This is a genomic window from Pelobium manganitolerans (genome assembly GCF_003609575.1).
Lineage (GTDB): Bacteria > Bacteroidota > Bacteroidia > Sphingobacteriales > Sphingobacteriaceae > Pseudopedobacter > Pseudopedobacter manganitolerans.
In genome coordinates, this window is record NZ_MBTA01000012.1 from 346,030 (window position 1) to 403,700 (window position 57,671).

The 57,671-nt window shown below is 41.9% G+C and carries 46 protein-coding genes and 1 tRNA gene (2 of these 47 only partly in view); 17 read left to right on the plus strand and 30 right to left on the minus strand.

From position 1 onward, the window contains the following. Nucleotides 1-876 carry the 5' end (the start) of a molecular chaperone DnaK gene (gene dnaK, locus BCY91_RS08010; RefSeq protein WP_120181430.1) on the minus strand. The gene continues 1,041 nt to the left of window position 1, outside the view, so only the first 876 of its 1,917 coding nucleotides appear in the window; its start codon is at nucleotides 874-876; its stop codon lies beyond the left edge, outside the window. 259 nt (nucleotides 877-1,135) lie between these two features. On the opposite strand from dnaK, the gene BCY91_RS08015 reads away from it, so the two are divergent. Beyond that, nucleotides 1,136-1,477: a zinc ribbon domain-containing protein YjdM gene (locus BCY91_RS08015; protein WP_120181431.1), complete on the plus strand. Its 342-nt coding sequence runs from the start codon at nucleotides 1,136-1,138 to the stop codon at nucleotides 1,475-1,477. A 35-nt stretch (nucleotides 1,478-1,512) separates the two neighbouring features. Here BCY91_RS08015 and BCY91_RS08020 read toward each other — a convergent pair whose 3' ends face one another. After that, on the minus strand, nucleotides 1,513-1,809 hold the full coding sequence (locus BCY91_RS08020) for a hypothetical protein (RefSeq protein WP_120181432.1): 297 nt from the start codon (nucleotides 1,807-1,809) through the stop codon (nucleotides 1,513-1,515). A gap of 294 nt (nucleotides 1,810-2,103) precedes the next feature. Here BCY91_RS08020 and rpsL point away from each other — a divergent pair, with 294 nt between their 5' ends. From rpsL to BCY91_RS08045, 5 genes are all read left to right on the plus strand, one after another. Next, on the plus strand, nucleotides 2,104-2,517 hold the full coding sequence (rpsL, locus tag BCY91_RS08025) for a 30S ribosomal protein S12 (protein WP_120181433.1): 414 nt from the start codon (nucleotides 2,104-2,106) through the stop codon (nucleotides 2,515-2,517). 19 nt (nucleotides 2,518-2,536) lie between these two features. After that, nucleotides 2,537-3,004 carry a 30S ribosomal protein S7 gene (gene rpsG, locus BCY91_RS08030; protein ID WP_120181434.1) on the plus strand — a complete coding sequence of 156 codons (468 nt, stop codon included), beginning with the start codon at nucleotides 2,537-2,539 and terminating at the stop codon, nucleotides 3,002-3,004. Between the two features lie 98 nt (nucleotides 3,005-3,102). After that, entirely contained in the window at nucleotides 3,103-5,208 is a 2,106-nt protein-coding gene (fusA, locus tag BCY91_RS08035; RefSeq protein WP_120181435.1) for an elongation factor G, read from the plus strand. 144 nt (nucleotides 5,209-5,352) lie between these two features. Next, a complete protein-coding gene (gene rpsJ / locus BCY91_RS08040; RefSeq protein ID WP_013633190.1) occupies nucleotides 5,353-5,658 on the plus strand; it encodes a 30S ribosomal protein S10 in 306 nt (101 codons plus the stop codon). A gap of 98 nt (nucleotides 5,659-5,756) precedes the next feature. Further along, nucleotides 5,757-6,809, plus strand: a complete 1,053-nt coding sequence (locus BCY91_RS08045; protein ID WP_182995334.1) for a Fic family protein — start codon at nucleotides 5,757-5,759, stop codon at nucleotides 6,807-6,809. A gap of 22 nt (nucleotides 6,810-6,831) precedes the next feature. Here the strand turns inward: BCY91_RS08045 and BCY91_RS08050 are convergent, their stop codons facing one another. Genes BCY91_RS08050 through BCY91_RS17735 form a run of 3 tightly spaced genes read right to left on the minus strand, consistent with a single transcriptional unit; the run spans nucleotide 6,832 to nucleotide 8,452 of the window. Then, entirely contained in the window at nucleotides 6,832-7,266 is a 435-nt protein-coding gene (locus BCY91_RS08050) for a GNAT family N-acetyltransferase (RefSeq protein ID WP_120181436.1), read from the minus strand. Beyond that, the gene (gene gap, locus BCY91_RS08055) at nucleotides 7,259-8,257 is read right to left on the minus strand and encodes a type I glyceraldehyde-3-phosphate dehydrogenase (RefSeq protein WP_120181437.1); all 999 of its coding nucleotides are present in this window, start codon (nucleotides 8,255-8,257) and stop codon (nucleotides 7,259-7,261) included. Before gap ends, BCY91_RS08050 begins: the two co-directional genes overlap by 8 nt. Before the next feature lie 60 nt (nucleotides 8,258-8,317). Then, a complete protein-coding gene (locus BCY91_RS17735; RefSeq protein WP_245989033.1) occupies nucleotides 8,318-8,452 on the minus strand; it encodes a DUF6496 domain-containing protein in 135 nt (44 codons plus the stop codon). Nucleotides 8,453-8,662: 210 nt separating this feature from the next. Here BCY91_RS17735 and BCY91_RS08060 point away from each other — a divergent pair, with 210 nt between their 5' ends. Further along, nucleotides 8,663-8,848 (plus strand): hypothetical protein, encoded by a 186-nt coding sequence (locus BCY91_RS08060; RefSeq protein ID WP_120181438.1) that lies wholly within the window; start codon nucleotides 8,663-8,665, stop codon nucleotides 8,846-8,848. Between the two features lie 50 nt (nucleotides 8,849-8,898). Here BCY91_RS08060 and BCY91_RS08065 read toward each other — a convergent pair whose 3' ends face one another. Both BCY91_RS08065 and gldB read right to left on the minus strand, forming a co-directional pair. After that, nucleotides 8,899-9,672, minus strand: coding sequence for a patatin-like phospholipase family protein (locus BCY91_RS08065; RefSeq protein ID WP_120181439.1), 774 nt, complete (start codon nucleotides 9,670-9,672; stop codon nucleotides 8,899-8,901). Nucleotides 9,673-9,679: 7 nt separating this feature from the next. Then, nucleotides 9,680-10,726, minus strand: coding sequence for a gliding motility lipoprotein GldB (gldB, locus tag BCY91_RS08070; RefSeq protein WP_120181440.1), 1,047 nt, complete (start codon nucleotides 10,724-10,726; stop codon nucleotides 9,680-9,682). 104 nt (nucleotides 10,727-10,830) lie between these two features. Here gldB and BCY91_RS08075 point away from each other — a divergent pair, with 104 nt between their 5' ends. Together BCY91_RS08075 and BCY91_RS08080 are read left to right on the plus strand one after the other, a co-directional pair. After that, nucleotides 10,831-11,460, plus strand: a complete 630-nt coding sequence (locus BCY91_RS08075; protein ID WP_120181511.1) for a porin family protein — start codon at nucleotides 10,831-10,833, stop codon at nucleotides 11,458-11,460. A gap of 27 nt (nucleotides 11,461-11,487) precedes the next feature. Then, entirely contained in the window at nucleotides 11,488-13,128 is a 1,641-nt protein-coding gene (locus tag BCY91_RS08080) for an NAD+ synthase (RefSeq protein ID WP_120181441.1), read from the plus strand. 380 nt (nucleotides 13,129-13,508) lie between these two features. Here the strand turns inward: BCY91_RS08080 and BCY91_RS08085 are convergent, their stop codons facing one another. The 4 genes from BCY91_RS08085 to BCY91_RS08100 all read right to left on the minus strand — a co-directional run bounded on the left by BCY91_RS08085 (nucleotide 13,509) and on the right by BCY91_RS08100 (nucleotide 17,418). Beyond that, a complete protein-coding gene (locus tag BCY91_RS08085) occupies nucleotides 13,509-13,973 on the minus strand; it encodes a hypothetical protein (protein WP_120181442.1) in 465 nt (154 codons plus the stop codon). Nucleotides 13,974-14,219: 246 nt separating this feature from the next. Then, the gene (locus tag BCY91_RS08090; protein ID WP_262696789.1) at nucleotides 14,220-15,452 is read right to left on the minus strand and encodes a bifunctional 3,4-dihydroxy-2-butanone-4-phosphate synthase/GTP cyclohydrolase II; all 1,233 of its coding nucleotides are present in this window, start codon (nucleotides 15,450-15,452) and stop codon (nucleotides 14,220-14,222) included. A gap of 116 nt (nucleotides 15,453-15,568) precedes the next feature. Beyond that, complete coding sequence (locus BCY91_RS08095) at nucleotides 15,569-17,017, minus strand: LptF/LptG family permease (protein WP_120181444.1); 1,449 nt, start codon at nucleotides 17,015-17,017, stop codon at nucleotides 15,569-15,571. A 17-nt stretch (nucleotides 17,018-17,034) separates the two neighbouring features. Next, the gene (locus BCY91_RS08100; protein ID WP_120181445.1) at nucleotides 17,035-17,418 is read right to left on the minus strand and encodes an START-like domain-containing protein; all 384 of its coding nucleotides are present in this window, start codon (nucleotides 17,416-17,418) and stop codon (nucleotides 17,035-17,037) included. A 227-nt stretch (nucleotides 17,419-17,645) separates the two neighbouring features. On the opposite strand from BCY91_RS08100, the gene BCY91_RS08105 reads away from it, so the two are divergent. Continuing rightward, nucleotides 17,646-17,719 (plus strand) — tRNA-Met (locus BCY91_RS08105). 208 nt (nucleotides 17,720-17,927) lie between these two features. Further along, nucleotides 17,928-18,134: a GIY-YIG nuclease family protein gene (locus BCY91_RS08110; protein WP_245989035.1), complete on the plus strand. Its 207-nt coding sequence runs from the start codon at nucleotides 17,928-17,930 to the stop codon at nucleotides 18,132-18,134. A 36-nt stretch (nucleotides 18,135-18,170) separates the two neighbouring features. On the opposite strand, the gene BCY91_RS08115 is transcribed toward BCY91_RS08110, so the two are convergent. Then, nucleotides 18,171-18,893, minus strand: coding sequence for a DUF72 domain-containing protein (locus tag BCY91_RS08115; protein WP_120181446.1), 723 nt, complete (start codon nucleotides 18,891-18,893; stop codon nucleotides 18,171-18,173). A gap of 123 nt (nucleotides 18,894-19,016) precedes the next feature. Here BCY91_RS08115 and BCY91_RS08120 point away from each other — a divergent pair, with 123 nt between their 5' ends. From BCY91_RS08120 to BCY91_RS08130, 3 genes are all read left to right on the plus strand, one after another. Then, complete coding sequence (locus BCY91_RS08120) at nucleotides 19,017-19,367, plus strand: Spx/MgsR family RNA polymerase-binding regulatory protein (RefSeq protein WP_120181447.1); 351 nt, start codon at nucleotides 19,017-19,019, stop codon at nucleotides 19,365-19,367. Between the two features lie 68 nt (nucleotides 19,368-19,435). Next, complete coding sequence (locus BCY91_RS08125) at nucleotides 19,436-20,158, plus strand: hypothetical protein (protein WP_120181512.1); 723 nt, start codon at nucleotides 19,436-19,438, stop codon at nucleotides 20,156-20,158. A gap of 63 nt (nucleotides 20,159-20,221) precedes the next feature. Then, entirely contained in the window at nucleotides 20,222-22,189 is a 1,968-nt protein-coding gene (locus BCY91_RS08130; RefSeq protein ID WP_182995335.1) for a M1 family metallopeptidase, read from the plus strand. 649 nt (nucleotides 22,190-22,838) lie between these two features. On the opposite strand, the gene BCY91_RS08135 is transcribed toward BCY91_RS08130, so the two are convergent. After that, on the minus strand, nucleotides 22,839-27,218 hold the full coding sequence (locus tag BCY91_RS08135; RefSeq protein WP_245989036.1) for a translocation/assembly module TamB domain-containing protein: 4,380 nt from the start codon (nucleotides 27,216-27,218) through the stop codon (nucleotides 22,839-22,841). Between the two features lie 123 nt (nucleotides 27,219-27,341). Here BCY91_RS08135 and tsaD point away from each other — a divergent pair, with 123 nt between their 5' ends. Both tsaD and pth read left to right on the plus strand, forming a co-directional pair. Continuing rightward, nucleotides 27,342-28,343 carry a tRNA (adenosine(37)-N6)-threonylcarbamoyltransferase complex transferase subunit TsaD gene (gene tsaD / locus BCY91_RS08140; protein WP_120181448.1) on the plus strand — a complete coding sequence of 334 codons (1,002 nt, stop codon included), beginning with the start codon at nucleotides 27,342-27,344 and terminating at the stop codon, nucleotides 28,341-28,343. A gap of 75 nt (nucleotides 28,344-28,418) precedes the next feature. Next, on the plus strand, nucleotides 28,419-28,982 hold the full coding sequence (gene pth, locus BCY91_RS08145) for an aminoacyl-tRNA hydrolase (protein WP_120181449.1): 564 nt from the start codon (nucleotides 28,419-28,421) through the stop codon (nucleotides 28,980-28,982). A gap of 122 nt (nucleotides 28,983-29,104) precedes the next feature. Here pth and BCY91_RS08150 read toward each other — a convergent pair whose 3' ends face one another. Further along, nucleotides 29,105-29,536 carry a TQO small subunit DoxA domain-containing protein gene (locus tag BCY91_RS08150; protein ID WP_120181450.1) on the minus strand — a complete coding sequence of 144 codons (432 nt, stop codon included), beginning with the start codon at nucleotides 29,534-29,536 and terminating at the stop codon, nucleotides 29,105-29,107. 168 nt (nucleotides 29,537-29,704) lie between these two features. Here BCY91_RS08150 and BCY91_RS08155 point away from each other — a divergent pair, with 168 nt between their 5' ends. Beyond that, the gene (locus BCY91_RS08155; RefSeq protein ID WP_120181451.1) at nucleotides 29,705-29,959 is read left to right on the plus strand and encodes a hypothetical protein; all 255 of its coding nucleotides are present in this window, start codon (nucleotides 29,705-29,707) and stop codon (nucleotides 29,957-29,959) included. A gap of 94 nt (nucleotides 29,960-30,053) precedes the next feature. Here BCY91_RS08155 and BCY91_RS08160 read toward each other — a convergent pair whose 3' ends face one another. The 16 genes from BCY91_RS08160 to BCY91_RS08235 form a co-directional block, all read right to left on the minus strand. Beyond that, nucleotides 30,054-31,334 carry a sugar MFS transporter gene (locus BCY91_RS08160; protein WP_120181452.1) on the minus strand — a complete coding sequence of 427 codons (1,281 nt, stop codon included), beginning with the start codon at nucleotides 31,332-31,334 and terminating at the stop codon, nucleotides 30,054-30,056. 11 nt (nucleotides 31,335-31,345) lie between these two features. Continuing rightward, entirely contained in the window at nucleotides 31,346-31,996 is a 651-nt protein-coding gene (locus BCY91_RS08165; protein ID WP_120181453.1) for a carbohydrate-binding family 9-like protein, read from the minus strand. A 368-nt stretch (nucleotides 31,997-32,364) separates the two neighbouring features. Then, complete coding sequence (locus tag BCY91_RS08170) at nucleotides 32,365-33,438, minus strand: LacI family DNA-binding transcriptional regulator (protein WP_120181454.1); 1,074 nt, start codon at nucleotides 33,436-33,438, stop codon at nucleotides 32,365-32,367. Nucleotides 33,439-33,492: 54 nt separating this feature from the next. Further along, entirely contained in the window at nucleotides 33,493-34,917 is a 1,425-nt protein-coding gene (locus tag BCY91_RS08175) for a sulfatase (protein ID WP_120181455.1), read from the minus strand. A 17-nt stretch (nucleotides 34,918-34,934) separates the two neighbouring features. Then, nucleotides 34,935-36,446 (minus strand): chondroitinase-B domain-containing protein, encoded by a 1,512-nt coding sequence (locus BCY91_RS08180; RefSeq protein WP_245989037.1) that lies wholly within the window; start codon nucleotides 36,444-36,446, stop codon nucleotides 34,935-34,937. Between the two features lie 12 nt (nucleotides 36,447-36,458). Continuing rightward, nucleotides 36,459-37,880, minus strand: coding sequence for a sulfatase (locus BCY91_RS08185; protein WP_120181456.1), 1,422 nt, complete (start codon nucleotides 37,878-37,880; stop codon nucleotides 36,459-36,461). 148 nt (nucleotides 37,881-38,028) lie between these two features. Beyond that, complete coding sequence (locus BCY91_RS08190) at nucleotides 38,029-41,079, minus strand: chondroitinase family polysaccharide lyase (protein ID WP_120181457.1); 3,051 nt, start codon at nucleotides 41,077-41,079, stop codon at nucleotides 38,029-38,031. Between the two features lie 5 nt (nucleotides 41,080-41,084). Next, nucleotides 41,085-44,033, minus strand: a complete 2,949-nt coding sequence (locus BCY91_RS08195) for a DUF4955 domain-containing protein (protein WP_120181458.1) — start codon at nucleotides 44,031-44,033, stop codon at nucleotides 41,085-41,087. Nucleotides 44,034-44,090: 57 nt separating this feature from the next. Continuing rightward, the gene (locus tag BCY91_RS08200) at nucleotides 44,091-45,497 is read right to left on the minus strand and encodes a T9SS type A sorting domain-containing protein (RefSeq protein ID WP_120181459.1); all 1,407 of its coding nucleotides are present in this window, start codon (nucleotides 45,495-45,497) and stop codon (nucleotides 44,091-44,093) included. 35 nt (nucleotides 45,498-45,532) lie between these two features. Beyond that, nucleotides 45,533-48,979 carry a polysaccharide lyase family 8 super-sandwich domain-containing protein gene (locus BCY91_RS08205; RefSeq protein WP_120181460.1) on the minus strand — a complete coding sequence of 1,149 codons (3,447 nt, stop codon included), beginning with the start codon at nucleotides 48,977-48,979 and terminating at the stop codon, nucleotides 45,533-45,535. Nucleotides 48,980-48,990: 11 nt separating this feature from the next. Beyond that, nucleotides 48,991-50,532, minus strand: a complete 1,542-nt coding sequence (locus BCY91_RS08210; protein WP_120181461.1) for a sulfatase — start codon at nucleotides 50,530-50,532, stop codon at nucleotides 48,991-48,993. Nucleotides 50,533-50,538: 6 nt separating this feature from the next. Next, on the minus strand, nucleotides 50,539-52,734 hold the full coding sequence (locus tag BCY91_RS08215) for a glycoside hydrolase family 88 protein (RefSeq protein WP_147387923.1): 2,196 nt from the start codon (nucleotides 52,732-52,734) through the stop codon (nucleotides 50,539-50,541). A 20-nt stretch (nucleotides 52,735-52,754) separates the two neighbouring features. Next, the gene (locus BCY91_RS08220; RefSeq protein WP_120181463.1) at nucleotides 52,755-54,290 is read right to left on the minus strand and encodes a DUF4955 domain-containing protein; all 1,536 of its coding nucleotides are present in this window, start codon (nucleotides 54,288-54,290) and stop codon (nucleotides 52,755-52,757) included. Beyond that, a complete protein-coding gene (locus BCY91_RS08225) occupies nucleotides 54,290-55,723 on the minus strand; it encodes a sulfatase-like hydrolase/transferase (RefSeq protein ID WP_245989038.1) in 1,434 nt (477 codons plus the stop codon). The genes BCY91_RS08220 and BCY91_RS08225 overlap by 1 nt, the downstream gene beginning before the upstream one ends. A 3-nt stretch (nucleotides 55,724-55,726) precedes the next feature. Continuing rightward, on the minus strand, nucleotides 55,727-57,232 hold the full coding sequence (locus BCY91_RS08230; RefSeq protein WP_120181464.1) for a sulfatase family protein: 1,506 nt from the start codon (nucleotides 57,230-57,232) through the stop codon (nucleotides 55,727-55,729). Nucleotide 57,233: 1 nt separating this feature from the next. After that, on the minus strand, nucleotides 57,234-57,671 hold the end of the coding sequence (locus BCY91_RS08235) for a DUF5017 domain-containing protein (RefSeq protein WP_120181465.1). Its footprint extends 450 nt past the window's final position; 438 of the gene's 888 nt are visible here — the last part of the coding sequence; its start codon lies off the right edge, out of view; the stop codon is at nucleotides 57,234-57,236.

The following is a 57,671-nucleotide window of genomic DNA, read 5'->3' on the forward strand; positions in this document are numbered from 1 at the left end:
ACGAACCAAGTGCTTAGGCCCGCTAGCATCAGCGGTAATGTAAGGCAAGTTAATTTCTGTAGCAGTTGAACTAGAAAGCTCGATTTTCGCTTTTTCGGCAGCTTCTTTTAAACGTTGCAGGGCCATCGGATCTTTGTGCAAATCCATGCCGTTTTCGTTTTTAAACTCATCTGCTAACCAATCGATAATTACTTGGTCAAAGTCATCACCACCTAAGTGGGTATCACCATCAGTAGATTTTACTTCGAAAACGCCGTCGCCTAATTCTAAGATAGAAACGTCGTGTGTACCGCCGCCGCAGTCAAACACCACAATTTTCATATCCTTATTGGTTTTATCTAAACCATAAGCAAGAGCGGCAGCAGTTGGCTCGTTAATAATACGGCGTACCTTTAAACCTGCAATTTCACCAGCTTCTTTTGTAGCTTGGCGTTGGGCATCGTTAAAATAAGCCGGAACGGTAATAACTGCTTCAGAAACCTCGGATCCTAAGAAATCTTCAGCAGTTTTCTTCATTTTTTGAAGAATCATTGCCGAAATTTCTTGTGGTGTGTATTTACGGTCGTCAATTTCAACCCGAGGTGTATTGTTATCGCCTTTAACAACTTTATATGGCACTCTGCCAACTTCTTTAGAAACTTCATCGAAGCTAGCGCCCATGAAACGCTTAATAGAGTAAATAGTCTTGGTTGGGTTGGTGATGGCCTGGCGTTTCGCAGGATCGCCAACTTTACGTTCGCCACCTTCTACAAACGCTACGATAGATGGGGTGGTACGCTTGCCTTCGCTGTTAGCAATAACAACAGGCTCGTTACCCTCCATCACAGACACGCAGGAGTTAGTGGTTCCCAAGTCGATTCCGATAATTTTTGACATGATGTATGTGATTTAAATTTTATGAACAATTTGTAACTGTTGTGTTGGCAACAAGCGCTGTGCCAATATGGCTATGGCAGAATGTGAGCGAAGCTGACAGAATATTTTGTTTAAAAGCGTCAGTTTTGTTGGAATTGGAGGTGACAGATTGTCGGTTGGCTGCTGGAGATAGACTCTTATCTAGTCAGTGTTTTTCTGGGAAATTAGTTTTCGGCAGGCTTGTTTTACTTTTTTTATCTTTGCTATTTAAAATTAACAGATGAGCGAGCTAATAAATTGCCCAAAATGTGAGTCGGAATATACCTATCCGGATCAAAACAAAATGGTTTGTTCCCAATGTTTTTATGAATGGGAACCCTCTGAAGAAACAGTTGAAAGTGAGGCCACTGATAAAGTTTTGGATGCCAACGGAAATGAGCTGGCCAACGGTGATGCTGTTATTGTGATTAAAGATTTGCCGGTGAAAGGCGCACCTAAACCAGTAAAAGCAGGCACCAAAGTTAAAAACATCAGGCTAACGGATGGTGACCACAATATCTCGTGCAAAATAGAAGGCTTTGGCGCAATGGGGTTAAAATCGGAGTTTGTAAGGAAGGCTTAAGTAAAACAAGAAGTCGGGGATTGCCCGACTTCCAATCAATTGCAAGTAAATTCTTTCATTAGAAGCTCGTATTGGCTTTTTACCGGAGCCATCTGCGGACAATCTTTTACTTTATTGATAATGGCGGTTAATGTGTTTTTTACGTTGGTGCAATTTGCCGGCGTTGGCGAAGTACTGTATTTTGTTACCGCAGCTTGATAGGCATTAACATCATCTACAATAGAAGCCGAAACGTTTGAGCAATTGATTGCTGATTCTTTTTCTTTGCCACAACCAAGCGTTGCAAAGGCCATCAATACACACAGGCCAAGTTTTAGATAGTTTTTTTTCATCTCATTTTGGGTTATGTTATTCCCAAATATCCACTCCTATTGAACACATATATATACGCATAATTACGTATATTTTTGCCGAGGACTTTGACAGCGTGTTTGCTTTTGCTTCATTGAGCCTTGGTTACCTCAAAGGCTTTAGATTGTTTTGGTAAGACTTATTAAAAAAATCTCCTCAACCTGTTGATTCTCAAAAAATAAAATTCTACTTTTGCAGTCCTTTTGCTTGGGCTTGTTATATGCTCATGTTCAAAGGATTAATAATTAACAAAAAAACAATTTAAAGAAAGCTTAATGCCAACCATTCAACAATTAGTTAGGAAAGGTAGAGTAGCTCTGGTGGATAAGAGTAAGTCCCCAGCGTTGGACAGCTGTCCACAGCGAAGAGGCGTATGTACACGTGTATATACTACTACCCCTAAAAAACCAAACTCAGCAATGCGTAAAGTAGCTCGTGTACGTTTAACTAACGGAAAAGAGATTAACGCTTACATTCCTGGGGAAGGTCACAACTTACAAGAACACTCTATTGTGTTAGTACGTGGTGGAAGAGTAAAAGATTTACCTGGAGTACGTTACCACATTGTTCGTGGTGCTTTAGATACTGCGGGTGTGGCAGGCAGAAATCAACGTCGTTCTAAATACGGTACTAAGAGACCTAAACCAGGACAAGCAGCAGCTGCGCCAGCAAAAGGCAAAAAGAAATAATTAAACGGAGGACAAGACAATGAGAAAATCGAAACCAAAAAAGAGAATTATCCTGCCTGATCCGAAGTTTAACGACGTGATGGTGACCAGATTTGTAAATAACATGATGTACGATGGAAAAAAATCTATCGCGTACAGCATTTTTTACGACGCTATTGACATTGTAGAAAACAAAACCAGCGAAAACGGGTTGGAGCAATGGAAAAAGGCGCTTAACAATATTATGCCTGCCGTAGAGGTTAAATCTAGACGTGTTGGTGGTGCAAACTTCCAGGTGCCAACCGAGGTTAGACCAGAGCGTAAAATTGCTTTAGGGATGAAATGGTTGATTAGCTACAGCAGAAAACGTGGCGAAAAAACCATGACCGAGAAATTAGCCGGCGAAATTATCTCTGCTGCTAAAGGCGAGGGTGCTGCGGTTAAAAAGAAAGAAGATACCCACAAAATGGCGGAAGCTAACAAAGCTTTCTCTCACTTTAGATTCTAGAAAATTAAATGATTGAATGATAGAATTTTGAATGATTGAATGCCTTGCAAAAGGTATTCGATCATTCTTTCCTTCACCCATTCATTAATTAAAAAATTATGGCAAGAGATTTAAAATACACAAGAAATATTGGTATTGCCGCGCACATTGATGCCGGTAAAACTACCACTACAGAGCGGATTTTGTTCTACTCTGGTGTAAACCACAAACTCGGCGAAACGCATGAAGGTTCTGCAACCACAGACTGGATGGCGCAAGAGCAAGAGCGTGGTATTACCATTACTTCGGCGGCGGTAACCGTTAACTGGAATTACCGTGGCAACAAATATCACATGAACATTATTGATACCCCGGGACACGTGGATTTTACCGTTGAGGTAAACAGATCTTTACGTGTTTTAGACGGTTTGGTGTTCTTGTTTTCTGCGGTTGACGGTGTTGAGCCTCAATCTGAGACTAACTGGAGGTTAGCTAACAACTACAACGTTCCTCGTTTGGGATTCGTTAATAAAATGGACCGTGCCGGTGCAGATTTCCTAAAAGTTGTGAAACAAGTTAAAGATATGCTTGGTTCTAACGCTATTCCTTTACAAATTCCTATCGGTTCTGAAGACGCTTTTAAAGGTGTTGTAGATTTGATCAACTGGAGAGGTATTGTTTGGAATACCGAAGATAAAGGGATGACCTTTACCGAAGTTCCTATTCCGGATGATTTGGTAGAAGAGGCGACTGAGTGGAGAGAAAAATTATTAGAGGCCGTTGCTGATTACGATGAGTCTTTAATGGAGAAATTCTTTGACGCTCCAGATACCATTACAGAGCGTGAAGTGCTTGACGCTTTACGTAAAGCCACTTTGGATGGTAAAATTGTTCCTATGGTTTGCGGTTCATCGTTCAAAAACAAAGGTGTACAAACCATGTTGGATTATGTAATGGAATTATTGCCTTCTCCGTTAGATGTAGAAGCTATTTCTGGTACTAACCCTAAAAATGGTGAAGCAATTGAGCGTAAGCCCGATGTTAAAGAGCCTTTTTCTGCATTAGCGTTTAAAATTGCTACCGACCCATTTGTTGGTCGTTTGTGCTTTATCCGCGTGTACTCTGGTAACTTAGAAGCGGGTTCGTACGTTTATAATGCCCGTTCTGAAAATAAAGAACGTATCTCAAGGATTTTCCAAATGCACGCAAACAAACAGAACCCTATAGAAAATGTAGGTGCTGGTGATATTGCTGCTGTGGTTGGTTTTAAAGATATCAAAACAGGAGATACACTTTGTGATGAGAAAAATCCTATTGTCTTAGAGTCAATGGATTTCCCAGATCCGGTTATCGGTTTGGCTATTGAGCCTAAAACCCAGGCAGACGTTGATAAATTGGGTATTGCTCTTGGTAAATTGGCCGAGGAAGATCCAACTTTCAAAGTTCATACAGATGAGGATTCTGGGCAAACCATTATCCAAGGTATGGGCGAGTTGCACTTAGATATTTTGATGGACCGTTTAAAACGCGAATTCAAAGTTGAAGTTAACCAGGGTGCTCCTCAGGTTGCTTACAAAGAATCTATCACTGCAGAGACTCAACATCGCGAAACTTATAAAAAGCAAACTGGTGGCCGCGGTAAATTTGCGGATATCCAGATTATTATTTCGCCAAACGATGAAGGTAAAGTAGGTTTAGAGTTTGTAAACGAAATTACCGGTGGTGCTATTCCTCGCGAGTTTATCCCATCTGTACAAAAAGGTTTCGAAAACTCTTTATCAAATGGTGTATTGGCAGGTTACCCGGTAACAGGTATGAAAGTACGTTTAATTGACGGGTCTTTCCACGCTGTCGATTCAGATGCTTTATCTTTTGAACTAGCTGCACGTAATGCCTTCCGCGAAGCATTGCCAAAATGCCGTCCGGTGTTAATGGAGCCAATCATGAAAATTGAAGTACTAACTCCAGAAGAAAACATGGGTGACGTTATGGGCGATTTAAACCGTCGTCGTGGTCAGTTGCAGGGTATGGATACAAGAGCAGGTGCGCAAGTTATCAAAGCTTTAGTTCCGCTTTCAGAGATGTTTGGTTATGTAACTCAATTACGTACCATTACATCTGGTAGGGCAACTTCAACCATGGAGTTTGATCATTACGAACCAGCTCCAAAAGGGGTTCAAGAAGAAGTAATCGCTAAAGTTAAAGGAGCGAAAGCAAACGCATAAACACAGATTTTAATAGATTTTTAAAGGATTACACAGATTAGCCATTATGGATATCTGTGTAATTCTGAAATCTGTTAAATCAAACAAAAATAAACCCGTTTCCTGTTATAAATAGCTCTAACAGTGAAGCATAAAACAAAAACAATGAGCCAAAGAATCAGAATCAAATTAAAATCTTACGATTACAATTTGGTAGACAAGTCTGCCGAGAAAATCGTAAAAACAGTAAAACCTACTGGTGCAGTGGTAAGCGGTCCAATTCCTCTTCCTACAGAAAAGAAAATTTACACCGTTTTACGTTCACCACACGTTAACAAAAAAGCAAGAGAGCAATTTCAACTTTGCTCTTACAAAAGATTATTAGACATTTACAGTGCTTCTGCAAAAACTGTTGACGCGTTGATGAAACTTGAATTACCTTCCGGTGTTGAAGTAGAGATTAAAGTTTGATAAAGAAACTTAAAGTAAAAAATCCTTTTTGAAATTCAAAAAGGATTTTTTTTGCCGGAAAGAATGACTAAATTTGGCAGGACATAATTTGTCATTTGATGATTGGGGATAAAATTAGAGAGAAGCGTATTGATAGCGGTCTACTTATTAGAGAAGTAGCATCATATTTAAATGTCGATGCTTCCCTGGTAAGTAAATTTGAGGCAGGTACACGTAAACCTACGCGCGACCAGGTTATAAAATTGGCTACATTTTTAGGCCTGGATGCGCATGAGCTGATTGTGGATTGGTTAAGTAACCAAATAATTGAAGATTTGGGGTACAGTGAATTTGCGTTGGAGGTTTTATCTGTTGCCGAAAGCAAGGTTAGGTACGGGGCTAAGAAGGCTATAAAAGAAGAAACTGATGAGCTACAGGCGTTGCTAAATCAGATTGATGAATTTAAGACGAAACTGGAGACGCACCGGAATCTTGATAGTTACCGTATTGCGCAGGCGTTAGAGCTTGAATATACTTTTGAAAGCAATAGGATAGAAGGAAATACGCTTACCTTGAAAGAGACGGACCTGATTATCAATGAGGGAATCACCATTTCGGGAAAAAGTATGCGAGAACATCTGGAAGCTATAAACCATAAAGAAGCGGTTGGTTTTGTGAAAGATTTGGTAGATAAGGATGCTGACTTTGGCGAGCGGGATTTATTGCATTTACATGCCTTAATTTTAAAAGGTATAGATGCCCAGAACGCCGGGATATATCGCGATGTACAGGTGATGATAAAAGGAAGCAGGCATTTGCCACCACAGCCTTATTTGGTGCGTAAGCAGATGGAAGATTTATTTTTTTGGTACCAAACCAACAAAGCGCACTTGCATCCGGTGGTACTGGCTGCCGAATTAAGTGAACGTTTGGTTACTGTGCATCCTTTTATAGATGGTAATGGCAGAACTTCCCGCCTAGTGATGAATTTAATTTTGCTAAAGCACGGTTATGTGATTGCAAATATTAAGGGTGATGTTGAGAATCGGATGCGTTATTATCAAAGTTTAGAAAACGCACAGGTTGATAAGCAAAAAACAGACTTTCATTTATTTATTGCACAAGAAGAACTAAACGCTTTAAAACGTTATTGCGAGATTTTAGGCATTTGATTAACGTACCTCAAAATTAGGTTTATCTTATTTTGAGGTACATTTTACGATGGATGCCAATTTCCGGTATCTCAAATTCTTCGCTTATAAATTCAAAACCTAAGGAGAGGTAAAACTTAAACGCTATTTGCCTTGCATTGCACCAAATATATTTTGCGTTTTTACCGCGCAAATAAACTATCGCGAAATTTAAAAGCTTGTTTCCGATGCCTTTTTCACGATACACTTCTTGGGTTGCCATACCACGTAGCTGGTAGCCCTCGTACCCGTAATTCGATAAGTTTTGAGAGTGGAAAGTAGCAACAGAAACCAAAAGGTCTTTTTCAAAGTAACCTAAGTGAAAGGCGTTCTCATCATGGTCTCCGTCAAAAACACAATCTCGGAGGTCTAATTTATTTGCTCGTAGAACCTCTTTTCGCAGGGGCAATGTTTCTGGGGCGCTGATGAATTTAATCACGTTGGCTTAGTTTTAGTAAAATATCCAACAATCTGTTTGAATAACCAAATTCGTTATCATACCAACCAACAACTTTGGTCATTCTGCCAACAATTGAAGTTAGCTGTGCATCAAATATGCAAGAGTAAGGATTATTAATGATGTCTACGGAAACAATCGGATCCTCGGTGTATTGCAATATGTTTTTTAATCCGGCTTCAGCCTCATTTTTAAAGGCCAAGTTAATCTCCTCAACAGATTGCGGCTGTTTTTCTAAAATGCAGGTAAAATCTGTCAAAGAACCATTAAGAACCGGTACTCTAATCCCGGCACCGCCTAATCTGCCTTCAAGATGAGGGAAAATGCTAGTAATTGCCTTTGCCGCGCCGGTTGTTGTAGGGATAATGGATGAAGATGCTGCGCGCGCGCGTCGTAAATCGCGGTGGGGGGCATCATGAAGGTTTTGATCGCCTGTCATAGAATGGACGGTAGTAATGTAGCCGTCTTTTATTTTCCAGTTTTCATCTAATACTTTTACCAATGCGGCCACATTATTGGTTGTGCAAGAAGCATTTGAGATAATTGTGCTGCCCCAATCAATATTTGCGTCATTTACACCTAGGACAACGGTGGGTACAGATTTATCCGGAGAGGGCGCAGATAGCAGTACTTTTTGTGCGCCTGCTTTTAAATGTCCCTCGGCTAAATCTTTTTCCAAGAACTTACCCGTACATTCCAGCACCACATCTATTTTTAGATGAGACCAAGGCAGATTTTGCGGTTGTTTTTCAGATAAAATCTGTATCTGGTTATTATCTACGATAAGGTTGTCACCCTCAGTTCTTACTTCTCTGTTGTATATCCCGTGAACAGAGTCATATTTAAATAGATGTGCTAAGGTATTGGCATTTGAAATATCATTAACAGCAATTAATTGCAGTTGTGGCTGATCCAAAATCAGTCTGGCAACTGTTCTGCCAATCCTGCCAAAACCGTTTATCGCTATTCTCATCTTCTTTTTTGCGCAATTTAGCGAAATTGAAAATCAAAAAGCGGTAATCTAGCGTAAGGCTTATGTCAGTCTTTCTTTTTTGGAACCTTTAATCCTTCTTCGCGCTTCGGAAATGCCAATATCCGCAGCCTGTTTACGGTTTTTGACCTTGTCGCCAGAACTGCGTTTTAAATCGCCTTTCTTAAACCCGTCCATTACTTTTCCGATTTTCTCTTGCGCTTTCTTTGGATATTTTGCCCTTGTTTAAACCCTCCTAAAACAGAAGAGGCAGAAAAATATGCCAAACTTAGTTGCAAGGAAAAATGAAAAAGCCATAAACTGCTAAAAGATTAAATTTTACGCCTTTTTTGCGGATATATCAACAATAGTTTTATTTTTGCATCACAAAATAAACAAGGCGATATCATGGTAAATGCAAACAATCCTTCCCATATAAAATTGATTATTATTGGTGTTTTCGTAGGGCTTTTTGGGATTTACATTAAACAAGCAATTTACCATTCAATGGTGGTTGATTTGTTAGGTTGGGCGATAACGTTTATTGGTGCTGCAATTTCAATAATTGGGGTAATGCGGATTTTAAAAGATTAACAAAGTATTTCACTAATATAAAAAAGCGTTGTTTTCAACGCTTTTCCTGTTTATAGGAAGTGCGTTTTTTCTTTGATTGCCGGTATTTTGCTTAGCGTTTCCTCATAGGCTAGCCAAAATATTTCCTCGGCTTTAGCTACATCAAAAATGCTTGTGGCGCCCAAGCCCTTTGGCTCTATTAATATATCTAGTTTTTTGCATTTTTGTTCCATAGAGTTGTTTAAGGATAGCAAGGCGGCGCGTTCTAAAGCATGCTTAATATTGCGCACAGCGGTGATGTTTGGCAAATGATTGCATGACGATCCGATAATAAAGTCACAGTCGCTCCACAACGGTTCTATCGGAAAATTATTGAGAACACCGCCATCTACGTAAAGCACGCCATCAATCAAAATTGGGCTGAACACTCCCGGGATGCAGCTAGATGCCAAAACTTTACGGATCAGTTCTCCTTGGTGAAAATAAACCAGTTTACCGTGGTTAAAATCCGTAGCTGTTACGGTTAAAGGTGTTGTTAGCTGCTCGAAACTGTTGTGGGGAATGTAAGTATGCAAAAGCGTAAAAGCCGTTTCTAGATTTAGCAAGGCCGGGGAACCGAAAGCTGGCCTAAGATGGCGGATTAGCCTTGTTTCATTAAAAACAGTCAGTGCCTCGTACGGATCAACGCCATTGGCAACTAAGGCGCCTGCAATTGCACCTGCACTGGTCCCGGCAATCGCATTAACTTTTATGTTTTTATCTTTAAAAGCTTTGAGCACACCTAAATGAGCGATACCACGTATACCGCCTCCGCTTAATACCAAGCCTATTTTTGGGGCTTTCATATTTTAGTTATGATTTTTTTTGATTCGGATGGTACTTCGCCCGTTTGAGAATATCTTGCGCATCTTTCATAAGCATTAACTGCGTTAAATTAATATCAGGATTTTCATCCATAAAATTTTTTACAATTTGCCATCCAATAAAAAGACCAAGTTTAGGCGCCGAGTCATTTTTTTCGCCCAAGCCTGGTGTAAAGGGAGCTTCGGCAAGGTATTTCTGTATTTTCATATAATCGGTGTTAAACAACAGATTTTCTTCCATAAAGTATGCCCACACATCCGATTCGAAGTTTGTTGCCCATTCCATTTGCTCTTTGCTGTACCCAATTATTGTGCTATCGGCAAGGTTAGGTTGCACGGCTTTCATAAAGTATAACAGTTTGCCGTTGTAAATCATTTTGGCGAGCAAGCTTTTGTCGTTTTCCAGTTCCGGAAATAGCTCTTCGCGGGTGATTACTTCCACCACACGGGGCGTTATATTCTCTGGCGTAAAACGCCGGCTGATGTAGCGCGGAACACTCTCAACCAATGCCGGATAAAACTTAGAGTTTCTTCCTAAAAACATATCTAAACCTATTCCTACATAGCCGCTCCCAATTGGTGTTTGTACCTGAAAGCCGGATATATAAGTAATAAGTTTTGGCTCTTTCCACTCTGGGTAATAGTATTTAATATATTTAAAAGCATCAACAAGTTGCGGTTTTTGCTTATCAAGGTTCGGATAAACCGAATCCGTTTCATGCTGTAAATCTTGAAACGGTTTTCCGTTAAGTATCTGTTCTAAAACAGGGATATAAGCATCGTTATCCGTGCTGCCAAGGTTGAGTATTTTTTCAAAATAATCTTTAAAAAACACAGGATATTTTTTTTGCAATGCAGGCAGTTCTTGGTTCAAGTTTTTCGGGTTTATATGCGATAAATCCTGATCAAAGCGCTCAATTGTAAGGTTGATTTTTACTTTGCTGGTATCGATACTTTTAGGCTGATTGTTACAGCCAAAAGCAATCCAGCACATTGTTAAAAAAAATGTAATTTTAGCGCGATTTAAAGGTTCCATGCGTCAAGATTTTTAAAATCCGAAGTTAGGAAACCGAGTTGGTTTTGGCAAAGCGTTGCCATTTAATGATTTTTTTGAAACATCAAACACTTATTAAAAAGAAAATGAAAAAGCTGTTATTGGTTATTGCAATGGTATTTTTTGGAGCTGGCTTGTTTGCGCAAGACACTTACAAAGGGTTTAAACTGGGCATTTCTGCCCATCCAACGTTCGGTTGGTTAAAATCAGAGATTGACGGCGTAAAATCTAACGGTTTAAGGGCAGGTTTTAGCTATGGTTTAGTTGGTGATTTTTACTTTGCAGATAACTACGCTTTTACCACCGGGTTAAAACTGACCACAATTAACGGCCAAACAGAAAATGAGCAAGGCAGACAAGAAATTTACAAATTGCAATACATTGAAATTCCGGCAAAAATTAAACTAGCAACCAGTGAAATGAACGGATTACGTTTTTATGGTGAATTTGGTTTAGGCAACGCGTTTAATGTGGGGGCTAAACAAGACGTAAAGGGCGTTAGCGGCGTAGCAAATGTAGAAGATCAGAATGTTTATAAACAAACCAGTTTTTACCGCGCGTCTTTAGTAATTGGGGCAGGTACGCAGTTTATGGTGGGCGAGAAAACGGCCCTAGATGTAGGTTTGTCTTTCAACAACGGTTTTACTGATATTAAAAAAGGAAACGGAACTATTAAAAGCTCATATTTAGGTCTAAATCTTGCTGTTTACTTTTAATCCGTTTAATAATATCATCTAAAACTTATGAGAATTGCCCTTGCTCAGCTTAACTATCATATTGGCAACTTTGAAGACAATACTCAGAAAATAATAGATACGATAGCTCAGCAAGAACTTGCCGGGGCAGATTTGGTTGTGTTTTCTGAGCTGTGTGTTTCGGGCTATCCCCCAAGAGATTATCTGGAATACCAAGAGTTTGTAGAGCAATGCGAAGCATCCGCGCATAAAATTGCGTTGGCCTGTACAAAAGTGGCTTGTATTATTGGCCTGCCTATCAAAAACGATGTGTTGGCCGGAAAAGATTTGTACAATGCTGCTTATTTTATTGCAAACGGCAGGGTGGAGCAAGTTGTACGTAAAGCTTTGTTGCCCACCTATGATATTTTTGACGAGTACAGGTACTTTGAGCCCGCCCAAACTTTTAAATGTGTCCGATATAAAAACCACACCATAGCATTAACAATTTGCGAAGATCTTTGGAATTTGGGCGACAATCCTTTGTATCCGTCTTGCCCTATGGACGAGCTGATGAAAGAGTCTCCAGATTTTATGATCAATATTGCCGCTTCGCCGTTTTCTTACCAGCAATATCAGGAGCGGACTTTTCTGCTTTCTGCCAACTGCCGTAAATATGCCTTGCCATTGTTTTACGTAAACCACGTTGGGGCGCAAACCGAGCTTATTTTTGATGGCGGTTCTTTAGTTTTTGACAAAGCGGGTGATGTGGTTGCAGAGTTAAAATATTTTGAAGAAGATGTGCAACTTTTTGATGTAGAGCAGGTGCAAGCTTCAATTGTTTTAAACAGAGAGGCCAAAAGCACGTCGGATATTGAGGAAATTTATAAAGCTTTGGTACTTGGTATTAAAGATTATTTCCGTAAGTCGGGATTTAAATCTGCTACTCTGGGGCTTTCCGGCGGGATTGACTCGGCAGTAGTGTGCGCATTGGCTTGTGACGCTTTAGGTGCCGAAAATGTTTTGGGCGTGCTGATGCCTTCTAAATACTCATCAGAGCATTCTATAAAGGACGCAGAAGACTTAGCCAGCAATTTGGGCTGTAAACATACCTTAGTTTCCATAGAAATGGTTGCAGATGCTTTTGAAAGTACATTAGCGATAGAATTTGCAGGTTTAAGTCCGGATTTAGCTGAAGAAAATATCCAAGCGCGCAGCCGTGGCGTAATTATGATGGCAATGGCCAATAAGTTTGGTCATATTTTGCTTAATACGTCGAACAAAAGCGAGTGTGCCGTTGGTTACGGTACTTTGTACGGCGATATGTGCGGTGCCATATCTGTTTTGGGCGATGTATATAAGACGCAAGTTTATCAGTTGGCTGATTTTATAAACCGGGAAAAAGAAAGAATACCGATTAACACCATTACAAAAGCACCATCGGCAGAGCTGCGGCCGGACCAAAAAGACTCGGACTCATTGCCAGATTATGATGTGCTAGACAAAATACTTTTTGAACATATAGAACGCCGGAAAAGCGCTAAACAAATTACTGCCGATGGTTTTGACGAGATGCTAGTGAGGCGTATTTTAAGTATGGTGAACCGGGCCGAATTTAAGCGTTACCAAACTCCACCTATTTTACGGGTTTCTCCAAAGGCGTTTGGGATGGGCAGGCGGATGCCTATCGTAAGCAAATATCTTTCATAAAACACCCTTTAAGACCATTTTTTACCTGTAGCTAAGTTTGGTTTGTTTATTGTATTAGTAAGATAAATACAATAAAAAATGAAAAATAAATATACATACAAACCTCACAGATCAGCAGATTACCGGTTTAACTTGTATGCCCTGCTTACAGGAGCTATGTTAATTGCAATGTTGGTAAACTCATGCGGGTAAATGTTATTGATACCCCCAATTCCGCACGCTGAATACAAATCATATTTTTGATTTGAAGCAATCGCCTTTGCTTTAATTTAGGGCAAATCTATCAAAATAACCGTCCTTTTCTTTCCGAAAGCTCATCATCCATAAAAAAAGCCCCTCAAGTAAAATCCTGAGAGGCTCATTACTAAGAATTGTTATTCTTAAAAAGTAAATCTGAAACCGAATCCAAAACGGCCAGCTTCAAAATCGCTATTGTCGCCAATAAAAGCAGTTGGTCTCCAATCAAAATCCAAAGCGATAGGTGCCCCAGGGATTTTAAAATCTAAACCCGCTTGAGGAATCAATAAGAAGGTAGTATTGTCATAATTCCCGTACTTAAAGAAATTTACGCCAGGTCCACCGCCAACATACCAGTTTAAACCGCTAGCACCTTGAATGCCTTGGTGGTACTGATAGAATACTTGTAAACGGGTAGTGTGGTCCCCAAATAAAAGTTCTGGCTGCAAGGCAGAGTTAGCATTGAAAAAATGTTTGAATGACGGACCAACTAAAGTTTGTCCGGTACCAAAATCTAAACCTAAACCAATACTGTTTTTGTACGACTGTGCGTTAGCTGTGAACGCAAATGCAATTGCCGCAAAGGTTAAAATAAAAAGTTTTTTCATGTCTATTTTTTGTTTTTTGTGGTAATGAAGTGCGCAATGTTTTACTCCTGCGCAATTTCATTAGTTAAAATTTTGCTTAGGGCGCTTAAAACCAAATGCGTGCCAATTGCATTGGGTTTTGGCGACAAAATTCTGTTATGCTTGAAAATGTGTGTGTTAAAAATTAGGCATAAGCCCTTGCCGTACAGTTTTTCGGTAAAAACATACAGTTAAAAGGGCTCAAAATTAGGTGGAATTAGAGGATAGCTAGCTTTTATGCATAATAGAATGGCCCATCCGGTCGCGTTTGGTTTTCAGATAAAGTTCGTTGTGTTTGTTAGAATTTATTTCGATAGGCACGTTTTCGACAACTTCTAAACCGTAGCCAATTAAACCGGCACGTTTGGTAGGGTTGTTAGACATTAAACGCATTTTTCGAATACCCAAACTACGCAGTATTTGTGCACCAACGCCGTAATCGCGTTCGTCCATTTTAAAACCTAGGGCCAAATTAGCATCAACGGTGTCCATTCCATTCTCTTGCAGATTGTAAGCCTTCAATTTGTTTATTAAGCCAATACCCCGGCCTTCTTGGTTCATATAAATAATGGCACCTTTACCTTCTTTTTGGATCATCTCCATGGCTTTGTGCAGCTGTGGCCCGCAATCGCATCGGCACGAACCAAAAATGTCGCCGGTGATGCAAGAGCTGTGCACGCGTACCAAAATCGGTTCATCTTTTTCCCACTCCCCTTTAACTAAGGCAATATGGTTTTCTTGCGTGTTTACTTGTGTAAAAGCTACCATCTCAAAATCGCCCCATTGGGTTGGCAATTTTACAGAAACTTCTTGTCTAATAAGCGATTCGGTACGTAAGCGGTACGAAATAAGATCTTCAATAGAAACAATTTTGAGATTATGTTCGTTTGCAAGCTCTATCAACTCGGGCAAGCGCGCCATTTCGCCTTCTTTGTTCATAATCTCACAAATAACTCCGGCAGGCTCCAAGCCAGCTAACAGCGGCAAATCAATTGCAGCTTCGGTATGGCCTGCACGGCGCAGCACGCCACCGTTTTTTGCAATTAGCGGAAATATGTGGCCTGGGCGGCCTAAGTCCTCGGGTTTTGTCGCAGGGTCTAAGAAAGAAAGGATTGTTTTTGACCTATCGGAAGCGGAAATTCCGGTGGTACAGCCATGTCCAATTAAATCTACAGATACCGTAAAATTGGTTTCAAAAACAGCTGTGTTGGTGCCCACCATTAAATCTAGCTCTAGCTCGGCGCATCTTTGCTGTGTTAAGGGCGCACAAATTAAACCTCTGCCATGGGTAGCCATAAAATTAATTACTTCTGGCGTAGCCATACTGGCGGCAGCCAAAAAATCGCCCTCATTTTCGCGGTCTTGGTCATCAACCACAATAATAATTTTACCGGCTTTGATATCTTCTATGGCTTCTTCTATGGTGTTTAGCATTTGTGTTTTTTTGTTATGCTTGTGCAGCAGTGTTTTGTTAGCTAATGTGCAAATTTAACCAATTACTGTAAGGCTTTTTGCCTTGGGATTGGGGTAATTTACTGATGAGTGTAAAATTTACAGTCAGATTGCTGAGCGAGCCTTTAGCTCTGGTTTTTTGTAGATGCGGATTTTTTTCCGAACCATTTTTTGAACAGATTCTTATATAAATCTACGTCAAACAAGGCCGAATCTACCGTGGCTTTGTAAGTTAAAAACAAGCCCACCGGTGTAAGCAAAAATATCGCTATCCACATGCCCAATATCGGGTTGGTGTCGCCTACTTTTACCGATTTTTCTCCAACCGTGCTGATGATGTGGTAAATTAAAAAGAAGATTACCGATACTACTACGGGCAAGCCCAAGCCCCCTTTTCGGATAATTGCGCCTAAAGGTGCGCCGATGAAAAACAGTACCAAGCAAGAAACCGCCAACGTAAACTTTCTATTGTACTCGATAATATACCTGCGAATTACTGTGGTATTGTCTTTTGTGGTACTTAGCGTCGATTCTAACGATTCATTAATCATTCGGATATTGTCTATAGCACCGGAAACAGATTGGATTTTTTTTGAAGAATCAAGACCGGCAAACACACCTTCTTTTTTAAAGTTTAAGCCTTTGAAAGGTTTGGCGCTTCTGAAATTTTGTGTAGCAAAGAATATTTTATGATAAGGCCTTATCTGTTTAAAGATATTGTCACTGATGCTGTCGTTCAGTTTTATCACCGAATCTTTGTTGGTTTGCAATTGTTTGATGTTGAGCATCTGATAATTGCCTTTAAAGAGGTTTTCGTCTTCGCGTTTAAATTTGAAGCTGGATAAGTCAAACTTTTGTTCTGTTTCTTTAAAACGTAAGCGCGTAAACTGTTGGCGTGGGTTGTAACCCGATTTTCCTTGGCTTTCTTCGTATCTCACGCCGTCTTTCAGCCTTAAAATTAAGTAATTGCCATCGTCGGTTTTATACATCTCGCCTTCTTTGGCCATTAGCACGTTAGTGTTTCCGCGCCCGTCGGACTGGTCGTAAATTACGATGTCTTTTAAAATTTGGCCGTCTTTTTCTTTCTTCTCTACACGGATAGAATAGCCCGGTATGCTGTTGTTAAAAACGCCTTCCTCAATTAAAAACGCCGCCTTTTGCTCTCGCACGTCGTATAAAAGCGACCCCATTTTTAGGTTAGCCACCGGAAGCATGTAATCGGAAAAAAGGAAAGCGGCAATGCCTAAACCTGTCACCAAAATAAACAGTGGCGCCATGGCGCGTTGTAAGGATATGCCTGCGGATTTAATAGCAACTAGTTCGTAGTTTTCGCCTAAGTTGCCAAAAGTCATAATAGAAGAAAGGAGTATGGCTAGGGGCAAGGCCATGGCTACGTTGGTAGCGGCTGCGTAAAACAAAAGCTTTAAAATAACGTACCATTCAAAGCCTTTTCCAATCAAATCATCAATGTACTTGAACAAAAAAAGCATCAACAGCAAAAACATCACAATAAAAAATGTGACGATGAATGGTTTGATGAATGCTTTTAATACCAGCAGGTGTATTTTCTTCACGCCGCAAAAATAGCAAATTAGGCGCCTATTACGCGCAGCAAATTATCAATCTGGTTGTTCCAGATGAGCTGGCGGTCCTGCACATTTTCTGGTGTGGCAAAATCGGTTATAATTAAAGCAATGTCATTGGTGAGCTCGTCTTTTGAGATTTCCAGCTCAAAGTAAGTATAGGGGTCATCATCCAACCAATGGAATTTTACGGCTTTATTTTCTTTGGCGGAAAGCAGTTTTGCTTTTTGTTCCTCCCCATCGTCCCAAACGAAGGTGTACACTTGATCGTTCACTTTTACGTTGTCGGCAAACCACTCGCCCAAACCGTTAGGTTCGCTAATAAAGCTATAAAGAATTTTGGCAGATGATCTGATCTCGTATTCCAACGTAAATTTTACTTTTTCACTCATGAATAATTTTAATAAAAAGAGGGTATAAAAAACAAAAGCTTAACTTTTTTTAATTTCTTTTCTAAAGGAAAGTAATTTCCTCTATATTTGCAACTCAATTTTTGAACCTGCTAATCGCGGTTCAGGCGATGTTGAGGCTGGGTAGCTCAGATTGTTAAAGTGTAGGATTCATATCCGCCGGTTGGCGGACGGCAGCAAAAAACCGTAAAAAGGTTGAAAAGACATATGGCGGGGTAGCTCAGATGGTTAGAGCGTAGGATTCATAACCCTAAGGCCGGCAGTTCGATCCTGCTCCCCGCTACTTATAGACAAAGCCACGTTAGTGGCTTTTTTTGTTTGCGACTTTTAGACGCTTGTAAGCGTAGATCCGTATCTACCAGCCGGCGGGTTTTAATCCTGCTCCCCGCAATTTTCTTCTGATAAAATTTGTTGTATTTTGTGTGCATGTTCACGGTTTATGTCCTTTATTCTATTGCATATAGCAAAATTTAATAGGTTATACTTCTAATTTGGAGCAGAGATTAATTTCTCATAACCAACTCGCTACAAAAGGATTTACTTTAAAATATCGGCCTTGGGAGCTTGTTTACAAGGAAATATTTGCGGATAAAAAGGGAGCGATGGTTAGAGAAAAGCAGTTGAAGACGGCTAAGGGAAGAGAATTTATCTGGAGCCTTATAAAACATAAAATACAATCTTTGTCAATAGATATATAAAGGGAAGTTCAGATCATAGAGATTTGTTCCTCAATCTTAATCCGCTTTCAATATTTCTATTAGTTCCTGCGCATTTTGGTATCCGGCTTCGTACACGGTATTGTTAAAGTAAATGAAAGCGTCTTTATCCTGTGGGATATGCTTGGCATATATCTTTAATTCTCTGGTGGAGTAGGAAGATTTAAACAACTCTGGGCTGCCGTGCATACGCAAGTAAAACAGGTTAGAGGTGTGTACAATATGTGATGCTAAACCCGGGAAGTCCACATTGCAAAAAGTAAGCTGTGCTTTTTTGAAAGCTTCATAAACTTCTTCTGTCCACCAGGAAATGTCGCGGAACTCAATTACCGAACCGCTTTGGTGCGGTACATTCTCTAGAATATTTTCCAGATTTTCTGTACTAAACTTAAAGCTCGCGGGCAATTGAAAAAGCACATTCGCCAGTTTATCGCTCAAGCCGTCCTGCAAAAGCTGTAAATAATTGTCTATTTCTGTTTTGCAGTTTTTTAGACGCAATACATGTGTGATGTACCGGTTCATCTTGGCCGAAAACTTAAAATTGCTGAGGGTTTGCGCAACGTACTTTTGCAAAGTAGTAATACGTGGTGTGCGATAAAAGGTGCCGTTAAGTTCTACCGTTTTGAAAACTTTGGCGTAATAACTTAACCAGTCTTTTGCAGGTGTGCCCTCTGGATAAAAGCGGTTTTTCCAGTACGAATAATAGTAGCCCGAGCATCCGATGAATTTTTTGCCGTCCATAAAGGTGGTATTTCAATTGTTGAGCCAATGCTAACGTAAGAGGAAAAAATCAATCGCCTTGAAAAATAAATGATGACCGAGTTTTAATTGAGTAATGCGTTTAAAAGCCCTAAATTAGCCTTTATGGAAATTAAGATTTTTGGGATACCTAATTGTGGCTCGGTGAAAAAAGCCAGGTCTTTTTTTGAAGAGCGGGGCTTTGCATACAGCTTTCACGATTATAAAAAGCATGGGATTGACGAAGAACATTTGAAGAGATGGTGTGCAGAATTTGGTTGGGAGCGTGTGCTAAACCGCAAAGGACTAACGTGGCGAAATTTGGACGAAACCCTGAAAAACGCCGTTACAGATGAAAGTGCAGCCATAAAACTGATGAAAGACAATACCAGCACCATCAAACGCCCGGTTATTGAATCGGTAAAAGGAAACACTATTGGCTTTGATGAAGATGAATACAAAAAGCTGTTTGTGTGAGCGTAAAAATCGCGTTAAAAAATGTTAAGCACTTGCTAATTAGAACATATTGGCAGATTTTTGTACAGATGAGAAAGCTTGTTTTTTTATTGATGCTATTGTTTCCGGCTTTTTTGAAGGCGCAAATGACCATTGAGGGCACCGCTTACGATGCCGATACGCGCAATAAATTGAAACTTGTTTTTGTAAACAACTTAACACAGCGCGAGGTTGACCATAGCGGGCAAAAAGGCGACTTTAAAGTCAAAGCAGATTTAGGCGATTTGATTGTTTTCTCGTGCCCGGGCTACGAAAGTGACACGCTTATTTTAGAAAATATGCGCCCCAAAATTGTGTTGATGCGTCCCAGCCTAATTGTGTTAGATGAAGTTGTGGTAAGTGCGCGCGACAACCGCAAACCCGAGGATGCCCGGATAACCTATTCATCTGCCTATTCTGCAGCAACAACAACCGTGTTTTCTTTAGATGGTAGCGTAAGTTTGGTAAACGCCTTTAGCAAACAATCCAAACAAAAGCGGGCTTTCCAAAAATTTATGGATAGCGAGCTTAACGAAAAGCTGATTGACCAGAAATTTAACAAAGCTTTGGTGACAGAACTTACCAAAATACGCGGGCAGTTATTGGAAGATTTCATGTCGTACTATCGGCCAACCTATTCGCAGGTGATGGCAATGAACGATGTAGATTTGCGAACTTACATTGTGAAATCTTATAATGAGTACATTAAGTTACCTGCAGAACGTCGCATTTATCCAAATTTACCTAAAACTTCTTTTAGCGGGCATTTTTAATTTTTAGAAAAATAGCCTGTTTTTTGCTAAAAGAAGCTATCTTATTTCGATTAATTTACTTTTATGAAGATTTTTAAATCTGTGGCGCTTTGTTTAGCATTTGGCGCTCATGTTTACGCGCAAACACCTGCGCCCGCTAATAATTATGATTATACAGAAGCCTTTGCGCCCTTTTTTTATACGCAAAATGGCAACAGCTACCGCAGTGCTAGCGGTAAACCCGGACCCGCTTATTGGCAAAACAGCGCAGATTATCAGCTAAAAGCCAAGCTTGACGAAGCAAATAATAAAATATCCGGTTTGGAGGTGCTAACATACACTAATAACAGCCCAGATGAGCTTTCTTTTATTTGGATGCAGCTGGATCAGAACCTCTTCCGCGAAGATTCGAGAGGCACGGCCATCATCCCGCCAACGGGAAGCCGAAACGGCAGCAAAGGGCAAAAATTTGAAGGCGGGAACCAGCTTTCTGCGGTGAAACTGTTGAGCATTAACGGTAAAAACCAAAGCGTTGATTTAAAATATCTGGTTAACGACACGCGCATGCAGATTTTTTTGCCGGAGAATTTGAAAGCTGGGGGTGGCGTATTAAAGCTCCAGATTGATTTTTCTTTTATCTCTCCAGAATATGGTTCTGATAGGATGGGCGTTTTGCAAACTAAAAACGGCAAGATATTTAGCATAGCGCAGTGGTACCCGCGCATGTGCGTGTACGATGATGTGAACGGCTGGAACACGACTCCATATACTGGCCCCGGCGAGTTTTATTTGGAATATGGTGACTTTGATATCTCTATTACAGCACCTGCTAAACATATTGTGGTATGCTCTGGCGAATTGCAGAACGCCGAGCAGGTTTACACTGCGGAGCAATTGCAACGTTGGAAAGAAGCTGCAAAGAGTGAAAGCACTGTGATGATCAGGAACGCCAATGAGGTGAACAGCGCAACATCAAGGCCTAAGCAAGACGGCGAACTGACTTGGCACTTTAAAATGAAGAACACGCGCGATGTGGCCTGGGCCTCTTCGGCTGCTTTTGTGGTGGATGCGGCACGTATCAATTTGCCAAGTGGTAAATCTTCGCTCGCAATTTCTGCTTATCCGGTAGAAAGCGCTGGTGCAAATGCTTGGTCGCGCTCAACAGAATATGTAAAAAAATCTATCGAGTTTTACTCTAAAAATTTATACGAATACACTTACCCCGCAGCGGTGAACGTAGCGGGCAGCCAGGGCGGTATGGAGTATCCGGGAATTGTGTTCTGTAGCTGGAAATCTACCAAATCTAGCTTGTGGGGCGTTACAGACCACGAGTTTGGACACAACTGGTTTCCGATGATTGTTGGTTCTAACGAGCGTTTGTACGGTTGGATGGATGAAGGTTTAAATACTTTTATCAACAGCTTGAGCACTTACGAGTTTAACAATGGCGAATATAGGCCAGAGCGTACGGACATGCACAAACTGGCGAATTACCTCACCAACCCTTTATTTGAGCCGGTGATGGCCAGCCCGGATAATATGAAAGAATCGCATATTGGCGTGCTTTGCTACTACAAGCCAAGCGCAGGCCTAACTTTTTTACGCGAGCAGGTGTTAGGGAAAGAGCGTTTTGACCGCGCTTTTAAAGCTTATATTGACAGATGGGCTTTCAAACACCCAACACCGGCAGATTTTTTTAGAACTATAGAAAATGTTGCCGGAGAAGATTTAAGCTGGTTTTGGCGCGGCTGGTTTACCAATAACTGGCGTGCTGATATTGCCGTTACCGATGTTAAATATGCAAAAGATAACCCGAAGAATGGTGCGTTAATTACGCTGGCCTGCTTAGAAAAAATGCCTTTGCCGGTAACGCTACAAATACAAACAGTAAGCGGCAAAACAGAAACCATCAATTTACCAATTGAGATTTGGAAACGAAACAATACCTGGACCTTCTTGTATCCATCAACCGAAGAGCTTAAATCTGTTAATTTTGATCCGGAGCGTGTATTGCTTGACGTTAATTCGGATAACGACTATTGGGTGAGGTAGGTGCTGTCAGTTGGTTAGGTGTTAGTTGGTTCGTTTGTTAGGGCTTAGTTTGTTAGTGCTGGAGGTTCATTAGTCACTAATTTCTAGATCCATCAATAGCGTCGGGTTTCAACCCGACGATAACAAATGCCAGCATCAATAGCGTTGGGTTTTAACCCAACTATACGAAAATTAAGATACGGGGTTAAACAATCTTTGAGATTTCGGCTAAAGCCAGAATGGTTATAAAACGAAGAAACCGGGCTAAAGCCCGGTTCTATTGAAGTGTTCTATTGAAATTCGGTGCGTTATGAGAAAAGGCCAAGGCAAAATCACAGAAAATAATCAAAAGAACGTTATTACCTGAGTTCGATTTTTATTTAAAATCAAATCATCAATTATCAGATCTTTAAAGCTGATTCAATTGCATCGGGCTTTAGCCCGATGGATAAGATTATTATGAATATGGCTTTAGCCGAAACTTTCTGATCTCATCTTTGGCTAAAGCCATTTATAAAGTGTCGTGTAAAACGGGCTGAAGGTCGTTCCTAGTCATAATTTTTGAAATTATTAATCGAACTCAGGTTTATTGCAATTTGAGGTATATTTAATTTCAAATCTCACGTTTCAAATCTTGTCCTTGCTCCTTACTCCTTGCTCCTTATTCTCCCTACTGCTCTTCCTCCCTCGGCGGGTGGATAATTGGTGATTTTTGCGTTTCCGAACGTTTTTCCGATTCCTCTTTTTGTTCGCTTTCCGATTTCTTTTTTGCCCGTCCGAACGTGTTTTGGATAAATTCTTTAAAGGTATCGTACTCCTGCACGTACACCAAACCTACGCCGTTGGTATAAATATCACTGTTAAGATTAAAGAAATCGCGGTTAGACGGGCGATTGAAAATTTTTCCGACCAAACTTCCGTCCTTTTTAATATCGTAAGTCATTTGCGCATCGCGCGTTAAATCTGTAAAAGACGAGGTGAAGAAGTTATTGTTGAAATAATCGTTATTGTATTTATTGTTCACAAAACTACCTTGCACCTTTAAGCGGTTGTTAAAAAAGCTGTAGCCAATGCCAAACTCGTTTAAAGAACGAAGGTTGAAATCTAAGTTTTTAACGCCCAGGGTTTGGGATACAATGTTTTGCAGTTTGCTAAATCCAAGTTCTAAGCCAGACCCTATCAGCGTTTGGTTATCAATACCAATACCTGCGCTCGAATTTCCGTTAAAGCTGTTACGTACCACCAGGTTAATTACCTGTTGCGCCTCGTTATCTTTATCATCCAAATAACCTTGTAGCTCTGTTTTATAACCCGAATTATTTGGGAAGTTGAGGTTAAAATCAATCTGTGGGTTTAACAGCGAGCCTTTTAAAAGCATTTCGGCCTCTGCTAATACCCTTAAATTTTGGTCTTTATCTGGCAAGGTTCTTCCGGCCGCTGCATACAACGGCGCAATAGACGCCCGCGTGCTGTAGCTGGCGTTCAGGTTAATCTCGGCATCTGCGGGGTCGCCCGTCCAGCGGATGGTGCCACCTTTTTTAATATCGAACGTTTTATTAATCAGGTTGTTGGCGGTAAAGTCAAATTGACCTTCGTCAATAATATAATCGCCTTTCATCTCAAAATCGCCCATGCTGGTAATTTTAAGGTTTAGCTGTGCAGTACCCTTGCCGGTAAGGTTGCCTACCTCGGTTAAAATGTTCACGGTAGAACCCTCATCCACAGCTAAATCAAACTCCATGGTAATGCCGTTGAAAAAGTTTACCGGCTCGTTATTATTTAGCGTCGAGTCTTTGGCTACGTAGATGATAAAATCGTTAGAGCTTACCGTAGAAGCGCCATTTAGCGGGATGGTAAACTCGGTGCCTTCCTCCGTTTTTGCTTTAATGTTGATACGCATGGCATCCGTAGGGCCATCAAAGGTAAATTTGCCGGTTGCGTAGGCTTTTCCGTAATACAGCGGATTATCTTTTGCCGTGGTATTCAAAGCAATAAAGTTATTGGCGTCAATCTGCGCGTTGATGGTCGGGTTATCCGGTTTGCGCAAATCTACCGTTCCGTTGGCTGTGGCCTGATGCCCTTCTGAATCAGTTAGTTTTAAATTGTCTATTTGTACAACGCTGTTTTCGATGTTTACACGCTGGTTAAAGGTGTAGGCCGTTTTGAGGTAGTTAACAGTGAGGCCGGTATTAATAAAATCGATACCGCCGTCTACCTTAGGGTTGTTAAACTTGCCAGTGACGTGCAGGTTAGCGCTAATTTGCCCTTTAAGGTTAGAAACCAGGCTTTTTACGAAAGGTTCTATGATAATCAGCTCGGTTTTATCTAGCGCAACATCCAAATTTAAGTTATTGCTTTCGCTGGCGATATCAATATTGCCGGCAACGTCCATTGTTTTTTCGCTGCCTTTATAAATAGTGGCCTCTACGTCAATTTTGTTGGTGGCATTGTTATAAACCGAAACCGTTTTAAGATTGCCAATGGTGGTGTTGTTGTATTTCAAAGAATCAACACTTAGGTCCGATTTGATGTTTGGCGTACCCAAAATAGCCGATAGGTTAGCCGTACCGTTCATGGTGCCGCTAATATCAACACCGTAAGCTTTAGTAACCTGACTTAAAGAGGCCAACCGTAAATTTTGGATAATCACTTCCAGCGCGTCGTTTTCACTTTTAGAGATGGCGCCATTTATGGCAATCAGCTGATCTTTACTGCTTAGCTCAAAGTTTTCAATTAAGGTGCGGTTGTTCTCAAACTTAATTTTTACCTGGTCTTGTATCTTCCAAATTTGGTTATCGATAATTACGTCAGAAGGTAAAAGGCTCAACTGCGCTAAGGTATCGGTATCAAACTTTACTAAACCGTACAAATCCAGCTGGTTCACCGCGTCTTTGTCCGATAGTTTTACGTTAAACGTGAGGCTGTCATTTTTTAAAGAGTTTTGCACGATGATATTTTGCACATACGTACCGCCTTCAGAAAACTGCACCTTATCCATAGAAACAATGGCCTCTAAAGATTTGGCATTGGTGTTTTGGTCGATAATGATGTTGCTGAAGATAATATCGTTATAAATCAAGGTTTTAACAAAACCACTTAAGGTTACCGTGTCTTTTGCCGAGTTAAATTTGCCGTAAAATGCGCCGCGCTCCGGAATTTTCAGCTCGGGAATAAAAAGGCTAGAGAGGTAATCAAAGTTTTTCAAATCAACCCTAAACTCAAAGTTTTGGTTTTTAGGCTTTACAATTTTTGTTTGGTAAGATGGGATGTACTTTTTTACAATGGTTTTAAAAGCCGAAGGAAGCGTGTTTAAATCGTACTCGCCCTTAATTTGGGCATCACCAATGTTTGATGTTAGCGCCAATAAACGGTTGGTGCCAATCCCATCTGCCTGCAACTTCACAGAATCTACCACTACAGATTTTTCTGTATTGGTAAGCCTTACATTTTGTAAAAGGAACTGCCCCTGTATATTTGATAAGCTGTTTCCAGAGAAATCTGAGTTTACGTCGGCGTCAACAGAAACGGTATCTTTCAAAAAATTAAGCTTGTGCAGGTTGGCATTTTTAATGTTAGCCACAAAATTAAATTCGGGCAAGTTGGGGTTTAGGTTGGCTTTGCCGTTAAAGCTAAGCTTCACGTTTTTATCGTCCACCTTTAAGATACCGTCAAATAGCTGTTTATTTACTGTTCCGTTAACGGTGATGTTTCTGTAGCTGTAGCGGTTAAATTCAAAATATTGCGCTTTAATATCTAGCTTTTCCATCAGCTGGTCAAGCTCGAAACCGCGACCGTTTACGTTGGCTACAAAAGTGGTGCGGTTAATACTTTCCTCGTCAATTAAATCGCCTAAATTAAAATCAATAGCCTGTATTTTGCCGGTGTATGACGGAACGTTGTTGCGGTTAATCTTCATGTTCACGTCAGATTTTAATTGCCCCAGTTTAGTTTTAAACTCGCCGTAGGCCACAAAATCTTTTATAAAACCGGTAAAGCGCCCTTTAAAGTTGATGTTGCCAAATTTGTTAATTACCTCGGGCAGTGTGTTTTTGTTGCCGGTTAGGCGCTCCAAAATCAGTTCAACATCTGCTTTGTTAGAGTAAATTTGGTTAAAATCTAAATCCAAAAAGGTGTTCTTGGTTTCTGGCAGGCCGCGTACCTGAAAATCTCCTTTAATGTAGGTGGTTTTCCCTGTTTTTATAAGCAGGTTTTTAGCGCGCAAATTGTTTACTTTTCCTTTTATGGTGCCGGTAACAAACAAATCCAGTTTCATATAATCAATCTGGGGCGCAAAAAAAGCAATATCTTTAGCGTAAATGCGTGCATTTTTAAATCGCCCTTCCATTAACACGCGGTTTTCTACATCATCAAAATCTACGTAGCTGTTAAACTTCATGCTAAAATAATCGCGCAGTGTGGTGTGCGGCGTTTTCAGCAACATGTTTTCAAGCGTAATGCTTTTGGCGGCAATGGTGGCATCTGCCGTAAGGTTATTTAAAACAAAACCGCTTTTTTCTGTAAAGTGCATGCGGTTTATTTTGGTTTTAAACAGGTAATCTTTGGTGTTAATGTCTTCCAAATCGGCGCTTAAGCGCTTCACATACACATCGTCGTAATTAATGCCGTTTATCAAAGTATCTGGCCGGCGATAGTTTTTGTAGCGGAAATCCAAGTTGCGGATACTGGCGTTTTGTAACGAAAAATCAAAGGGTTTGCGCCTTACCGTGGTATCTTTTACGCCGCTATCAAAGTAATTGATGATAAAAGAGAGGTTGGTGCTGCTGTCTTTGTAGCTTTTAAGATAAAAGGTGGTGTTTTTTAAGCTCACCTTGTTTAGCTTGATCTTCCTTTCGGAGAAAGGTGCGAAGTAAGCAATATCGACCGTTAATTTTTGCGAGTTTAGCAGGGTGTCTTTATCCAAATCTTCGATAAAAAGTCCTTCCAAAACCAAAGATTTAAAGGGTTTTAAATAAAGGCTTTTGATTTGTACGCGGGTATTCAGCTCGTCTGATAAAAAGGAAGCCGCTTTTTTAGCTGCCCAGGTTTGCACACTTTTAAATTGAAACGAAAATATCAAGCCGGCCAATAGGAGTATCAGCGTAAGCAAGACATAAAGCGTTATTTTGAATACTTTTTTAATATTTTTGTGCCTTAATAATTAATCCCTTCATCAGTGTCAGTCATTCTCGGAATAGAATCTTCTTGCGATGAAACCTCAGCTTCTGTATGTATAGACGGTAAAATCGTAGCAAATATTATTGCCAACCAAACTATCCACGAACTTTACGGAGGCGTTGTGCCAGAGCTTGCCTCGCGGGTACATCAGCAGAACATCGTGCCGGCCGTGCATCAGGCTATTAATGTTGCGAAAATACATAAAAAACAAATAGATGCAGTTGCCTTTACACGTGGCCCAGGCTTGCTAGGTTCACTATTGGTGGGCACTTGCTTTGCTAAGGCATTTGCACTAGCAAATAACATTCCGCTTATTGAGGTTAACCATATGCAGGCGCATATTTTGGCGCATTTTATTGAAGACCCCAAGCCCACTTTTCCGTTTCTATGCCTTACCGTATCTGGCGGGCATACGCAAATAGTTTTGGTTAAAGATTATTTTGATATGGAAATAGTTGGCGAAACATTGGACGATGCCGCCGGCGAAGCTTTTGACAAAACAGCCAAAATTTTAGGTTTGCCTTATCCCGGAGGTCCACTGGTAGATAAACATGCTAAATTGGGCGACCCTAACCGCTTTAAATTTCCCGAGCCACAAATTGCCGACCTTAATTTTAGCTTTAGCGGATTAAAAACGGCTATTCTTTATTTTGTGCGCGACAAGGTGGCGGAAAATCCCAACTTTTTAGAACAAAATATGGATGATATTTGCGCATCGGTACAAAGCCGCATTATTTCTATTTTGCTCAATAAGCTTAAGAAAGCAGCCTTACAGTATGGAATAAAAGATGTTTCTATTGCCGGCGGGGTATCTGCCAACTCGGGTTTGCGCAACAGCATTAATGCCATGGCCCAAACTGAAGGTTGGAATGTTTTTATCCCTAAATTTGAATACTGTACAGATAACGCCGCCATGATTGCCATTGCCGGGTACTATAAGTTTTTAAAGGGAGATTTTGCTGGTCAGGATGTAGCTCCGATGGCGCGTATGCCGTTTTAGGTTTTGGCTATGGCCGATGATGAACTGTTACCAACAGAAGTTTAATTTAAATTACCATTTCAAAATCTTACCCTCATGAAATATTTAATCGTCGGTTTAGGAAACATAGGATCAGAATATGCCGATACGCGCCACAACATTGGTTTTATGGTGCTGGACCAGTTGGCCAAGGAAGCCGGCGCAAACTTCTCTACCATGAAACTTGCCGCTTATACAGAAGTAAGCCATAAAGGACGCACTTTATGCCTGATAAAGCCAACTACTTACATGAACCTGAGCGGAAAAGCCGTACGCCACTGGATGCAGGAATTGAAAATACCGATTGAAAACGTGTTGGTGGTGGTTGATGATTTGGCCATCCCTTTTGGCGCGGTGCGCATAAAACCTAAAGGCAGCGCCGCGGGCCATAACGGATTAAAAAGTATAGAGGGTTTGCTGGGCTCTAATGAATATGCGCGCTTGCGTTTCGGTATCGGCGACAATTATCCAAAGGGCAGACAAGTCGATTTTGTTTTAAGCAGTTTTGATGCCGATGAAACTCCCGAATTACCCGCTTTAATTGACCGATGCATAGCTATGATTAAAGCCTTTGCGACGATAGGCATTGAGTTGACGATGACGAATTTTAATAAAAAGTAAAAATTCAAAAAGCAAACATATTATTTGTTTAGTAGTAACTTCCGAAGTTTAAAAAACTTCGGAAGTTTGATTTTCGTACGTTATCCTAACACATTCAACTCAGCAACCCATCTAAAACTACATCACAAATGCGTTATATCATGTGTCCAATACAAGCCGCTGATGTCGGTGATTTTTAAGGTATAATTTCCTTTGCTAAGCTTGGCCAGCTGGGGGTGTGGCAAACTGATTTTGGCTTTTGCGCCTAACGGAACCAGCATACTGTGTTTAGAAGCTTTAATTTTAGCAATATAATAATTTCTGATGTGCCGTTTGTTCAATTTTGCCAAATCGTCCTGAGCGTAAGCCATCAACACGTTGTTGTCGCCGTCCGATAGCTCAATCCCAATCACCCATGATCCGTAAACATCTGCCCCCTCTACTCTGTAAACATCAAAAGAAAGATGTTCTTTGTGGATTTTACCCTCGCTAATCTCCAGTTTTGGCTTAACCGACTTATTGTGCAGTTTACCCCATAAACCACCGTGGAACACTTGGTTGGTCATCAAAGTCATTCCAAAAATAAATAAAAGCTAGAAACAAAGCACTAATGTCTGTAATGGAGAATTTGGAAGAAACCATATGCCCGCATCAGCGCGTGATAAAAGAAAATAGTTTTGAAAAACTAGAATTGTTTTAACTTTCACTAATCAAATTATAGTAGTTTAAGACAGAACCCACTTATGAACCCTCAAAACTTATCAGATTTTAGCAATCAACAGCTTTCACAAAAATTAAAGCAATTAGAAAACAGCAAAGTAATTGATGCAGCCATTGTGGGGCTAACAGTGGGGATTGCAGTATATGGAGCTGTTAAAAGTGGTTTTGGTTTTTTTACGCTTTTCCCTCTGCTGTTGGCATACATTATTGTCAGAAATTCCAAAAACAATAAGATTTTAGCGCGTGCCATTCAAAAAGAGTTAGAAGATAGAGGATAAATGGTTATTCGCTTTGTGACGTTAAGTGTTATCATAAAACAAAAAGCCCTTGAGGCTACATTCCCAAAGGCTTCAATATCAAGCACCAAAAAAACTACCGGGCTACAGCCGTTTTATGTCCGCTGATGGCGTAATAAAAAATGTAAATGTAACATGGCAACATGCTCACTAAAAACGCCGATTGCGAACCCATGGAGTGCTCAAAGAAAGCATAAACCTGCGGGATAATAGCTCCGCCGGCGATACCCATCACTAAAAGCGCCGAACCTATTTTGGTATATCGGCCCAAGCCTTTAATGGCCAAAGGGAAAATTGCAGGCCACATTAGCGAGTTTGCCAAACCTAACAATGCAATAAATACGATACTGGTGTAACCGTTGGTTAAGTAAGCGGCAAGGGTAAACAGCATCCCTACAATAGCAGAAAGCATCAGCGCTTTTTCTTGCTTAATATATTTCGGAATACAAATAATACCTATGATATAACCCACTACCATAGAAACTAAAGTGTAGGAGGTGAAGATTTTGGTTTGGTCCAGGCTCATTCCTAAGGATTTGCCGTAAGTGCCAATCACGTCGCCCGCCATAACCTCTACGCCCACGTACAAAAACAAACAGATAACTCCCAGATTAAGATTGCGATAGCTAAAGACACTCGCTTTTGGTGCAACAACGGCGCCGGTATCGTCCACGTGGTCTTCATCGGTGTTAATCTCTGGCAAAGAAGAAAAAATGATGAGCAAGGCGAGGATGATTAAAACGGCCGCGATAATGATGTAAGGCAAAATTACGCGTTGCGCCAATGCAGATAGTAAAACCTCGCGCTGGGCGGGGTCTGTAATGGCTTTCGCCTGATCTTCAATAGCCTGTGCACCTTTTAATACTAATGCGCTTAATATCAGCGGGCTTAAAGCACCAGCAATTTTATTGCATATGCCCATGATACTGATGCGTTTTGCCGCGCTTTCAATAGGACCAACAATGGTGATATAAGGGTTAGAGGCAGTTTGCAACAAAGCTAGGCCCATCCCTTGCACAAACAAGCCCAACAAGAATAAAGGAAAATTGCGCAGATTGGCCGCCGGCAAAAATATAAGTGCGCCTAAAGCCATTACAAATAAGCCCATGGCCATTCCTTTTTTAAAACCGGTAAGTTTTAAAATGTAAGAAGACGGTATGGCTAAAAAGAAGTAGGCCATGTAAAATGCAAAAGTCACCAATAAAGCTTGTGAGGTTGTAAGCTCGCAGGCGAGCTGCAAAAATGGGATTAAGGTTCCGTTGAGCCAGGTAACAAAGCCAAAAACGAAAAACAATGCACCAATAATAATTACTGGGTTTAAACCTTTTTGCGAAGGCGAGGTGGTTGCTGTTGACATTTATAGTATGGTTAGTTTTTTAAAAATACAGCTTTTCCGAAATAATTAGGCATGTGAAAATTAGGTTCCGCGGCGTCTTTTATTGGGTTCCAGCATAAGTAATGCGGTTTTGGCAAATCATCGCCACATTTATAAAAGTTTACGCGGGCTTCTTGTCCTTTAAAACTTTCGATTTTATGGTGGATGAAAACGCCGTTCGGGATAAACAAAGTGAGTTCCCAGCTTACCATTTCTTTAGTGTTTTGCTTTCCAGATTTAAAGCTGGATGTCACTTGTATCTTCTTAATCTGATCTGCCGGAAGCAATTTGCGGTCTTGCGCCGATGAGCCATAACCTGCCAAACAAGTTCCGGTGCAGTTAAATTCAAAGTTGTAGTACTGGCTGTCGTTGTTAAGGGCGATAAAAAACTCTACGCACGAATCTTTATATACCGGGTCGTTGGCTTTGGTGAAGCGCGCCAAAATACTTTCTTCTGTAACGTTGAATTTTAAAACGATGCCGGCATCGGTGTAAGCGATGTTAAAATCAGCCTCGCCAGAAAACTCATAGTTCCAAGGGTTGTTGCCAATACTATGTTTGGTGCTGTGGTCCAAAGCCTCGGATAAAGCATTTACGTTGTTTGTGTTGGTAGCGTAATAAGGGATGTTTATTTGCTGTTGCATTATAATAAATCTGCCAGTTTCTTAAATCTCGTAATTGGTTTATGTGTTCGATAACACAATATGTAAAAGTAATAAAAACTTTATATAAACAAATAAAATGTTTGCGAACACGCGGAGAGGGAGGGGGGTGAATGCTTAGTAGTGGATGGAGAGTAATGAGTAGTAAGTATCCAGTAGCAAGACTGAACTAGCGGGCGAATTTGGGTGGCATCGTGTGGGCAAAAACTTACGAAGCTTTTAAAACTTCGTAAGTTTGATGTTATCCGCTTAAACAGCTGGTTTTTTGGTTTTTATCTCTAGTTTCAGGCCATCAGCCTAAAGCCTTATGCGCCTCAAGCCTCAGACCTTATACCTTTTGCCCTCATCCCCTAAATATGCTCCACATCCTCTACCAAAAAGTAGTTGGCGTTTTCTTTGGTTACAATGTCTAGCGGTAGGTATTTTAATTGCGGAACAGCTTTACCGAAAATGAGCTTATCAGCCAGCATTTGCAGTGCCCAAAAGCCTTGTCCTTTAGGGTTTTGGTTAATTAAAAAGCTGATTACGTTTTGTTTAAGATAGTGGATGTTTTTAGGCAACAAATCGTACCCGATGATTTTAACGTCTCTAATATGCTTTTGCGTTAGGTATTCGGCCACTTCAAAAGCTTTGGAGGTGGTTACAAAAACACCGCGTATGTTTGGGTTAGCTTCAAAAACCTCGTCCATTTGCTTTACAAAAGTATTGTGGTTTGGTCTAGAAATATCTACGCGCAACAAATCAAACTGTTGCAGGTTGTTTTGCTGAAAGTAGTTTTTAAAACCGAGTTCTTTTTTCTCCAAATGCGCTGCGTTGGAAGTTTCTTCGTCAAAATGTGCAATCAAAACAGAACAAGGCGCCGATTGTCCGTAATGGATCAGCTTTGCCGCCAAATAACCGCTTTGGTAACTATCTTGGCCAATGTAACTTAGCGGCTCAAAATCAGAAATTTCGGTATTAAAAAACACAAACGGCGTGTTTGCTTTTTTCCACTTTTCTAAGAAAGGCAAAACTTCGCGGTGAAAAATAGGCGTAACGATAATTGCATCATGCTTATCTTTTTCTAATAGTTTTGCCTGCTCTACAAATGATTGCGAACTGTAAGGATCAAAAAGATAGTACTTTACCGAAAGACCATATTTTTTAAGATCTTTTAAAGCGCTTTTAATTCCGCTTTTTGGCGCAAACCAATAATTATCATGCGCATCATCGGGGATGAGCACCGCCACTGAATAAGTTTTTTTTGAACTTAAAGCGCGAGCGATAATGTTGGGCTGGTACTCCATTTCTTTAATGATGCGGAGTATTTTTTCTTCAACTTTTGGTGCAACGCGACCTCTTTTGTGCAAAACGCGGTCAACAGTTCCGGTAGAAACTTCTGCCCGGGTGGCTATGTCCTTTATGGTAATAATCTTGTCTTTCATTTTGAGCGGCAATTCTTTGGCAAAATTATGAAATAAAATTTATTGCTTTATAATTCAAGGTTGATTAGTTTTCAAACCTTTATGTTTAAAATATTCGTTGGCCTTGTAGAAAGAAAAACCAGACCATTCCGCATTCTGTTTAGGCAAAAGCTGCTTCATTTTAAGGATGATAGAAGCATATCTTTTATCTTTTGCTAAGTTTTCCCATTCGTTAGGGTCTTTCTTTAAATCGTACAGCTCTTGCGAGCCATCTTCGTACTGTATGAACCGATAATCACGGGTTTTTATGCTATGGTTATCTTTGCCCCAAGTGGTAATGGCCGGATGTTTCCATTTTTTATCAGCGGTTTTAAATAAAGACACTAAACTAAATCCCTCATTCGCGGAATAGGCAGGTAAGTGAGCCAAATCTACCAACGTAGGGTAAATGTCTACCAGCTCAACCGGCGCTTTAACATTTTTTCCTTGCGGGATGTTTGGACCAGCAAAAATCAAGGGTGCTTTGGTAGCCCTGTCCCACAAACAAACTTTGGCGAAGGTGTTCTTCTCGCCTAAGCGATAGCCATGGTCGGACCATAACACAATGATGGTATTGTCGGCATATTTGCTTTTTTGCAAGGCATCCAAAACGCGGCCCACATTATAGTCTGTGTAGGATACGCAAGCCAAATAGGCCTGTAAAATGTTGCGCCACTCGTTATTTTCAATGGCCCATTGGGTGGTGGGCATCATTGGCCAATCGTCAATTTGCTTAGTAATAGCGGGCAAGTCATCTTTATCTGTGGCCAGGTAAGGCGGTAAATGCAGTTTGGCAGGGTCGTATAAATCAAACCATTTTTGCGGTACGTACCAAGGCACATGCGGACGGATAAATCCTACACTCAAAAAGAAAGGCTGGTTGTAACTTTTTTCCAGCGCCGCAATAGCCCATTGCGTGGCATGTTCATCGGGCATTTCGGTTTCACTTTTTGGGTAAGCGCCCCAATCTGTCGAGGTGCCTTTTTTGTCCCATTTAAATTTTTGTGGTGCGTAAGGCCCGTACTCAGATGCGCCACCGTCTTCATCTAACAGCCCATCCGGAAAATGCTCGTGAAAAACTTTTCCAACGCCCATCAAATAATAGCCGGCATTCTTAAAATATTCGGGCAGGTTTTTGGTGTTAGCCGTCAAAGGACTTACTTTTTTGATATCGTTGTCGGCTATCATCCCGTAAATGCCCGTTGTTGATGGACGCAGGCCGGTTAAAATAGAAGCACGCGAGGGGCCGCACAAAGGTGCTTGGCAATGCGCATTGCTAAAAATAGTTCCGCGATTGGCCAAACGGTCTATGTTGGGTGTAATGGCATCCGGGTTTCCAAACGCTCCTACAAAATCGTTTAAATCGTCTACGGCAATCATTAAAACATTTGGCTTCTGTTTGTTTTGTGCACACGCCGTGTTTATGCCTAACAAAAAAGCGGTCAACAATAAGTATTTCATCTTCATTAATTTTATAGCTATTCTCCGTCTTTCCAGTAATCGTTTGGAATTTCTAGCAGCCAGCTGGGTCTCACATCATCCCAACTCAAAGGTTTTCCTTTAATTCCGCTGTTAACAATTTGTTGGATATTTAGGTTGATGCCTTCAATATTCGGGATGTTGTTAAACTGGCTAGGCTGGTAGCCTGTCAGTTCTTGGGGGCGATAAAAATCTTCTTTAGCAATATTGGCGTTTAAAGTTTTAATGCCCAATCCGTAGTTTTTGCTGATGCCAACGCTGTAATTGTTTTCAAACTTTTGTTGATTAACATCGCCTAAAAACAAGTCAAATTTCGGACTTGCCGTAGCTATAAAAGCGTTGCCTGTAGCGTTTATCCCGTAAGGAAGAAAGAAAGTTAAGCCCTGATCTTTAGCATCTTGTATGCGTCTGTCTAACAAAGGTTCAAAGTTAATAGCGTAACCCGCATTATCTTTAAACATGTTGTTAGCCAGTAAAATATCGAAAGCTAAAGCGTGTTCGCTGGCTTTTGCGCCGGGGTTAAAATATAAAGCGGCGTTGCCTCTGGAAGCGATGGTTTTTTTAAGGCTGAAATAGTTGTTTGCGATGATATGCTTACTGCCCCAAATAAACATACCGCCGTAGCCCAATTTATTATCTGTACTGATGTAAAAGTTGTTGAGCGCCACTTGCTTATCGCCATGCCTAAAGTTTAAAGTTCCCTGGCAGTTTACGATGGTGTTTGCGTAAAATACATTTTCTTGTGATTTGCTGGTGATAATTTCCGCTTCGGAATCCTGACGGTAAAAAAGATTAGAGTCTACTAAACAACGGCCAACGTCATTACGATAGTAGCCAATGCGTATGCCACCGCCGGCGTTGCCCTTTTTGGGCGGGTTAGAAAAGAAGCAATGGTCTATCCGGTGGTACATAGCAGGGCCAGCGTACGAACCGTCTTTTACTGCCGCAACACCATTGTTTAGATTAATTACTTGATCCAAAGTAGTTTTGCCCACAAAAACACAATGGTCAATGCGGCAATGTTTAGGCACTTGACCGCTGGCGGTTAAAGAAGTGGTGATGTAAGCCGAGTTGGCCTGATCAAAATTATCAAAAACACATTCGGTAACGCGGTTATGGCTTCCATAAATGGCAATAACTCCTGGGCCGTGACTTTTCCATTGGTCCGGATTTCTGTTTCCGTTTTTAAAATATAAACCTTTTAAAACGGTATAGTCTGCACGGATTTCCACTTTAGCATCGCCAGTAATAAATACCTTACCGGGATTTTTTGGGGCAATAATGATCAATTTTTCGGGAAGACCAGATTTGGTAGCTATCAGTTTCAAATCGGTATATTCGCCATCTGCCAAAAGCAAAGAATCGCCGGGTTTTAAAACGGCCAGCTTATCGTAAATTTCTTGGTTGTTTTTTACCGAGTAACTCGTCGGTTTTTCTGGCATTTGCACTTTAGCTTTACAAGCGATAGCGCCAAAAAGCAAAGGGAAAAGAATCAAAAGATGTGCTTTCATTTTTACATCAATTTAAGGATACATACGTTCCATATCGCGCCCAACGGTTTCCATACGGTGTTTCATAATCATGTTTTTAGGGCCATAAGAACTGCCCCAATGCGGTTTGGATAAACCTTTTTCCCAATTTGCAAGTTTATCTAACAGGTGTTTTACCACGTCCGGATGTTCTTTCGCTAAATTGTTAGTTTCGGACAAATCTTTGCTCAAGTCAAACAATAAGATAGGGTTACTTTCTACGCGGATCAACTTCCAATTGCCTTCTCGTATGCCCGCCGCAATGCCCCTGCGCCAATACAAAGCATCGTGCGGGGCTTCTTTTTGCTGATTTGTGATAAAAGGGATTAGGTTTTTTCCGTCGAGCGGATTTTTTCCGGTTTGTTTTCCGTTTGCCGCTGCCAAAGCCGTAGGTAAAAAGTCGAGCGAGTTTACCGGCTGTTCATAAACCGCGTTTTGCGGTAGTTTGTTTTTCCAAACCATAGACATGGCTACACGCACGCCGCCTTCCCAAACAGAACCTTTCATCCCGCGGAGCGGGCCGTTATCAGAAAAGTTAGTAGTAGCGCCACCGTTATCGTTCAAAAACAAAATAAGGGTATTATCGTCCAAATTTTGCTCTTTTAAGGTTTGCCTTAACCGGCCGATGTTCTCGTCCAAAGAAGCCATCAGTGCGGCATAAGCCCGGCGGCCACTATCGGGGATGTTGGAAAATTTGTCCCACCATTCTTTTTTAGCATCAACCGGCGTATGCACGGCATTGTAAGCCAGATAAATGAAAAAAGGTTTGTCTGCTTTCTTTTTGATGAAAGAGATGGCTTTATCTGTCCACAAATCTGTTAGATAACCTACGCTGTCCTCTGGGAAAATGCGTTTATTGTCGTGGATTTTTTCTTCTTCGGTGATGTTGTTTTTGATGGGGAAAAAGCTGCGGTGCCCACCAACGAAACCGAAAAACTCATCGAACCCTCTGTTCAGCGGAAAGTGCTTGGCTTGGTCGCCCAGATGCCATTTGCCAATGGCCATGGTGCGGTAGCCGTTGGCGCGCATCTCATCGCCAAAGGTGTTTTCTTTGGGATCCATGCCCATGTCTTCGCGCGTGAAACCTTCGGCAGGCTCGCCCGACATGTTGTTTTCGAAGCCAAAGCGCTGTTGGTAACGGCCGGTTAATAAACCCGCCCTAGAAGGTGCACAAACCGATGCAGATACATAAGCGTTGGTGAATTTTACACCCGAGGCAATGAGCGAATCAACATTTGGCGTGGGGATTTGCGTGCCTCCGTAGGCGCCATAATCGGCGTAGCCGGCATCGTCACTTAAAATGATGATGACGTTGGGTTTTTGTTGCTCGGTGTTTGCTGCTTTTTTCTGGTTGCAGGCGCTTGCGCTGATGAGCAGGGCGGTGATGATAAAAGTGAACAAAATGTTTTGTTTCATGGTGTGTTTTTTAAGGGGAGTAGCAGACTCCTTTCTATTATTGTTGTTCTCGTCATGTTGAACGCAGTGAAACATCTTAGGTATTTGCCGTAGCACAGTTTTACCAACCTTGCGTGATGTCTCGTTTCACTCGACATGACGTTTGCGTTCATATCTTCTTCAAATTAAACTGAGAGGCAATGCCGTATTTGCAAGGAACGCTTAACTCTGTATTTCCATTAACTATTTTTGCTTTAATCTCGTTATCCGCGGATGCTGTTTGCCAAGTTCCTTTTATCGTAACCTTAACTACCGAAGGTTGCGATGGCGTGCCAATCCAAGGTTTTGAATAAATACTCACTTCTTTTCTTTTACCGTTAGGCAACAATGGCGTATCATCCGGGCCAGTGTAAAAAGCCAAATCAGGGTCGGTAACAGACATGTTGACGATGCCTCTTTTATTTTGGTACATCAATAAGCAAGCTTTATCTGTACTCAACAACAAAGAATCGGTTAAGTTTTCATTGGCTTTAAAAATGGCTTGTGCCGTGATTTTTTCTGGTGCGTACCAAACTTTGTGCGCTAAGCTGTCTTGCTGTAAAACTTTGTAAAGTGGGTTTTTACCAGTCATCTGCGCTTTAAAAGCTTTTAATTTTTGCGCATCAGTCTCAATCAGCATGGTGTACTGGTAGCTATCGTTTTTAGGCGCTTTACCATGGTCGAAGATTAGTTTGGCGACATCGCCTTTAGTATCTACTTTGTCTTTTTGATCGCGCGAGGTTTGCTCTTGTTTGGTAAATACTAACTCTTTCGGATTAGGAATGTAATAGCCAATTCCGCGGTTATCCAACACAGTAAGGTTTTTGTTTTTTGTCCATTCGCGTTGCTCTGGGAAAGTTTTACTCGCCTCATCATCGAAAACAAAAACTGCCTCTTTGTTATTCAATACGTTTTGAAATAATGTAGTTTGCGTGCTGTAATCCTTAATGCTGTTGCTGATGTTTGAGCCTAAGGCTATCACTAAATCATCAAACATAAACCACGATTTTATGGCGCGGAAACTGCCCATATCGTATTTATCATGTCCGTGCAGCTTCATCGCGAAAAGCCCTTGCCAATTATTTAAATTAGTACCTCCGGCAAAAATTTCATCGCTAATCAACATTTCTTCTACACCGCTAAAATCATCTGCATTAATAATGTTTGCGCGCAGTTTATCTAACGGAACGTGCAAAGTAGTGGTTCCCGGAAGGTTGTTCCAGTCCCAACCGGTATCCCCGAAGCTAAGTCCATCATTGTTTGCGGTCTGCGGAAAAGTAACTTCGCTATGTCCGTAGCTGTTGTAACGACCAAAAATGTTAGCTCCTGGGTACGACTCGTGCGAAACAATGTAACGGCTGTGGCCTTTTATCGTCAGTAGCCAATTTGCCCGGCGATGGATATCCAACAAACCATAATTCAAGTTCCAATGGCCCTGTGCAGGTGGCGCAGGCTTAATTCCTTTTTCTTCAAACAGTTTGTTCCACTTGTCTTTTTTGCCGTCAGCTACTTTTAGGTAAATGGCAGCCATTTCTCGGTCAATATCTGATTTTCCATCCGGCGAGCCCGATAAAGCCATGTAAGCATACGCATCGGCAGCGATTTTCCAGTTGCCTGTTGGGTGCCGGCCAGAAAGACTGATTGGCCATTTTAGGGGATTGGTGTAGTAGGACATCATCCGCAAAGCATTTTTCAAATCGTTTTGCGCGCTTGGTGTAATATGGTAAGCCGTTTTGCTGAGGCAATATACAATGGGCGTAATGCCAGAAAAACCGCCAACCGCGTAAGCAGGGTAAATAGTGCCATGGTGAAATACCGAACCATCGGGTTTAAAAGTACCATCAATGGCGCTGTTAGGTTTGATGGAGGCCGAAAGCCAATTTGAAAATTCGTGCATTTGCCTAACCTTCTCGGGTGTATCGTCCATAATTAAAATAGAACTTAACATACTGCCTAAAAGCGTGTTAAATACGTCGATGTTTCCTTCTGTAACATCCTCCGGTTTGGTTTGCGAGCGACCTAAACCGCTGAACCAAGCCATGGTTTGTTGTGTGCGCTCTAACTTTCCGCTTTGCTTAATGGGTTGCCTCATCAACAAACAAGCAGCATAAAAATCACGAAACGAGTAGCCTAGATGGTGCAAGGCACCCATGCCACTGCCGGGCGCCCAACCCTGATCGTAAGAATGGTCCAGCAAATCCATAAAAATCTGCGCCAAGCGTTCCTTCTCTTTTTCGTTTGTACTTACCGAATATAATCCGGCAACGTTCATCATTAAAGCGGTATAAGCCTCGTTGCTGTAAGGCTTAAATTTTTCGCCGGCGGTACGGTCGGCTTTGGCGGCATATAGTTCGGTATCGTTAAGTGCGTAAACGGCTCGGCCGCTAATATTTTCGCCGTTTTTTTTAATCTGCCAAAAGGCAAAATCTTTTTCTATACTATCTAGCTTCAGCTTCTTGTATTTAGCGCGTGGCAAAATTTGCTCGATAAAGCGTTTTTTGATCAGCTTAAAATCTTCTTGGTCTTTTGCGGTAACTTCTTTTTGCAGAGGCAGGTAGTGCGGCACGCGAGCAAACGTGTATAGCGCCGTCCAGTGAGCGTTGGCAGCTTTATCCGAGTTGATGTTTACGTTTGGCACTTGCTCATCGCGCATGGGCGAGCGCGGATTGATGTTTACGTTGTACAAAACCTGGTCAAAGTATAAGCTGCCTTTTTTGTGCGATGCCGGCGCATGGATGACCAACTTATCCATCCCGGCAACCGGTTTACCTTCCATATCGCGGTGGTACATTACCCAGGCGGTACGCCATCCGCTAAAGTTGAGGTTGAATGTAAAGCTTTGCGCGCGGGTTTCACCTTTTTTAAACTCAAACAACAGATGGTCATCAATAGGTTTTTCGTTGTATATCCAAATTACAAAAGTGCTTCTGTCGTCATTAATGACAGATGAAAACGCAGTGTCCGTTATTTGGATGGTGGCGTTTTTTTTCTTCCAATCCCATTTTAAAGATTGTTTTCCGGCTTTGTAATGCGCCGAGGAAAGGCTCAGTTTGCCCTTGCTGTGCCACGATGGTGGTACAATATTTTCGCAGATGTCTTTAACCTGAACTTGCGCATGCACCGTTTGAGCGATGCAGAAAGTTAGCGCGAGACATAAATGTTTAAAAAATTGGAGCTGCATGGTTCTTATTGGATTAGCAATTTAACACTTTGATGGGTTCCGTTTTGAGTTAATGTGGCGATGTAGATTCCGGGCGCAAGCATCGGTTTTGATAAAGTTAGCTCATTTGCGCCTTTGTTGCTATTAAAGTTTTGGCTGATAAGCCGTTTTCCGTTTAAGTCGCTTAGTGCGAAGTTAGCGATGGTGGCGGTACTGGCGTAAAATTTTGCTTTCAACAGGCTGTTGTCCGCAAATACGCTAAGCCGTTCGGATAGCCTTAGTGCATTTTCAACCGCGACAATCTTTTGAAAAATGCTTTCGGTGCCGTCTTTGTCAATCTGTTTAAGCCGATAATAATTTATACCTGTTTCTGGCTCACGGTCCAGGTAGTTATAACTGGTTACTTGCTGACTGTTTCCTTTGCCCGTGATAGTGCCGATATTCCGGAAGGTTTTTCCGTCTGTTGCTCTTAGAATTTCAAAACGGTCGTTGTTTAGTTCCGAAGCTGTTTTCCATGAAAGGCGGATGCCGTTTTCTTCGCTTTTTCCATCAAAGGAGAGGAAAGTTACGGGTAAGGTGCTGGTGTTGTAGGCCAGTTTGATGTTGCTGATGGTTGCTACGGCATTGTTGCCGGTGCTTTTACTGGCCTGAAAAAGGTAGGCGTCTAACTTGGTGTTTTGCGCCAGTTCGGACATTACTTGACTTTGATTGGTGCTGTTTTTTGACTGCGGAAAGTTATAGGTTGAGTTATAACTAAATTGCACGCCATTTATCCACAAATGAAAACATCCCGCAGGCACCGCGTAGTTTTGGCTGTTTCGCACATAGCTTTTTGAAACAGATGAGTTGTTGGCGTAAACTTCAACCGCGTAGTTTGCACCTTTTGCAAAAGCAGTAGAACTTATTAAGGCGCGTGTGGCAACATTTCCGTCTGCAGACTCTCTGAATTTGAAATCGATAGCGGTGGATTTTATAGTCCATTCAAATGATGTAAATAATTCGGTATTAGCTTTAAAAACACCACTTGCACTCGAAAATAAAGAACCGCCGGCATTTTTATTGCCCAATGCCCATACGTAAATCCCGTCTACAGCCTCGCTGTTAAATGCGATGTTAAAAAACATGCTGGCGATTTCTGATGCGTTAGCAATATCGTAAGCGGAAAGCTTTATTAATGGGCTTGCCGAAGTTGCCTTCATTTCTATATTTGGTACAGATGGAGCTAACGGCTGGTTTAAAGTGAAACTGCCACCGTCGCCATTTGTACCGTTCACTTGCACTTTTGCTGTGCCGGATGGTGGCGCAGGTAAATAACCTTGTTGCGCCGGCGGGCCGGCAACAGATTCGGACGAGCCGCTGGTAAACACGCCACCGGTGCCTGTGTTTGTACCTAAATCGTAGTTATAAATATTGGATTGTGCAGCCCAAGTCCCAAAGGCTGTACTTGTTCCGTTTAGCCTAAACGCTAACTGCGCCTGATAAAGCGAAGCGGGAGAAACCGCCGCGCCGGTAGATTCTTCGTATTTTAGTTGACTACTGATAAAGCCAACCGACTGGCCATGCATCCCTACAACAATAGGATAGGGGATTTTAAAATAGATATTGTTGGAAGGCCAAAAATCGAAAGGTGAATTGCCAGAGTTGGTTTTTTTATAATTCCAGAATACCAAATTACGCATGTGGTTGGGCATTTCTTTAATATCACCGCCCGCTCTGCCGTCTGTTAAGCCGCCGGTCACATTGTCCAACAAAGTATTGCGCGGTTGCGATGAATGGCTTTCAAAGCAAGTTGTAGCGGGGTAGGTGACTTTGTAAAGCACCGTGTTCATAGATGTTTTGGAAACCCCAACCGAATGCCATTGCCCCGCTTGGTCGTCGATATTGCTGATCAACACGTTGGTGGCGCCGGCATTGTTGATGGCTTCATGTCCGCCATTGCCAGTAATGCTGCAATTATCGATAGTGATGTTGGCGCCGCTGATGCCGATGGACGCCGCCACAGAAACATCGGTAAAACGGCAGTTGCGCATCCAAGAGTTTACTAACCTTTTAAACTGTATCAAGGAGAAACCGCTATCATCTAAAGCGGATCCGTGATGCTCAAAAGTCTTCTTAAAATTCCCTACAAAAGCAATATCCTCTACACCCATTTCTTCCACGTATTTGTATTTAGAAACTACCCATGGTAAAGACTTTGTTATCGGATAAGGCAGAGGCTGTTTTAAGGTAACCGTGTTGCCATTAATTTGGTTAATCTGCAATACAAAAGATACATCTACGCCGCCATCTTTTAAGCTGGTCCAGTTGGGGTTTACGGTATAATTGCCCAAATCCAATTTTAAAGAAGTAGCGTCATCGCTGCGCATCTCAAACAAAAGCCAATCGCCAGCTACCAATCCGGTGATATTCACCAAATTGATGTCGAAATCGCCCACTGCGGCATTGGCGTTAAAGCCACCCAATGCAGTTGCAGCGCTCCCACTGCCAATTGTAAAAAGTGATGGACAAGAATAATATTGGCTAGCGTTTTTTGGGTCCATTGGTGTTTTCATGAAAAGCTCTGTTCCGCCTGTGCCGCTTCCACTACCTTTTAAAATGATATTGCTTTTCGTTATCGCATAAACTTCGGTAGCATCGTCTGTGGCATCCTGCACAATAAATCTCCCGGAAGGAAAAAACACGATACCGCCATTTGCTGCTTGCGCCGCCGCGATAGCCGCTTTTATAGCTGTTTTATCAGACGTATTGTCATCAGCAACGGCACCATAATTAGTTACATCAAAAACTTGCAAGTTTTTGCCGGTATAATCAATGGGAACCGTACCGTTTTTATAGCCCACGTAAGAAAAATCGGGCAAAATGGACGTCGCGGGATTGGTTTTGTAATCCGTAAAAATTTGTGCTTCTGTTTGTGCCTTAACTATAAACGGGCATAAAACGGATAAGCCTAAAAGATAATTCAAAATGCTTCTCATGGTTTTGCTGTATTGCAGAGAAATAAGGGCAGGAAATCTCCTGCCCGAAATAAGGTGTTAGTTTTTTACAACTTTTATGCTTGTACGCCCGCCGTTTAACAAAAGGGTAGCTACGTAAATTCCAGGTGCTAAACCAGTAATCTCTGCATCTACATTATTTATTCCTTTATCAGCTTTGAAGGTTTTGCTAAGCACTTTTTTCCCAGATAAATCCGTCAAACTGATGCTGGCGTTGCCCTGTTCGCTGGCATCAAATTTTGCGGATAAGGTATTGTTTCCTAAGAATACGCTTAAGGTTTGGTTGCTAGCCAAAGCGTTTTCAACCGCTACCACTTGGGTATGGATGGTGCTTTTGCCATCGTTATCTACTTGCTTTAATTTGTAGTAATTGGTGCCTGTTTCTGGTGCGCGGTCCAAATAGCTGTAAGTGTTTGCTTGGTTGCTGGTTCCGTTTCCGGCGATGGTGGTAATGCTTGCAAAATCTTTTCCGTTGGCAGATCGCAACAATTCGAAATGGTTATTGTTTAATTCTGATGCGGTAGCCCAGTTTAAACGGATGCCTGAGTTTTCTTGTTTACCGCTAAAAGAGGTAAGAGAAACTGGGAGGGTAGCTGATGGGTAAGTTATTTGAAGGTTGGATAAAACTGTAGTTTCTACGATCGCGCCTCCCGCTTGTACAAAAGAAATTGCGTTAATTGTAGGTGCCACATAAGCGGTGCCTACTTTGGGGAAATCCTCCGCGTGCTTTACGCCATCAACGTAAATGTGATAAGTATTTCCAGGAATAATAACAGGAGCAGCATTGTAGGTATAAGTTTGTTGCGTAGCATTACTATTCGCAAAAACTTCTATTGTCTGCGATGCGTTTTCCTTAATTAATTTTACAGCGGTGTTGGTCTGGCCGCTGCCATCGGCTCTTCTAAATTGCGTAACCAAATTCCCGCTCTTAACTACTCTAAAAGCTCCAAAAACATCCGTCGTGGCAGTAGTAAACGGAGAGCTACTACTGGTTAATGTATTTCCATTAGCGATGTTACCGAACGCAATGATAAATGCGTTATCTCCAGTATAATTGGTTAAATCTAGTGTGAACGAGAATTTAACTAATGCGTCGGCGTTAGCAATATTGTAGGTAGCAACTTTAGCAATTTTGTTTTCGTTTGCATTCTTAATTGACAATAGCCCGCCCGCCAGCTTAAATTCCGTGCTTGGAGCATACGAGAGCGCTCTTAGTATATATCTTCCGTCCGTAATATTCGGAAAAAATCGCCCAACAATGGAAAGATTTCCGTTGTTGGGCGACTCGTAGAACTTGGATGCGACGCCATTGGCCGTAGTATCGTTCGCTGGTGATACGCCTCTGTTCCAATCCACATTAATTACCCGGTTATAAGGGCTAAACTGGGCTTGGGCGCTTCCTGCAGCTAAGCCCATTAACAAAAGAAGTCGTAGCGTTTTTTTCATGATTTTAATTTTTAAGTATTTATTAATTTGGTTTTTTAAAGTTTTATAAATTTTTGGCTCTCTTTTTTGTCGCCAGCCACCAGCTGGATAATGTATTCGCCCGTGTTCAGATCTGCTAAAAAAATCGGCACCGTATTAAAGCCTGCTTTTAGCCTGATTGGTTTTTTCATCAATAGCCTTCCGTTTAGAGAATAAATTTGGACACTCCCTTCGGTCTCGCGCTCGGCGTTTAAGCCCAGATTAATGAAAGACGATATCGGGTTTGGATAAAAAGAAATTTTGTTGTTTGTAGTACTTGTCTTTATCACAATAATTCGTTCTGCGCTGATGGAGTGGTCATGGTCCATACTTTGCAGTTTGTAATAAACATTGCCAGCAGCAGCATCAAAGCTGCGGTCGCTAAAATGGTAATCAACCCTGGTGCCCGAGTTTTGGGTGGCAGGCAGTTCGGCAATTTTTGCAAACGAAATTCCATCTGTGCTTCGGTACAGAACAAATTTTTCCAGGTTCTTTTCTTGCGCACTTGCCCATTTCAGCTCAACGGCATTGTTTAGTACCGAGCCTTCAAAATTAATTAGCTTAACAGGCGTGGTATCTAACCTCTCTAACAGTACGCTTGCCCCAAAACCGTCCTGTAAAGTAAAAGACAGGTTAAACAAATTGCCCTGCTGGTTTGCGCCGGCGCCATTAGGATTATTGATGATTTTATAGCTGCCGTTAAGACTTAAACCAACAGCCAGCGGTACAGATAAAAACCCGTTTACTTCATCTGTAACCGTGTTTAAATTAGGGTTGTTAATGGTTAGCAGTACTTTATTGCTATCGTACTCTTTCACGCTCAGCAAAGCTTGGTTAGAGATGCTGTTTACCAAGCCAATATTTACCGTGTTTACCGGCTTAAAAAAGGCGTAGGCGGTCGTATTTTCAGGAAAATACTTTATAGCGTGGAAATCGTTATTTTGATGCAACACCTCGTAGATACTTCCGCTGGCCAACGTTTGCGCTAAGGTTTTCATATCTGACGGGCTTGTACCCGGCGCAATCACATACTCGTACTTTGCGGGGCTGGTTTCGTTTGGCTGTGCGCCGTGTACCAAATAAGCGCGTGTAAAATTAGCGGTATTAGTTTCTGCACCTGTTAAAGAAGTATAGTCGGGCGTGGTTTGCGCACCCAATTCTATCCGGTAATCGTTATTGCCTTTGGGCAGATATACGCCCGTGCCTTGCGCGCTACATAGCCATTTATAGTCATCTGCCAAAGAATAGCTGCTGGCGAAAGTTCCGGTTTTTGGATCAGACGAGTTTACGTACATCGTTGGTGTTGCCGTAGCGCTAACTGTTTGGAAAAGGGTGGTAACTACACTGCCTTGGTTGTTGCTTACGCTGATGTTACTTCCTAAACAAATCAACAGCTGATCAAAAGCAAACACAGATTTCTTGAATTTTAGATTGCTGGTGGTGTAGTAGCCGGCATCCCTCTGGGCAAAGTCAATAGCAAATATTCCGTTTTTGCCTAAAGAAAGCGCTCCTGCAAAATCTAGATTTTGGTATTCGTCTGCACGTGGTTTGCCCGCCTGCAGCTTGTTAAAAGGCAGCACAACTGTAGTGGCACCAGGGGCGTAATTCCAGTTCCAGCCGGCTCCGTTTAAGATGTAGCCACTGTTTTCTAAAGTGCCCTTATACAAAATTTCTAAAGCGCCGTATGCTTGGTAGCGGCCATACCTATTTTGTGCTGCATAAATTTCGCTGCCAAACAAGCTAGAGGTTAAGCCCTTCATTACAGCGGTCCAGCTTCCGCTTTTCTTTACGCCCAGGTTTCCGTAGTTGTAGGCGTAAAAGCCATCGTAATCTACATTCGGAGTTGCGTAATAATTGGTTTTGTAGGTGTAATTGTAAAAAGCGGCCAGCTCGGGGTCAAAACTTACACCGGTGATATCGCCACCTATTCCAACTAATTTTTTAAACTGCGTTTGGTTAATGGGAATTTTTGCGGGAAAAGGTGTGCGACCCGATTCGGAGTTGGCCGTTACGCCGCCTTCTGATGATTCCAGAAAAGCGCTTTTATAAGCAAATGCCATATGGTCATAAGCGCTTTTGCTGATTTTGAAAGGGGTAGCTTTTAAAGCATAAGCTCTATCGGCCCAAGTACCAAAGGCATACATGTAGCTAAGGTGATGCGATTGATGATGAAATCCGGTTCCGTCTGGCTTAATCCCATCCCGCGAGCCTAGGCTGATGTCTGCATTGCGTTCTAAAAAGTTTTTCAGGTATTTTAAATCGTTTACTGCTTCATTGGCAGATGTTAACGCGCACGCAGTCTCGAATAAAAAAGTCAGTTTGATGTGGACAAAGTCTGTATTCTGCCCTGCAACTGGGCTCAGTTCATAAATTTTGTTGTATTCGTTGGACCATTTAAGCAAGTTAATTACCTCAGTCTGCAAAGGCTCCGGATAAAGTGGAAGAGCCTCAAAGAAACCTATCGGAAAAGTTCTTGCATTGGTGTAAGAGTTGGTTGCCAAATCGTTTCGGCCACCTTCTGCCACGCCTTGGTCAATAATGTACTCGGTAAACAGCAAAAGCTTGTCTTTCGCGTCGTTATCGCCGTTTTTTAAAAATGCCCTTGCTAAAGATTGGATATGGGTAGAGATTAAGACCAAAGTATCGGGGTTGGAAGTAGCCAATAATCCGCGGCCTTTTATAGAGGCGTCGCTATTGCGGCTAATGCCACAATTTGCTACATAAATTTTTGCAGCAGTTACTGCGCTAGCGCTTACATTGCCTATGCTGCGCGCGTAGTTGCTTTTAACTGTAGCCAGTCCTATAAGCTCTGCGGGGCTTGCAGGTGTTATGGCAATGTTTCCTTTTTTTAAGTAAGCACCTAAAGGATTTTGAGGCGATTCTATTTTAAAATGCGGATAATCTAAGGCCATGTGCGGCCCTGGTTGCCTAATGTCGCCATCACCAATAAATTTTAAGTTATCAAAATACAGCGTGCGCGATGCCGGACTTCCGTTTGCTTTACGATAGCTTATCCTGCATTGATTTAAAAGGAAAGAAGCCTGCTGGTTTCCATTATTGTAATCGTAAATATAGCTCCGGTGATAATCGCGCCAGCCTTTAAAGTTTAACAGCATCCGTCCGCTGCGCTTCACAATATTATTCTGATCTAAAAATTCAAATAGTAGTGTGTCGGCCGAAGCTTCTAAACTATAAACATACAACTGTGCCGAACCTGATATAGTGCTCCCAATCTCAGACGATGAAATGTTGAGGTTGTTTACAGTGAGTTGATCTCCGTTTTGCGCTACCCACTTTAACGCTTTTGTGCCGCTTTTAACATGCTCATTGCTTATGGTTAAGCCCATTCCGTTGGTGCTGTAATTGGCCGGTATGCCCGCTTCAAAATCAGAGAAACGAAGCGTTTGCGAGCACACATTCAATGTTGCGAAAAGAGAACTTATGATTACAGCTATAATCCTCATATTTTGTTATGCTAATTTTTAGTGCCATCAGGCCAATTCACCGTTTCGCCATTCCCTTTGTAGGCAGGTAGTTGAGCCTTGTAATTTTTTAAATAACGAGTAAGTAGCTGTTGCAAAGCAAAAGTCTTTTTGGGATAAGTTTCAGATAAATCGTGCGCTTCGCCAATATCTGTAGCCAAATTATAAAGCTCTGCGTGTTGCTTTTTATAATCATAAACCAGTTTCCAATTGCCCTGGCGTAAAGCGCTAAACCATGATATGCCCGGTGCCTCTTCCGGAACCCATTTGTTGGGGTAATGCCAAATTAAAACACGATTAGAATCCTGTACGGAAGGTTTTTTTAATGATTTTATAAAGCTTTTTCCGTCGACCGTTTGCACGGTTTTTCGGTTTTTCGCTTTCGCGATGTCTAAAATTGTCGGAAAAAAATCTTCCATAATTAAATAGCGCTCGCTGATGCTGTTTGGCGGAGTAATGCCGGGCCAACTTACAATCATTGGTTCGCGGATACCGCCTTCATAAACCGAACCTTTGCCAGCTTTAAGCGGTGCATTTTGGGTGTGCGCAATACCCGAGCGGGGCGGTACGCGAGAAAGTCCGCCGTTATCTGACATAAAAATAATTACGGTATTATCTGAAAGCTGGTTTGTGTCTAGCCAATCCATCACATCGCCCAAACTTTTGTCCATACCTTCCACCAGCGAAGCATAGGCCGCTTCGGGTTTACTTAATCCTTTATCCAAATATTTTTGAACAAAGCGAGGAACCGCGTCAAATGGGGTATGCACAGCGTAGTGAGACAGGTACAGAAAAAAAGGTTTCTGTGCCTTGCGCTGTGCCAAAGCTTTTAAGGCTTCTTGGGTAAGTGCTTCGGTTAAAAAAGTATCAGTGTTGTAATAAGCTTCTAAACCTGGTACTGCCTGTAAGCTCACTTTTCCGTTTGCGGCTATGTTACCATATTTTTTTTCGCTTAGATAGCTGGCGGGGCTGCCAATTTCGCTGCCCGCAATATTAATATCGAAACCTAAATTTAAAGGATCAGCTCCTGGCGTTCCTTTGGCACCAAAATGCGCTTTACCGCAATGTATGGTGTAGTAGCCGGCGTTTTGTAAAAGCTTAGGCAAGGGTGTTACGTAAACTGTGTTGGCTACCTTTTCAACCGGACTAAGTCCATCAATATTCCAGTTTACAGAATTAAAGGTGTCGTCGCCCGGATAATCGGAATTAACGCCTTTCTCTATTGCTGTCCAGTTGGTTACGCGGTGGTGCGCGGCACTCATCCCCGAAAGGAGACTTACCCGCGTTGGCGTACACACCGGAGTTGCATAAGCATTGGTAAATTTTATACCTCTGCTTGCAAGCTTTTCCATGTTTGGCGTATGGAAAAGCTTATTGTTTTCGGTTTTTTGTTTCCAAAACGGCACAGAGGTATCTTGCCAGCCCATATCATCCACCATAAAAATGATGATATTGGGCTGTTGCGTTTGCGCTGTCGCGGTAAACGCAAAGGCAGTTAAAACCGCCGCAACCGTTATGGAAAAAAACCTGTTCATCTCATTTTAATACGCTACTTGCACTGGTGAAGCCACAGCTTTTGCAAAATTCTCTACATAATAAAGCCAGTCCATCTCGTGCGCAAAATCGCCGCTGCGGTTCCATGCCGAGCCTTGGTAATAGCTTACGCTGCCACTGTTATTTAAAGTTTTTAGCCCTAGCAAGTGGTTTGCTTCATCGCTTAACTTCACGTTTTCGCTAGCTGGGAAAACCACAGCCACACCAATCATCCCGTTATCCACTTTTTTATTGTCGGCTTTGTCCCAATAGCTCACATAATTGTGCATATGGTCTATTTTAATACTGCCGTCATTATTATGTTTGGTAACTCCGATAGCAAGCGGTAAGCTAGTGCCTTTAAAGTTATAGGTGTCGGTTACGTAATTCATGTTGCTACCGGCATCTAAAGTAACGCGTTTGGTTTCGGTAACTTGTTGTCCGTTAACGTCCCAAGCATCATAAATAAGGTCAAAAACCAAGCGTACGGGGCCATTTTCTATAATCTTGTAAGAAGTATAATTGCCCGGGAAAATCATTTTTCCGTCGGCGTAAGGCGCAGAACTGCCACCGCCCAAAGTAAAGCCAACGCTATAATTATCCATCCCTTCGCCATGGTTGGTGTGGTAATCATTCAGTTTATACCAATCGTTAATCACCAACTTTGGGGTGTTTTTAGCCCAGACATCTAATCCTTTTGCCTGGCCGCTAGGTTCTTTATCCAACGCGGCGCCGTACAACCTAAAAACTACTTTGTCGTTTTCCCATGCAAAATCGTCAAAACGTTCTGGCACCTGGCGACCGAAGACTTTGCTTTCATAAGCTTGCCTTTCGCCTGCTTTTACCAAAAAATAAAGTTCGGTACCTTCTTTAATGTTAGCTTGGAAAATTAGTGTTTGAGGTTTTTTCTGGCCGTTATAAATCAATTGAGAAGGAATTTGTTTGCCCGTCATCGGATCAATTACAATCACTTCCTTTTCTTTGATTTTTTTGTTTGCCTTCTGTATGGCATCCCAACTTACTTCAACCGTTTGGGCTTTGCGGGTAATATCGAGCGGATTCTTAACGGTTACCAACAAGCCGTTTTCTTGTTTCAGCTGCATGCGGTAAATCTCGCTACCGGCCAATAAAAAGGCGCCAACGCCATAAACGTCGGTTTCATCATAAGTTACGTTTTGCGGATCGCGGCCCTGCGCTTGTACGTAGCCCAATTTTCCGTTAGGGTGAACAGATGTTACCAAAGCTGTCCATGAATCTGCGATAACCTTTTTATAGTCATTGTAGTTTAATAAACCGTGGTTTACGCCCCAAGCCAAAGCATAGGCAAAAAAGCCTGTTCCGCTGGTTTCCTTTACCGGAAAGCTGGCTGGATCTAACAAACTGGCATGCCATGATCCATCTGGCTGTTGTAAAGACGCAATTTTGCGCGACATTTTTTTAAACTGCGTTTCAAAGCGTTTCCTATCGGGATGGTTTTGCGGCATTACTTCTAAAATGCGGACCAAGCCACCCATTACCCAGCCGTTTCCGCGGCTCCAAAAAACTTTTGTGCCGTTTTTCTCTTTTTTATCAAAGTAACGGCTGTCGCGGTAGAACAAATGCTCGTCTTTATCGTACAGGTACTCGCTAGATTTCCACCACAATTTTGAAGCGGTGTTTAAATATTTCATATCGCCAGTAGCTTCAGATAAGTAGCCCAAAGCCGGCGGACCCATAAAAAGCGCATCACACCAAGCCCACTCGCGGTTGTAAATTTCATTTACCCAAAGCAAAGATTCGGTGTGTGGCAAAGTAACAATGGTATCTGCACGGTCTTTGAATTTTGCAATAAACTTTGGGTTCTGATAAATCTCGTACAGTTGCGAGTAGGTTTGCCCCACGCAATAATCATCAGCAAAAAAACGCTCGGGACCCAATCCCCATTTATTGTCTTTGCCCACTTCAATCAGTTTGTGGTAGTAAGTTGGGTCGTTGGCAATTTTGCCCCAAGCCATCATACCAGCATACATGGCACCGTTTGTCCAATCGGTTTTTGGCGTTTTCCAACCGTTTTCGGCTAAATCTCTCCACTGCCAGTCGGCAGTTTTTTTCATAATGTGGATAATGCTATCCGGTTGTAAATTGCTTTGCGCAGATGCTGCACCGTAAATGCTCACAAAAAGTAAAAGGGCACTCAGCTTAAAAAAATTAATGGTTCTTTTCACGATAATTGATTTTAATATGATTATTTCAGCCACGATGGCAATTTGCCTAGCCTGTTTTTTAACTGTCCTTCGTATAACGATTGCGGAAGTACGGCCTGTCCGTTAGCTTCCTCGTATTTTAGTTCTTTTGCATCAAATTTTGTTGGCGTGCCGTGGAAACCTACCATTATCGGATAAGGGATTTTCCAGTAGCGCTGATTGGGCCAAAAGCTAAATTCGGGATATTCTTTGTTGATTTTATTGTAGTTCCAAAATACTAAATTCCGCATATGATTGGGCATATTTTCCAATGCGCCGCCGCCTCTGTTCATCATCAATCCGCCCGTAACAACATCCAATAAGGTATTTCGCGGTTGCGATGCGTGGCTTTCAAAACACGTAGTAGCCGGGTAATTTACGCGGTGCAATACCGTGTTCATAGCAGTTTTTGAACTGCCAACCGAATGCCATTGCGAGGCTTCATCTGTAATGCGCGATAGCAAAATATTGGTGCCTCCGGCGTTGGTGATGGCCTCATGCCCGCCGTTGCCGGTAATTTTACAGTTGCTAATGCTGACGTTTGCCCCGTTGTTAATTACCGCGCCGACAGAAACATCTGTAAAACGGCAATTTTGCATCCACGAGTTTACTATGCGGCGCATGTTCACCAAAGTGAAGCCGCTGTCATCCATCCATGAGCGGTGGTGCACAAAAGGCGTTTTCCAGTTGCCTACAAACGCGATATCTTCAATTCCTACTTCCTCAATGCAATCATATTTAGCCACATTCCACCCTAAATTTGCTTTAATAGGATAGGCCAGCGGTTGCGCCAAAGTGATGGTGTTGCCTTTGATGCTTTTAATCTGATGCACCACAGATAAATCCAAACCGCCGTTTACCAAGCTTTTCCAAGTAGGGTCTATTTTATAATCGCCCAAATCTAAACGGATGGCTTCTTCGTCTTTGCTTCGCATGGTAAGCAATAGCCAATCGCCTTTTGCCAAACCTTTGGTTTCATCAACATCAAAGCTAAAATCGCCTATTTGTGCGCCAGAAGTGATCTTCCCAATTTTTGTTTCCGCTTTTTTGCTGCCAAAAACAAACATGGGCGGGGTGCTCCACATTTTGGTGGTGTCTTTGGGCTGTAATGGCGTTTTCATAAACAGCTCGGTGCCGCCTTCACCACTACCGCTTCCTTTAAAAATGGTATTGCTAGTGCTTACCCAAACAGAATTTAGGTCGTCGTACTCGTCTTGAACGATAAACCTGCCTTTCGGGAAAAACACCACACCGCCGCCACTTTTACGTGCGGCCTCAACAGCTTTTTCAATGGCTTCTTTGTCTGATTTATTGTCGTTAGCAACAGCGCCAAATTTTGTAACATCATAAATTGGCACATCTACAGCTTTGTAATTAGGCTGTTTTTCTCCGTTTTTATAACCTACGTAAGAAAAATCTGGCAATATGGATTGCTTCGGATTGTTTTTGTATTCCGTAAAAACTTTTGCCTCTTGCTGTGCAAAAGCGCTTGCGGCAAAACAGCCTGCAAATAGCAAGGTGAATGTTTTTTTTGTCATTATCTGTCTAAATCAAAACCGTCGTTAGTTTGCTTTAACCAAGCTTTTAAATCTTTTTTTAGGCTTTTTACCGTTTCCGGATTTTTATCAAAAATGTTGTTCAATTCAAAAGGGTCTTTCTTTAAATCAAACAAATATTTGCTGGTTTGTTTTTTCTGGTACTGATATACCAGTTTGTATTGTGCAGTTCTTAAACTGCGGAAACCGGTGTTAGGATTTGATGCCGTTACAGAGCCCATGATGTATTGCTGTGTTGGATAATCCCCTTTTCCGGTTTTGATGTATTCAGAAAAATCCCTGCCATCTAAATCTGCCGGAAGTGGCGTTTTAACGCCCATCAAACTCATAACCGTCGGAAAAATATCCGGCTCGCTCATTAGCATTTGTGCATCAAAACGAGGGAAAATTTTACCGTCCATATACATCATAAAAGGGATGCGCACAGATTCTTCGTGGAAATGGTTTTTAGAAACCTCGTCATGCTTGCCTAGGCTATTGCCATGGTCGGCCATAAAAATAACCAAGGTGTTTTTATCCAGGCCGCTCTGCTTCAGCTGGTCCAAAATCCGACCAATCTGCTCGTCGGCACCGGTAATATTGGCATAATAATACTTAATGTTGTCGCGGTAAAGCTTGCCCATTTTGGTGTCGGCAGCCGGAATGTCCGGGTCTTTCAACAAGCTTTCTAAATCAACATCTTTATATATATCATAGTACTTTTTAGGGACGGTTTTGTAACCCGAGTGTGGCGGATTCATAGAAACCACCAAAGAAAAAGGTTTGTTTGCCGGCCGAACGTTGCCCTCATTTTTAAAAAAAGCGATGGCTTTATCCGCCTCATGTTTCGGCCCCCATTCATCTACATAATGGAAGTTTTCGCGACTGTCATTGGTGTTCCAGTACATTGGGCGGGCATGGTCATCATAGGTGCCGTAAGCGTACCAATAATCGTAGCCGTGGCGTCGGGATGGCGGCGTCCATTCATTCCAGGCTGTTTCTTTATTGTTGGAGGTATTAACGTAAGGCTCGTGCGGTGCATCTAAATGCCATTTGCCAATGTAGCCGTTAAAATATCCCGAAGCTTTTAAAACATCAGAAATGCAGGTCATGTCGGCTGGTAACTCAATCCCGTAAGGTGTGCCTTTTGAATTTACGTTGCTGTAAACGTGATTTTTTAAGGGATAACGACCGCTAAAAATCATCGCTCTACTTGGCGAACACAAGGGGTAGTTGGCCACCATTTGCTGGGAGACGAAACTTTTTTTAGCAAAAGCATCCAAATTAGGTGTTTTAACGGGCTCTTTGCCGGTATAACCCATGGCTTCCCCACGCCACTGATCGTTAATGATGATCAATAGGTTCGGCTTTTGGTTTTGTGCAAATGCGCTACAACTGATAGCCAAACAAATAACAAATAAAATCCGTTTTAACATCGTTTATTTCCGTGATTTAATTTTTTCCAAATCGGCAGCTAAAGCCTCCATTTTTGAAGGATACTTTTCGGCAAGATTATTTTTTTCTGACGGGTCTTTTTTAAGATTGTACAGCTGCGGTTTCACCGAGTTGCCCAAAGCGATGTCCACGTAAGTATCGTAAGACGGCCCGCCACTTGGCACAATGTATTTCCAGTCGCCTTTAACAATGGCCAAGGTTCCGGCGTCTTCCACCAGCTCTTTACGCCCTTTTTTGTTTTTGCCCAAATAAGCTTTCATTTGGTTTTGGCTATCGATGCACTGGTTGGGCGCGATATTTATGTTTAGATAATTTGCAAAGGACGCTGCCATATCTATCTGCGAAAGCAAAGCGTTAGAGGTTTTCCCTTGGGCTACTTTCCCCGGCCATGATACGATGAAAGGCACACGCGTACCAGCCTCGTAAATACTGTATTTGCCACCGCTAAAAATGCCTGCCGGTTTATGTCCGTGCGCCATGGCAACCGCGCCGTCGGCGTAGCCATCGTCTAAAACGGGGCCGTTATCGCTGCTAAAAATTATGATGGTGTTGTTGGCAATTCCGGCATCGTCAATGGCTTTCATAATTTCGCCTACGCTCCAATCCAACTGCAAAATGGCGTCGCCACGCGGACCCATACCGCTTTTACCCACAAAACGCGGGTGCGGATCGCGCGGAACGTGCGGATCGCCGGAAGCGAAGTATAAAAAGAAGGGTTGTGTTTTGTTTTTTTGGATAAAATCTGTTGCGCGGTTGGTAATGGTATCGGCAATGTTTTGGTCGGTCCAGCGGGCGCTATGCCCGCCTTTCATCCAGCCAATACGGCTAATGCCGTTTACAATAGTGGCGCTGTGTCCGTTAGAAAGGCCCATCCTTAACAATTCTGGGTTTTCTTTTCCGGTAGGCTCATCGCCAATTTTGTATTGGTAATTTACATCAATAGGATCGCTTTGCGTAAGGTGCACAATATGGTGGTTTTCGATAAAGACGGTCGGCACACGGTCCAAAGTGGCCGCCATAATGTATGAATAATCGAAACCCACCTCGCGCGGACCGGGCGTAATATTACCGTTCCACTCTTGTTTAGTGCCTTTGTTGCCTAAGCCTAAGTGCCATTTTCCGATAGCCGCAGTGCGGTAACCGGCCTGCCGAAAAATTTTAGGCAGGGTGGTGTTTGTGGTGTCAATTAATAAAGGTGAATCGCCTGGCGCAATGCCGGTATCGTCGCGGCGCCAAGGATAACGGCCGGTTAAAACCGCAAAACGCGATGGCGTGCAAGTTGCAGATGTGGTATGCGCATTGGTAAACCGAACTCCTTGTTTCGCTAAGGCATCAATGTTTGGCGTGCTGATTTTTGTGGCGCCGTAGCAACTTAGGTCGCCGTAGCCCAAATCATCGGCATAAATGAAAATAACATTGGGTTTATGTTGGGCTTTTAAGCCCAAAGATAAACCCACAAATGATAACAATATGAAACCTAACTTTCTCATTTTAAGGTTCAATTGTGATTTCTAGTTCCTTCACAACAGATTCGGATTTATCCGCAGTGGCATTAGAAGCAATAAAAGTAACTTTATAAGTGCCCGGTTTAGTAAATACGTATGGATATTCCGTCATTTTGGTAGTGATGTTTTTTAAGCCCATACCGCTGTCGGGCATTACTTTGTCTAGATAAAGCGCTTGCGTAACCACCCAGTCGTCATTAGCTTCGTTGGTTGCCGGCCCGCCTTGGATAGAGATTTGCGAAGCCTCTATTTTCCATAAAACGTTTGGATTACTGTAGCTGTATTCGCTAAATCCGGCGTTAGACAAATCGGCGATGGTTAAGGTAACACCCGATGTCAGTTTGTTGCTAACTTCAAAATTTTTGATAGTCCATTTTCTTTGGGTGCTACCCGCTTCGCCCTTGTAATGAAAGGCAATGTATAA

Coding starts and splice junctions, on each gene's coding strand:
- BCY91_RS08015 (WP_120181431.1), top strand. CDS start 1,136: ATGAGCGAGCTAATAAATTGCCCAAAATGTGAGTCGGAATATACCTAT.
- BCY91_RS08020 (WP_120181432.1), bottom strand. CDS start 1,809: ATGAAAAAAAACTATCTAAAACTTGGCCTGTGTGTATTGATGGCCTTT.
- rpsL (WP_120181433.1), top strand. CDS start 2,104: ATGCCAACCATTCAACAATTAGTTAGGAAAGGTAGAGTAGCTCTGGTG.
- rpsG (WP_120181434.1), top strand. CDS start 2,537: ATGAGAAAATCGAAACCAAAAAAGAGAATTATCCTGCCTGATCCGAAG.
- fusA (WP_120181435.1), top strand. CDS start 3,103: ATGGCAAGAGATTTAAAATACACAAGAAATATTGGTATTGCCGCGCAC.
- rpsJ (WP_013633190.1), top strand. CDS start 5,353: ATGAGCCAAAGAATCAGAATCAAATTAAAATCTTACGATTACAATTTG.
- BCY91_RS08045 (WP_182995334.1), top strand. CDS start 5,757: ATGATTGGGGATAAAATTAGAGAGAAGCGTATTGATAGCGGTCTACTT.
- gap (WP_120181437.1), bottom strand. CDS start 8,257: ATGAGAATAGCGATAAACGGTTTTGGCAGGATTGGCAGAACAGTTGCC.
- BCY91_RS17735 (WP_245989033.1), bottom strand. CDS start 8,452: ATGGACGGGTTTAAGAAAGGCGATTTAAAACGCAGTTCTGGCGACAAG.
- BCY91_RS08060 (WP_120181438.1), top strand. CDS start 8,663: ATGGTAAATGCAAACAATCCTTCCCATATAAAATTGATTATTATTGGT.
- BCY91_RS08065 (WP_120181439.1), bottom strand. CDS start 9,672: ATGAAAGCCCCAAAAATAGGCTTGGTATTAAGCGGAGGCGGTATACGT.
- gldB (WP_120181440.1), bottom strand. CDS start 10,726: ATGGAACCTTTAAATCGCGCTAAAATTACATTTTTTTTAACAATGTGC.
- BCY91_RS08075 (WP_120181511.1), top strand. CDS start 10,831: ATGAAAAAGCTGTTATTGGTTATTGCAATGGTATTTTTTGGAGCTGGC.
- BCY91_RS08080 (WP_120181441.1), top strand. CDS start 11,488: ATGAGAATTGCCCTTGCTCAGCTTAACTATCATATTGGCAACTTTGAA.
- BCY91_RS08085 (WP_120181442.1), bottom strand. CDS start 13,973: ATGAAAAAACTTTTTATTTTAACCTTTGCGGCAATTGCATTTGCGTTC.
- BCY91_RS08100 (WP_120181445.1), bottom strand. CDS start 17,418: ATGAGTGAAAAAGTAAAATTTACGTTGGAATACGAGATCAGATCATCT.
- BCY91_RS08115 (WP_120181446.1), bottom strand. CDS start 18,893: ATGGACGGCAAAAAATTCATCGGATGCTCGGGCTACTATTATTCGTAC.
- BCY91_RS08120 (WP_120181447.1), top strand. CDS start 19,017: ATGGAAATTAAGATTTTTGGGATACCTAATTGTGGCTCGGTGAAAAAA.
- BCY91_RS08125 (WP_120181512.1), top strand. CDS start 19,436: ATGAGAAAGCTTGTTTTTTTATTGATGCTATTGTTTCCGGCTTTTTTG.
- BCY91_RS08130 (WP_182995335.1), top strand. CDS start 20,222: ATGAAGATTTTTAAATCTGTGGCGCTTTGTTTAGCATTTGGCGCTCAT.
- pth (WP_120181449.1), top strand. CDS start 28,419: ATGAAATATTTAATCGTCGGTTTAGGAAACATAGGATCAGAATATGCC.
- BCY91_RS08150 (WP_120181450.1), bottom strand. CDS start 29,536: ATGACTTTGATGACCAACCAAGTGTTCCACGGTGGTTTATGGGGTAAA.
- BCY91_RS08155 (WP_120181451.1), top strand. CDS start 29,705: ATGAACCCTCAAAACTTATCAGATTTTAGCAATCAACAGCTTTCACAA.
- BCY91_RS08160 (WP_120181452.1), bottom strand. CDS start 31,334: ATGTCAACAGCAACCACCTCGCCTTCGCAAAAAGGTTTAAACCCAGTA.
- BCY91_RS08165 (WP_120181453.1), bottom strand. CDS start 31,996: ATGCAACAGCAAATAAACATCCCTTATTACGCTACCAACACAAACAAC.
- BCY91_RS08170 (WP_120181454.1), bottom strand. CDS start 33,438: ATGAAAGACAAGATTATTACCATAAAGGACATAGCCACCCGGGCAGAA.
- BCY91_RS08175 (WP_120181455.1), bottom strand. CDS start 34,917: ATGAAATACTTATTGTTGACCGCTTTTTTGTTAGGCATAAACACGGCG.
- BCY91_RS08180 (WP_245989037.1), bottom strand. CDS start 36,446: ATGAAAGCACATCTTTTGATTCTTTTCCCTTTGCTTTTTGGCGCTATC.
- BCY91_RS08185 (WP_120181456.1), bottom strand. CDS start 37,880: ATGAAACAAAACATTTTGTTCACTTTTATCATCACCGCCCTGCTCATC.
- BCY91_RS08190 (WP_120181457.1), bottom strand. CDS start 41,079: ATGCAGCTCCAATTTTTTAAACATTTATGTCTCGCGCTAACTTTCTGC.
- BCY91_RS08195 (WP_120181458.1), bottom strand. CDS start 44,033: ATGAGAAGCATTTTGAATTATCTTTTAGGCTTATCCGTTTTATGCCCG.
- BCY91_RS08200 (WP_120181459.1), bottom strand. CDS start 45,497: ATGAAAAAAACGCTACGACTTCTTTTGTTAATGGGCTTAGCTGCAGGA.
- BCY91_RS08205 (WP_120181460.1), bottom strand. CDS start 48,979: ATGAGGATTATAGCTGTAATCATAAGTTCTCTTTTCGCAACATTGAAT.
- BCY91_RS08210 (WP_120181461.1), bottom strand. CDS start 50,532: ATGAACAGGTTTTTTTCCATAACGGTTGCGGCGGTTTTAACTGCCTTT.
- BCY91_RS08220 (WP_120181463.1), bottom strand. CDS start 54,290: ATGACAAAAAAAACATTCACCTTGCTATTTGCAGGCTGTTTTGCCGCA.
- BCY91_RS08225 (WP_245989038.1), bottom strand. CDS start 55,723: ATGTTAAAACGGATTTTATTTGTTATTTGTTTGGCTATCAGTTGTAGC.
- BCY91_RS08230 (WP_120181464.1), bottom strand. CDS start 57,232: ATGAGAAAGTTAGGTTTCATATTGTTATCATTTGTGGGTTTATCTTTG.